This window comes from Williamsia sp. z34, assembly GCF_059553395.1.
The window spans coordinates 1-57,671 of sequence record NZ_JCANWW010000002.1 but is presented as its reverse complement, the minus strand read 5'-3'; the positions used below and the strand labels follow the sequence as shown (position 1 = coordinate 57,671).

The window sequence follows — 57,671 nt, the reverse complement described above, 5'->3', positions numbered from 1 at the left end:
CCCGGTCATCGAAGAAGTGACGAAAGCGCTCGGCGAGGCCTGACAAACCGCAGGTCAGGAACCGATTGGAGTTTCTGCCCGGCATACCGCTAAAGTTAGTTCCGGTCCCGCTCAGCGGGTACCGATGGTGGGCGTAGTTCAGTTGGTAGAGCACCAGATTGTGATTCTGGCTGTCGCGGGTTCGAGTCCCGTCGTCCACCCAAACCAGGAACGGTCTATCGCGCTTCGGCGCGGTAGACCGTTTCTGCGTTCACGGGGAAAGATCTACATCGACCCTCCGGCCAGAGCGCTGATTTCGCCTCTGCGGCCTTGACCGCCCCACTGCGACAACGACATCGGGTCGAGCCTTTCTGGGCCCGCATACGGCAAACGCCGGGCAGTAATCGTCTTTCGACGATCACCACCCGGCGCTGCGTTCCGTTTCTACGCGAGGCCTGAGTTCGGACTCAGCTCAGGCGTTGCCCTTCTTCCACGTTTCCCAGGGGATGTTCCAGTCACCGAGGCCGTCGGTGCCCGACAGTTCGGGACCCACGGTGTTCTTGACGGTGATGATGTCGCCGCGCAGCGAGTTCTGCACCCACCAAAGGGCGTTGTCAGGACTGACGTTCAGGCACCCATGGCTGGTGTTCTCACTGCCCTGCGCGTACATCGACCACGGCGCGGAGTGGATGTAGATACCGCTCCAGGACATCTGGGTCGCGTAGTCGACGTCGAGTTTGTACCCGGCAGGCGAGTTGACCGGCACGCCGTAGGTCGACGAGTCCATCACGATCTCGTCGAGCCGATCCCCGATGATGTACGTGCCGTTGTCCGTGGGTGTGGAGTCCTTGCCCATCGACGTCGGCATGGTCTTGATGACCTCGCCGTTCTCGGTGATGGTGATCGTCTTGGTGTTGTCGTCGGCGACGGCGATCAGTTCACGGCCGATGGTGAAGTTCGTCTTGAGGTTCTCCTGACCGAACAGGCCGTCCCCGAGGTCGATTCCGTACGTGTTGATGTCGACGTCGACCTTGGTACCGGGCTTCCAGAAGTTCTCCGGACGCCAGCGCAGTTCGGTGTCACTGAGCCAGTAGAACGCGCCCTCGGTCGGCGGGTCGGTCTTGACGGTGATCGCGTCCTGGGCCGCCTTGCGATTGGGGATCGACTCGTCGAAACGAATCGAGACGGGCATGCCGACACCGACGGTCGAGCCCTTCTCGGGCAGCAGGTACGCCTGCGTCAGGTTGTTCGGCGAGCTGGTCGTGAACGTCCGGCTCGACTGGGTCTTGCCGCCGATGCCCTTGGCGTCGGCAACAAGCGTGTAGCGCTTGTTGTAGCCGAACGACCCGGCCGGGACCGTCCAGGTCTTCTGGTCGTCCGACATCACGCCCGGCACCACGACGCCGGCCGCGTTGGTGACCTTGACGTTGGTGAGACGGCCATCATTCGCGGTCACCTGCACCGGCGCGCCCGGCGCGAACCCGACGTCGCCGTCGACGACAGGCTCGTTCGCAAGACCAGTGACCTCGACCGCAGGCTGCAGGAGATCATCGAACGGTGTCGTACTGACCACCTGGTCGCTGTACTTCGGGGGCTTGGGATCAGACGAGCATGCCGACGCGACACCTGCCAGTGTCACCAAGAGAATCAACAGAACCGTGGGCGTACTCGCCCGCCGGGTCACAGAGGCCTGCCTGAACCCCATCACACTCCCAAGATCTGACTAAGGCCCGACGACACGGGCAAGAACCGAACTAGGCAAAAGTGTACGTGTTAAACGCGACGTGCACGAAACAATAAACGGTCGATGATGTGATGCTCGCTACACGAAGCTCGGTGCGGACCAGCGGTTTCCGTGACCGTCACGCCGGTCGACCAGGCGATTTTTATTTCCGTGGGTCGGCCTGATAGCGTTCTATCTCGCAAGACGAACTGAAGAACGAAGCAGGAAACAAGCGCCATTAGCTCAATTGGCAGAGCAGCTGACTCTTAATCAGCGGGTTCGGGGTTCGAGTCCCTGATGGCGCACACAGAGAGAAAACCCCCAGGCAACTGGGGGTTTTTCTTTTGCCCGAACGGATTTCGACAGCCCCCGGACCACAAACGCCCGCCAGATGGCCGCGGGCCATCGGACGGGCGTTCGAGTACGGCGGGGATCCCCCGCCGTTCATTCGTTCAGCTGACGATCTTCTTGATCACGATGGCGACGACCACCACGCCCACCGCGATCAGCGTCCCGGCAACCGCCGGTTTGCGAAAGGTGGCCACGACGGTCGCCTTGGCGTCGTCTGCCAGACGCTGCGGGTTGGCACGGGAGGCCAGCGCGTCGAGCGTTCCCGCCAGTTCATCGCGGGCCCGCTCGATATCGCGTTCGATGCTGTCGGTGTCGCGTGCCACAGGTCCTCCATCGGTACAGTGCCGTCCTCGCACGAATCGTGTGCGTGGATCGGTCCGGTCAGGTCTACTGCTCTACGGTAGTTCACCGACCATGTTGCACGTGTTGCGCCACACTGTTTACTCACTCGGCTAGCCTGAGTTCGATGACTGAGAACACACGCTTGGCAGTGGGCGACGACGCCCCCGATTTTTCCCTGCCCGATGCCGACGAGAACATCGTCTCCCTCGCGGACTACCGCGGCCGGCAGGTGATCATCTACTTCTATCCGGCGGCGAGCACACCCGGCTGCACCAAGCAGGCCTGCGACTTCCGTGACAGCCTTGCCGAGCTCAACGCCGAGGGCATCGACGTCATCGGGATCTCGCCCGACAAGCCCGCCAAGCTTGCGAAGTTCCGCGATGCGGAGAACCTGACGTTCCCGCTGCTGTCCGATGTGGACAAGTCGGTGCTGACGGCCTGGGGCGCGTTCGGCGAGAAGAAGATGTACGGCAAAACGGTGACCGGCGTGATCCGGTCGACCTTCCTCGTCGACGCGGACGGCAAAATCGCTGCTGCTCAATACAACGTGCGGGCCACCGGCCACGTGGCGAAGCTGCGCCGCGACCTCTCGGTCTGAGGCGGAGGCAGGCTCGTTCATGGCGGAGCGGCAGTCCGGACACGGAACCACCGGTGCACTGAAGACCGGTGCTCCGGGTTCCGGTGCTTCCCGGCTGCTCAGCACCGAACCCCTCGTCCCCCGCAAGCGGCCGACACAGCAACGTAGCCAACTACGTTTCGATGCGATGTTGGCCGCTGCGCGGGAGCTGCTCATCGAGGTCGGGTTCGAGTCGCTGACCTGTGAGCACATCGCCGCCCGCGCTGATGTCCCCATCGGCACGCTCTATCAGTACTTCGCGAACAAGTACGTGGTCGTCTGCGAACTCGACCGGCAGGACGCGGCCGGGGTCCAGGGCGAACTCGCGACGTTTGCCGCGGAGATCCCGTCGCTGGACTGGCCGAGGCTGCTCGAGAAGTTCATCGACCACCTCGCGCAGCTCTGGCACGACGACCCGTCCCGGCGGGCCGTGTGGCTGGCCGTTCAGTCGACCCCGGCGACCCGGGCCACCGCGACCGTCCACGAACGCGCCCTGGCCGCCCAGGTGGCGCGCATCATCGCACCGCTGACGCCGCAGCGCGATCGTCGTGCGTTGATGTCGGAGTTGCTCGTACACACCGCCTATTCACTGCTCAGTTTCTCTGTGCAGGAAGGCCACAACCACGCCGACACCGTCGCCGAGCTCAAACTCATGCTCGGGCGATACATGATGCTCGAGAACCCCGAAAGCCGCCAGACCACGTAGTGATCCGGCGGCTGTCCGCGCACGGGGTGGGGTGTTTCAGTCTTCTTTCGGCGCCTCTTCGATGACCGCCACGGCTGCCGCCATGTCGCCGTCATGGGTCAGTGAGATGTGCACAACCGTGCCCGCCAGATGCCCGGCGATCTCCCCGCCCAGCCTGATCGCCGGCCGGCCCCAGGTGTCGGTGACGACCTCGATGTCACCATGGGTGATCGTCGGCAACAAAGGCTTTCGCGCGAACCGGCTCACCGACCAGGCCTTGATGACAGCTTCCTTCGCCGCCCACCGGGCAGCGAGATGCCTGGCATCGTCACCGGTGCCGGACGCGGAGTCCCGGCGCTCCCCCACCGTGAACCGATCGGCGAAGGTGGTGCCAGGCTGCTGCAGCTGCTCGGCGAAGCCGGGGATCGACACGAGGTCGATCCCCACTCCGATAACCGTCATGACTCAGTAGTGTCCGTTGGCCGACAGGCGGGCGTCGTGATCGAGCAGCATCGCCGCTTCCTGATCACCCTCGTACGCGCTGTCGTCGAAGCGTCGGTTCGGCGGCCGCTGGTAGGCGGGCTTGCCACCGAACATCGACTCGAGCAGACGCTGCTGTCCCGACCGTGACCGCTCTGCGGCCGCGGCCCGGTACCGATCGCGCTGGGCCGGATCCAGGGATGCCACAAAGGCTTCCGGATGGACCACGGCGATCAGACCCGAGACGTGACCGAACCCGAGGCTGGTCAACAGACCTGCCTTGAGCGCGAACCGGTCACCGAAGTGCAGCGGCGTGGTCGGCCAGACGAGGTGCTTGTACTCCTCCATGGCCTCGTCGACGCAGTCCAGGCTGCGGTTCGGCGGGATGACGCCGTCGCGCAGGATCTGGCACAGCCCGATCAGCTGGAAGGCCGCGGCTCCACCCTTGGCGTGACCGGTGAGCGACTTCTGCGACACCACGAACAGCGGCGCACCGTCGCTGCGGCCGATCGCCGCGGCGAGGCGCTCGTGCAGGTTCGACTCGTTGGGGTCGTTGGCCTTGGTCGAGGTGTCGTGCTTGGAGACCAGTGCCACGTCGTCCGGGCTCACGCCCAGCTGGCGCAGCGACCGGGCGAAGCCCGAATCCTTCTGCCCGCGAGCCGCACCCAGCGCACCGATGCCCGGAGCCGGGATGGAGGTGTGGACACCGTCGCCGAAGCTCTGTGCCCAGCCCACGACACCCAGGACCGGCAGCCCCATCTCGGCCGCGACATCGCCGCGGGCGAGCAGGATCGTGCCGCCACCCTGTGACTCCACGAATCCCCCACGACGGCGGTCGTTGGCGCGGGAGTAGCGACGCTCGTTGATGCCCTGCGCTGCCATCTTCGACGACTCGGCGGTGGCCGACATGTCACCGAACCCGACGATGCCTTCGATACCGAGGTCGTCGAAACCGCCGGCCACTGCGAACAGCGCCTTGCCGAGCTTGATCTTGTCGACGCCCTCCTCCACCGAGACGGCGGCGGTGGCGCAGGCGGCGACCGGGTGGATCATCGCGCCGTAGCTACCGATGTACGACTGGACCACGTGCGCGGCAACAACGTTCGGCAGAGCTTCCTGCAGGATGTCGTTGGCCTTGGCCTCACCGGTGAAGGTGTCGAGGTACAGCGACCGCATCGACTCCATGCCGCCCATACCGGTGCCCTGCGTGTTGGCGACCAGGCCCGGGTGGACCCACCGCATCAGCTCGGAGGGCTCGAAACCCGATCCGAGGAACGCATCCACGGTGGCGATCAGGTTCCACAGCGCGACACGATCGACCGACTCGGCCATGTCCGCGGACACGCCCCAGCGGGTGGGATCGAATCCGGTCGGGATCTGACCGCCGACGGTCCGGCTGAGCTTGAACTTGCGGGGAACCCGGATCTCGGTGCCCGACATGCGGGTCACCTGCCATTCGCCGCTCTCGGCGTCGACCTTGATCTTGGTCTTGTCGGGAGCCGCGGACAGGAACGACCGCGCCTCGGACTCCGACGCCACCGAGAAGGTGAGGTCGTTGTCGAGGAACACCGAGGTCAGCAGCGGCGAGGTGTTGCCGATCATGTCGCCGTCGTCGGCGTACTGCCGGATCCCGCAGCGCTCGACCACGGCATCGTGATAGCGATCGGCGATCTCGGCCTCCGCCACCGGATCACCGGATTCGGCGTCGTACCAACCCGGCTTCGGCGTTGCCTCCCAGGTGATCAGGCCCGTGCTCCAGGCCAGCTCGAGGACTCCGGCGGCCGACAGCTCTTCGGCGACCTCCATCTCGAAGCGGGTCCGGCTGCTGCCGTACGGTCCGAGCTCTCCGGCGCCGACGATGACCACGAGATCCTCGGGGCGGGCGTCGATGTTGCCCCACTCCGGGGTGGTCGACTTCGGGGCGCGGGCCGGCGACGGCAATGCCGCCACGGTTGGCTCGTCGTCTTCGGTGTCGTCCTCGGCCGCCGCTGCCGCGTCGGCCTGAGCCTGCGCCAGTGCCTTCATGTCGAGCTTGGCATCACCGAGTCCGCCGGTCAGGTCGAGCTGCAACGGTTCGGTGCGGGCCCGGGCACGCGCCTCGGGGGTGACGGCCTTGAGCAGTTCGGTGGCCATCTCGGCCGTCGACCACGTCTTGACACCGGCCGCCTCGACGGCCTCGACGAGCCCGTCGTTGTGACCCATCAGGCCGGTTCCGGACACCCAGCCGATCAGGGCGTGGGCCAGGGTGACCTTTGAGTTCCATGAATCCTCGGCACCCCAGCGCTTCACCAGTGCATCGAGTGCAGCCTTGGACTCACCGTAAGCGCCGTCCCCACCGAACATTCCACGGTTCGGGGAGCCGGGCAGCACCACGTGCAGGCGGGCGGCCAGGTGATGGTCGGCGGCGATGTCGCCGAGTCCGGCGATCAGTCGCTCGACCGACCACAGGAGCACCTTCATCTCGAGTTCGGCGCGACCGCCGGCATCGGTGAGGTCTCCGGCGACCCGCGGCGCGGCGAACGGGAACAGCAGCGTCGGCTTGAGGGCCGGCTTCACCACACCCGTTTTGCCACCGAGGTTTTCGGTCTGCTCGCTACCGATCCACGACACGAGTTCGTCGACGTCGGTGTACGACGACAGGTTGGCCGGGACCACCCAGAGCGCTGCGTTTCCGCGGGCACTGCGGCGGTACAGCGCCTTGAAGAACGCCATCCGGTTCTCGTCCAGACGCGACGTCGTCGCGACAACCGTGGCGCCGTCGGCCAAGAGTTGCTCGACAACCGCTGCGGCGATCGACCCCTTGCTGGCGCCGGTCACCACCGCGATGTCTTCGGCGTACGACGAAGGCTGCGGATCCTGTGCGGCATGCGCGATCTGGGCGTACAGGCGCGAATGCTCCTGGTAGCCGTTTGCCAGGGCCTTGCCCTGCCACCAGGTCGCCTGATGGCAGACCGTCTCACCGGCACCGATGAAGCGTGAGGCGATGTCGTAGAAGTCCTGGTCGAGGACGTGCTCGTCTTCGATCCACAGTCGGGCCAGATCTTCGCGGGAGCTGGCCCAGCGGTCATCGATCAGCACCGCGCGGCGCTCGTCGAAAGCCGGGGTCACCACGCGCAACCAGTCCGAACCGAGTTCGGCGCTGACGCGTTCGAGTGCGGCGGTGTTGTCCTCGGCCGGTTCGGCGGCCGAGACCTCGTCGGCCAGACCGAGCTTCTCCAGAATGGTCTTCGCGGCCGAGGCCAGGGCCCCACTGCGTCCGGTGAACTGTTCTGTCAGCTCGCCCAGGGCAGCCGCGTCGATGGTGCCTCCGCCGCCACCGCCACCGGCGGCCGGCTTGGACACCGCAATGCCCTTGAGGGCGCCGACCTTTGAGACTGCGGCATCGATGAGTGCGTCGACGGCGTCGGTGTTGGCGGGGGCAGTCGAGATCAGGTCGCCCAGATCGCCACCCCGCACGCTCACGCCGTCCCGGCTTCCGAGTGCGACCGCGACCGCGGTGTGCAGGGCCCAGCCGGGGCCGAGCTGCCAGACGGAGGTGACGCGGTCCTCGATGTACGACGAACGCTTGCCCGCCGGACCGAAGACCTTGCGGATCTGATCGCCCACCGCATCGGAGAGGACCGGCCCCAACGGCTTGTAGCCACGGGCCAGAGCGTTCACCGTTGTCGACAACGCCGGCATCTCGGCCTCTGCGGCACCGTCGATCGCGCCCAGTCCGAGCTCGCCACCGATGTCGAGGAGCAGCTGGTTACGACGCGAGGAGACTCCGTCACACAGCGCCTCGATGGTGTCTGCCGAACCGATCTGATCGACGCGGATCTTGGTCCACAGTGCGATCACCGAGTTCACGGCGTCGGTCGGGCCGAACGCGATGTCGTCCGGGCGGGGGCCCGAATCGGCCGGAGCCGCAACCGGGGCCGGAGCCGCGGCGACCGGTGCGGCGGCTGCCGGGGCGCCCTGATCGGCCGCGACCTCGGTCACGACATCGTCGTCCTCGTCGATCTCGGGCGCGCTGTCCTTGGACAGGATGACGTCGGAGTCCCGCTCGATGTTCAGGACCTGGACGACTGCCTGCTGGTAGTCGTCGAGCTTGAGGGTGTTGCCGGCCAGACCGCTCAGTGTCGGTGCGGATTTCACGCCGACCTCGACGAAGCGTTCGACACCGACGCCGCCACGCTCCACCGGGGTGAACAGCAGATCCTGCGTCTCGATCCAGCGGACCGGGCTGGCGAACTGCCAGGCCAGCAGCTCGATCAGGATCACGCGGGTCAGGGCGCTGGGCTTGGCGGTCCACGAATCCCAGTCGGCGAGAACCTCGTTCAGAGGTTCCGACGGGACCAGGTCGGCGATCTCCTGGACGAAGTCGCGGCCCAGGTTGAACATCCGCGGGACCAGGTTGGGGACGTAGCGGCCGACGAGGATGTCGGGGTCGATGTGCTCGGGCAGCAGATCGTCGAGACGGTGCCGGAAGTCCGGTACACCGGCGCGCAGCACCGTCGAGTGGAACGGCACGTCGATACCGGGGATGACGATGAAGGAGCGCTTGCCACCGGTCTTCGCGCGGCGCACCTCGATCTCGGCCTCGAGCGCCTCGAGGCCCTTCACTGTCCCGGCGATCGCGTACTGCGAACCGAGCAGGTTCAGGTTGACGACCTCGACGAACTCGCCGCTGCGCTCACCGATCTCGTTGACGAATCCGATGACGTCGGCGTCGGCCAGACCGAACTGGCTGGGCCGGATGGCCGCCATCTGGTAGTCGCTGCGGCCCTTCGCATCTCGCGGGACGAGATGGTGCATGGCCTCGCCGCGCTGGAAGACGACCTCCAGGACGGCCTCGAGTGGGAGAACGCCGGCGCAGGCGGCCAGTGCGTTGTACTCCCCGACCGAGTGGCCACAGGTGATCGCGCCTTCGATGAAACCGCCGGACTCTTTCAGCTCGGCGATCTGGGCGACACCGAGTGTTGCCATCGCAACCTGGGTGAACTGCGTCAGGAACAGCACGCCGTCGGGATGCTGATAGGTGGTGCCACCGGCCGACAGCGTGGTCGGGTTGTCGCGGACCACGGCCAGGATCGAGAAGCCCAGGGCGTCGCGGGTGTGCTTGTCGGCGCGGTCCCAGATCTTGCGGGCGGCCTTGGAGCGGGCGCGGGCGTCGAGACCCATGCCCTTGCTCTGGATGCCCTGGCCCGGGAATGCGTAGACGGTCTTCGGCGGCGCCAGCAGGCCGGTGGCGTTCATGACCAGCAGGTCACCCACCTTGCAGCTGACCTCGATGATGTCGCGGCCGGCGTCCATGCCCACCCGGTCGACCCGGATCGTCACCTCGTCGCCGGGACGGACCATGCCCAGGAAGCGTGCGGTCCAGCCCTGCAGCGCACGCGGCACCGGGATCGGGTTCTTGGAATCGGTGGCCGTTGCCACGTGCTGCGCGGCCGCCGAGAGCCACATGCCGTGCACGATCGGGCTACCGAGTCCGGCCATCTTCGCGGCGGAGTCGTTGACGTGGATCGGGTTGTGGTCACCCGAGACCAGCGCGAACCCGTGCATCCGCGACGGGGTGGCGACCTTGGCCTCCCGCAGCTTCTTCCGGGTCGCGTCAGCGGCCTCGGCGCTCAGGGCGCCGCCGGCACGGTCCGGATCGGACAGCTCTCCGGCACCGGTACGACCACGAACGGCGAACCGTTCGGTCATCTCCGCGACGACGCGTGCTTCGTCGGCGATGGAGACGGCAACGGTGATCACGCGACCCAGATCGGTGTCGGTGACATCGGAAAGGGTTGCGGTGACGGTGAACTCGGCCTTAGTGCGGGGCAGCTCACCGACCGTGGAGGTCACGTGGTCGAGGTGGACCAGGTCGAGCAGTCCCTCCACGACGGGCACACCGTCCTCGGTGGTGGCCGCGCCGATCACGCTGAACACGGTCGGCCAGCAGAGTCCGACGAGGGTGTCGGGGTTGGCGAAGCCGCGCACACCCTGCGGCAGTGAGGCACTGAGATGTTGGGGCAGGGTGTAGGCGGTCACCGCGGCGTGGTCGGCGACGGCTTCCGGATCCCAGGTGGCGGTGGTGGTCGCGGTGCGGTCGGCAACCGCGGTCAGCGATCCGCCGGCGGCCACGGTGAGCAGCTGGCGCATCGCACCGGCGGCCGCGTCGACGGTCACCTTGGGGGCGCCGCCGTCGAGGATGGAGTTGTCGACGATCATCGGGATCGAGACGACGGCCTTGCCGATCGGCACGTTCAGCACGACGCCGTCGTCGGTGCTCTCGAGGACGGCACCGGTGGGCTCGTGCTCACCGCGCTCGGAGGTCGGGAACTCCCAGGCATCGCGATCACCCAGCAGGGCAATCGGGTTGGCGACCAGGCGTCCCGACCACTGCACATTCAGCGCCTCGATGACGGTGCCCAGGACTCCGTCGACGTCGACCAGTCCGGCGCGCAGCCGGGCACTGATCGGCTCGGGCTGATCACCGACACCGAGCAGGTCGGTCACGACCTGGGCCTCGAAACGGTCGAGCAGGTCGCCCACCGGCTCGTCGACGCGGGTGATACCGGCAACCGCGACGGGTCCCGGGATGATGCAGACCTCGTCGGCGCCGTAGCGCGGGTCGTGGGCCTGCCACAGCGAGTCACTGCGCCACCAGCGGCGCACGTCCTTGTCGATCACGGGCACGAAGTTGACCGGCTTGCCCGGGGTGCGGCACAGCTCGAGGAAGAACACCAGATCGGCCGGATGCAGCACATCGGTGCCTGCCGCCGGGTAGACCGCGACCAGCGCATCGATTGCGGCACCGGCGTTGTCGGTGGCCGAGGTGTGTCCGAAGAGTGTGGTGATCTGGCCGCGATCGGCGTCGTTGAGCCGAGCCTCGGCGCGCTGGAGCATCTCCACGAATCGCTGACGCCAGGTGATGTCGACCCAGCTCGCCTCGCCCGTGGCCTCGCCGACGGCCAGCTCGACGTAACGCTCGAGCCACTGCTGATAGGTCATCTGGGCGACGTCACCGAAGTACGGCTTCGCGGTGCCCGAGAGCGCCTCGATGATCTCGTCGCGCCGATCGGCGACGGCCTCGTCATCTCCGGCGACATCGTCGAGCAGGCGGCCACAGCGGGAGGCGGCATTGTCGATCTCGTGGATGTCGGCGCCCAATTGGCTGCGGCCCGATGCCATTCCGGCAGCGGCGTATCCGGCGCCGATCCATTCGTCACACCCGGGGGTGTTGACCAGCAGTTCCTTGACGGCCGGCGACGTGGTCGCCTCTTTCGCCGCCATGGCGGCGGTGCCCACGAGGATGCCGTCGAGCGGCATCAGCGGGTAGTCGTGTGCGGCCGACCAGACACCGGTCAGGTATTCGCTGGCACGCTCGGCGGTACCGATGCCACCACCGACACAGATCACGACGTTCTGGCGGGCGCGGAGCTCACCGTAGGTGGCCAGCAACAGCGCGTCGAGGTCTTCCCACGAGTGGTGCCCACCGGCGCGACCACCCTCGATCTGAACGATCACCGGGTAGTGCGGCACCTCTGCGGCGATCCGGATCACCGAGCGGATCTGGCCGATCGTTCCGGGCTTGAATGCGATGTACGGGATCTGCGCATCGGCCAGCTCGGACACCAGTGCGACGGCTTCGTCGAGCTCGGGGATGCCCGCGGACACGATGACGCCGTCGATCGGGGCGCCGTTGGCGCGTGCCTTCTGCACCAGGCGCTTGCCGCCGATCTGCAGCTTCCAGAGGTACGGATCGAGGAACAGGGTGTTGAACTGGGCCTGACGGCCGGGCTCGAGCAGTTCGGTCAGCTTTGCGATGTTCTCGGCGAAGATCGGCTCGGTGACCTGTCCGCCACCGGCCAGCTCGGCCCAGTGGCCGGCATTGGCGGCCGCCGCGACGATCGCGGGGTCGACGGTTGTCGGGGTCATGCCGGCCAGCAGCATCGGCGAGCGACCGGTCAGACGGGTGAACGCGGTCTCGACCACCTGACGGCCGTCGGGCAGCGACACGATGCGGGGACGGTAGCTGCTCCACGGGATCTGGACGTCCGGGATGCCGCCGGGTGCGAACAGGTTGCGCTGTCCCCCACGCTGACTGACGGAGATCAGGCCGATGCCCTGTCCACGGACGACGGGGACGCTCAGCCGGGTCGCGACATCGCCGGGACCGAGGTCGAGGATCCACTTCGCGCCGGCGTCGATCACATCGTCGAGGGCATCGACCCAGTTGACCTGATCGACCAGGACCGCGGCGGCCAGGCGACGTGCTGCGACCTCGTCGATGTCGCAGGCGGCGGCCCATTCGGCGACCAGATCGCAGGCGGACTCGAGCGAAGAATGATGGAACGCGATCGACACGGACAGCGGATCGAAGACCGGCGCGAAGGGGGAACCACCGGTGAGCTTCTTCTTGCGATCCTGTGCTTCTGCGGCGGCGACGGCCTCACACCGGGCGATGAACGCGGCCAGGTGACGCGGTGCGCCGGAGAGCACGACCGAACGCCGGCCGTTGATGATCGAGACAGCCGGCGCCGACACCCGGTCGGGCTCCTGCAGTCCCTGGGCGTATTCGTCGACCAAGAGCTGGATGCGGGCGGGATCGACCTGGGTGACCGAGAGCATCGGGCTGCCCGCGGCGTCCACGGACAGGCCACGGCGGCGGGCGATCAACGCGCCGGCGGCACCGATGAAGTGCGCCACCGCGAGCAGTGCGCCGTCGCCGAGTCCACCGTTGCCCGATGCCGACGTCACGGCCTCCGCGGCGAGTACGCCCTGGGAGTGACCGACCGCGGCGACCGGGGGCATCGCGTCGATGTCGAGTCCCTGCTTGCGGTTCGCGCTGATCGCGGCGAGCTGCGCCAGCAGGATGCCGGGTACGGACACGGGCGCGGCGGCGAGGGCCGAGCCGACCGGCAGGACTTCTTCGCTGTTGTACGCATGCACCCAGCGCAGCGGGTGGAATCCATCGGGACGCACGGCCGCGAGCTGATCGGACACCGGCTCGATGAGTCGCTCCGCGGCATCCACGATCTTCGCGACGCTGCGATCGAGATCAGCGTCGATCACCAGCTCGGCGAGCACGGGCAACCACGGGCCGCCCTGTCCGCCGAAGCTGACCGCATAGGGCTCACCTTCGCGCAGTCGGTCGATCAATGATCCATCCGGGCGCGAGGCCCGGGCCGAGTTCTCTTCTGCTCCGGCGCGAAACTGGTGAATGGTCACGGGGCTCCCTCATGTTGCATCTTGATTGTTTGCGGGCGTGACACCGCACATCGTCCTTGGTTGCGCACCTGCGAGCCGTTCCCGCCCGAGAGCGTTCACTACGCTGTCGATCACGTTGTCTTTCAACATGATTCATCTACAGAGCCAGGCCTCGACGCCCGGCGTCGTCAGATGCGCATGGAGACCATGTTGGCACACAAAAATGAGGTTTTCCTCATGTTTGCAAGTGACCCGCGGGTATACCCATCGGTAACCTCACCGGTAACCACGCGGGAGATGCACGGTGCACATCCAGCGGCCGAATAAAGCCAGCTCACACCGCCCGAACGACCACCCGGCCGGCCCGGTTCGAGCCCTGAAAGTTGTTACCGAACCGTGACAATTAATTTGGTCGCCGGCCGCGTCATCGCGCACTGCCACTAGGGTGAGCGCATGACGGAGTGCATATTCTGTGCCATCGCCGACGGTTCCTCGCCCGCCCACATCGTCTATGAGGATGCCGATGTGCTGGGATTCCTCGATATCCACCCGGTCCGGCCCGGCCACACCCTGCTGATCCCGAAGAAACACGCCGCCGACCTCGCCGAACTGAGCCCGGAATCGGGTGGCAAGCTCTTTGTCGCGGGCCAGGCGGTCGCCGCCGCACTGCGCGCTTCCTCGATCGCCGCCGACGGGGTCAACCTACTGGTCAACGACGGCCGGGCGGCATTTCAATCCGTGTTCCATTCGCATCTACACGTGGTCCCACGCCATCACGGCGACAAACTGACCCTGGCAAAGGGACTCTTGACCCGGCGTGACCCCGACCTGCCCGCAACCGCCGCGATCCTGCGCGCACAACTGGAGAACTCGGCCACCGATGACTGAACCCACCATCGACCCCGCGATCGCCGAACTCGTCTACAGCGCGGACCGGGTGACCGTCTGCTCGGGTGCCGGAATGTCCGCGGAGAGCAACGTGCCGACCTTCCGCGACAGCCAGAGCGGTCTGTGGGAACGCTTCGACCCTACCGAACTGGCCACACCCGATGCCTGGTCACGCGACTCCGCGATGGTCTGGGCCTGGTACCAGTGGCGCGCCAAACTGGTGCGCTCCACCACTCCCAATCCGGGACATGTGGCGCTGGCCGAGTGGGCCCGCCGCCGCGCCGTCTCGGTGATCACCCAGAACGTCGACGATCTCCACGAGCGCGCCGGCAGCGATGTCATCGCACATCTTCACGGCAGTCTGTTCGAACCCCGGTGCTCGAATTGCGATCTGCCCTACTCCGGTGTCGACGCCGATCCGGATATGGCAACCGACACACCACGTATCGAGCCTCCCTCGTGCCCGCAATGCCTCTCGGAGGTACGCCCCGGGGTGGTGTGGTTCGGCGAGGCACTGCCCACCGACGCCTGGGATCGCGCGGCCGCTGCCGCCGTCGGATGCGACCTGATGATCGTCGTGGGCACATCGGGACTGGTCTACCCGGCTGCCTCGCTGCCCGAGCGAGCACTCGCGGTCGGCATACCGGTCATCGAGATCAACCCGGAGCCAACACCTTTGAGTTCGTCGGTGACCCACTTCATGCAGACCACCGCAGGCCTGGGCCTCCCGGCACTGCTCCGGGAGGTCTCCCCCTAGTCGCCGCCGGTCAGTGCCACCGGCTGCCATGGGTCGTCGACCGGGCCGCCGGCCAGGTCCGCCCCCACCGAGTTGGGTTGCACACCACGTTTTTCGAGTTCATCCCACAGACCGTCCAGGGCGTGCTCCGGATTGAGCAGATACTCCGATTCCCGCACCCGCCAGAACCTCCAGCCGCACCGCCGGAGTTCGCGCTCGCGCTCCATGTCGGCGCGGGCCTGTTCGGGTGTACTGGTGAACTCGTCTCCGTCGCATTCCACTGCCAGCCTGGCGTCGCTGCCGGTGACGACCAGATCGACAACCCGATTGTTCACCACCACTTTCGGATTCACATAGAACCCGCGGTCGACCAGGTCGACGAAGATCTGCTGCTCGAACAGTGAATCGAACGGTTCGGTACGTGAGGTCGGGGTGACGCCGGTCGGCATCGGTTCCACCACTGCGCCCTCGGTCTTCTGCATGTATGTCAGCAGTGAATAGCGCAGGTCGTTGTCTTTGAGATCGTCGGGCTGCACGGAATGGACCAGCCACAGCTGCTCCATCGCGCGAGATGCCGCAACGTTGATACGTCGCTGGGACTCGCTGCGCCGCAAGACGTTCACATTGGTGTCCGGGCAGACCACCATCGACAAGAACACCACATGGCGTTCGTCGCCCTGGAAGTCCGGCGGCGTGCCGACCCGGAGGTTGCGGTCACGCCACACCTGCGGATCCACGGCCTCCCGTAACAGCTGGGTCAGCAGATCGACCTGCCGCTGCCCCTGCAGCACCACCACCCCGAAGGACATCCCGTCGTAGCGCGGATCCTGCAGGCACTCGGTCAGCACGCGGACCAGCGCGGCGGCCTCGTCGGCATTGACCAGCGACGAGTTCGAGCCGGTGCTCCGGGCGTTCTCGACGTAACGGGTGCGCAACGGCGGCAACCGGTCGGCACCGAACTGGCGCACCGGGATCAGCGGTGCGTCCGGGTAGAACTGCCGGCTGGAGAACTCGATGATCTCCGGCATCGACCGGAAATGTTCACGCAACCGCACCACATGACCGAACCTCGTCCGCAGCATCGAGAACAGGCTCGACCGTGGGGTGAGGCTGTCGCGCATGTATTGCGGGATGTCGGGCAGGTAGGTGTCGAGCTTGGCGAACACCTCTTCCATCCCCGAGCCACCGAAACCACCTGGCGCGCACTGCCGATCGTCGCCGACGACGATCACCCGCGGCGCCAGCCACAGCAGGAACAGGCTAGAGATGTCCGCCTGGCTGGCCTCGTCGACGATGACCACGTCGAAGGAGTTCTGGACGGGTGCAACCGAACTGAGAACCTGCGCGATCGGCATGATCCACGCCGGCACCGCGGTCTGCGCCTGTGCCATCGCCGAACGTGCTGCCAGCCGGAAGCGCTCGGCATGTTTGCCCGAGCCCTTACCGATGTTGGTGATGTGGTCACGATAGGACTGCAGAGCCTGCACCTGACTGACGGTCATGTGCTCCAGGCATTCCCGCCAGGCACATGCGGCGGCCAGCCGGGAGGTGAAGTGCGTGATGTCGGCCTCGACCTCGTCGAGGTCGGCCTCCAGACGCCTCTCGCGGTCGGGATCGCTGCGTTCCTGGGCCCACTGATAGGCACGTCGCCACGACCAGGCCGCGTCGAGGTCCTCGAGTCGGTCTTCCCACACCGGATCCTCGGCGGTTTCGACCAGGAGCTTGACCAGCGCCGGAGCCTTCGCTTTCAGCCTCAACTCCAGCAGATCGAGCGCGCCCTGGTTTTCGAGTTCGATGCGGGCGCTGTGCCAGGCCCGGCGGGCCTCCAGAACCGCATCGGCGTCCGCTGCCCGCACTGCGGCCAGAAGCGCGTCGCCTTCGGGTGACGGACCCTTCTCGACCTCGGCCGACAACGCACGGGCGATGTCGTCGAGTTCGCGGCGGGCCAGGACACCGTCGTTGGCCGCGGCGATTGCACCGGCCTGCCGAGCCACCTCTTCGACCTCGTCGATGCTCTTCGGCCGCGGGCCACCGGGGCTGATCGCATTGAGTTCACGGACCAACTGATCACGGCCGGTGAGCAATTCGGAGACCCAGGCCAGTTGTCCGTCGAGGCGGACCAACCGACCGAGCTGGACCGACCGCGTCCCGGAGGTGTCCATCGGCACACCCACCTCGGCAAGGATCGCCTGGACGCGGGAGACCGCGTCGATCACGCCGAGATGATCGGCGACCATGCGTAGCGACGCGGCATCTGTGGGTTCGCGACCGTCGACGGTGTAGGTGGCACCGAGTTCTTCGACTGCCTTCTGCTCCGGGGCCTTGCGGAAACGCCCCCGCCACTGGCCACCGGACTCGAGGTACTGCGCCGCCTTCTCGTAGACGACCGCGTCGCCGGGTGCGGCACCATGCCCCTCGACCGTATGGGTCCCGATCCGGGTGTCCCGTTCTGTGGCGTCGTCGATCACCGAAGACAACGCGGTGACCCGGGTCCACAGGTACGAGGCCTCACCCGAGAGCAACCGGTCGGCCATCTGCTGCAGATGTGGTGGGAACGTGCGGACTTCGCGCACGGCGGCGCCGAGCCGATCACACCTTGCCTTGACCCGCAGCAACCGCGCACTGTCGACATCGGCCAAGATCGCCAGCAGCGAACCGCTGCCGACCATCTGCTCGGTGGGTCTATTGCGAACCCGGTTACAGATCGACTCGAGTTCGACCGTCCCGGGCAGCACGAGGTCGAGGTCGGGCAGATGCTGGCCGATCCGACTCGCCCAGCGGTCGGTGCGACGGCCCAGCAGTTCGAGCAACCGGTCCAACTCTTCGCGCTCCAGCGGCGGCAACGGACTGTGAAGCGGTCCTGGTAGCCAGTCATGCTGCGCGGCAACCTCATTGCACTGCCGGACGATGCCCGCAGCGGTGCCGCTGTAGTCGGCTGCGACCCACTCGTGCTTCTCGGTCTCGGACTCGCGCAGCTGCCAGATGTCGCGCAGGATCTGCTCCCGCTTCGACCGGGCCTGGTCACGCTTGGACCGCAGATTCTTGATCTCGCTCGTCGCCACGCGGGACTGAAAACTCCCCTTGCGGTTGGCAATTGCCTCCACGCTGTCGATCAGCGACTGCGACCCGTCCTTGGTGACATCGGTGATCGACACCGCCAGTTGCTGTACTTCGACGGGCAGCTTCTCCCGCAGCACGTGCAGGGCCTGCGCCTTTTCGGAGACGACCAGCACCCGCTGCCCCTTGGCCAGCAGCGCAGTCATCAGGTTGGCGATCGTGTGGGTCTTACCGGTTCCGGGCGGACCCTCCACCACCACACCGCTGTCGAGACCGAGCTGGGCCAGGATGTCGCGCTGCTCGACGTTGGACGGCAACGGATACAGCGCGTCCTCGACGAGTTCTTCGGCCGACATCGCCCCACTGTCACGCAGACGCCGAATACGTTCGTCCGCCTCGACCGCCTCCACGAGCTGGGCCAGACCGATCGGGATCTCGTGCGACTCGTCGCGCAGAGCCACGATCATTTCTTCGTAATAGTCGAGCAACGGCGCCGAACCACGTCGACGGAGCACCAGAGCGGGCTCGAGATCGACCGTGACCGAGGCCGGGTCGTCGGCGACGGCCCGGCGCCACTTGGTGAAGAACTTCTCGATGGAGTCCGCCACCGGCGAGCGCGTGGTGGCGAGCTGGCCGGACAGTTCGGCCGACACGGTCAGATCGAACCCGTCGAAGCCGGTCAGCAGATGTCCGGCATGCAGTACCGGCTGGGTACCACCGGCGAGCTTGACGGTGATCGTGCCCGCGGCGTGGTCGTGGTCGGCAATGACCGGCTGGGTCACGAGGTGCTCGCGGACCGCAACCGGGTCGCCGTAGGTGAGCAGTCCCGAGGCGAGTACGAGTTCGAGTGACTCAGGGCGCTCGGCCAACTCGTCGATCGCCTGCGCGAGAAGGTCATACGCGGTGTTCTGTGCGGGATTCTCACGCGACAGCTCGGCGATGACCTGGCCGACGGCGGCATCCCGGTTGATCGGGATGTCATAGCCGTCACCGATCCAGACCACGCCGGCGTGGTCGCTCACGTCACGAATGACCGACGATTTTGCGCGGATCAGTTCATGCAGGAACTGCAACAACCGCAGAACCCTGCCACGCCGGTCGTCGCCGGACACCGAATCGGTCATCACGTCCTCGAGTTAAGCCTCAGGTTGACACTATTTATCACCCTGAACGCTACCCGCTGGAGCGTCTCGGTTCACAGCGCGTGTCTTTAACGGCCTGTCGTCATTTGGGCGCGATGGCCGCGCGCAACGCGCGGTACCCGCCGACCACGTAATGAACGTTCGTATACCCCAGGGACGCGATCTTCTCGGCGATCCGAGCTGATTGTGATTTCACCGATACGACATCGATCTCGGTGTCGAGACTGTCGATCACCGGGATCCGACGGCTCGAGCCCGGGTCGAAGGCATCCTCCAACTCACCGGGCTCTACCACCACGGCCCCGGGCAGACTGCCCTGATGCCGCACGACCTGTGGTCGCATGTCGACCACGATCGCCGTTCCGCGATCACGGTGCTCGACAGCCTCAGCTGCCGAAATCGGATCCGCCGTCACCACTGAAGTCATCACCGTTCCCTATTGCTCGAGATACATGCGCCACTGGTTAGATCGTGAGGCCAACCAGCATTGTTACGGGAAGATCTCATTTTGTCGAACACTTCCCCAACACGGACATGCTATCGAGCAATAGGAACCAGTTCTGCTAACTCCGCTAGGGACGACCCCGGCCGGCAACCTTCTGCGTACCCCGCCGATCGCGGCTGAACGACTTGTTGCCATAGCTCTTCGAACCGCCCTGCGAGCGGCCGCGGGGCGAACCCTCGTCCTTCTTGATTCCGATGGGCACACCGGCGATACGCGTACTCCGCAAACGCGACAACGTCTCGCGGTCGAGATTGCGGGGCAGCTCGACCAGCGAGTGGTCGGCGCGGATGCTGATGTGACCGAAATCGCCACGGGACAGACCGCCCTCGTTGGCGATCGCGCCCACGATGGCACCCGGGGTGACGTTGTTCTGCCGTCCGACAGCCAGCCGGTACGTCGCAAAGTCACCGTCGCCACCGGAACGCTCAGAGCGTTCCTTGCGGTCACGGTCCTTGCGCTCGCTCGCCGGCGGATCGGGTGAGAGCAGGAATCCACCGTCCCGCGTCTCCAGTGCCAGCGCGGCCGCGATGTCGGCCATCGTGACGTCGTTCTCGCTGGCGTAATTCTCGATCAGTTTGCGGAAGAGATCGAGGTTCTCCGATCCCAGATTCGCGGTGATCGACTCGCCGAATTTCGTCACCCGCTGTGCGTTGACGTCGTCGACGCTGGGCAGACCGATTTCTTCGAGCGGCTGACGCGTGGCCTTCTCGATCGCGCGGAGCAGGTGACGCTCCCGCGGCGACACGAAGAGCAGCGCGTTGCCCGAACGACCGGCGCGGCCGGTACGGCCGATCCGGTGCACGTAGGCCTCGGTGTCGTGCGGGATGTCGTAGTTGAGGACGTGCGAGATCCGCTCGACGTCGAGCCCGCGGGCGGCGACGTCGGTGGCGACCAGGATGTCGACCTGACCGTTCTTGAGCTGCGCGATCGTCCGCTCGCGCTGCGCCTGGGCGATGTCACCGTTGATCGCGGCCGCCGAGAAGCCACGCGAACGCAGCCGTTCGGCGAGATCCTCGGTGGCCTGCTTGGTACGGACGAACACGATCATCGCGTCGAACGTCTCGACCTCGAGTACACGGGTCAGTGCGTCGAGTTTGCGCTGATGAGAGACCTGCAGATAGCGCTGCGTGATGTTCGACGCAGTCGCGGTCTTGGCCTTCATCGTGATCTCGACCGGGTTCTTCAGGTACTTCTGCGACAAGCGCCCGATGGTCTTCGGCATGGTGGCGGAGAACAGTGCCACCTGCTTGGAGTCAGGGGTGTCACGCAGGATGCGCTCGACGTCCTCGGCGAAACCCATGTTGAGCATCTCGTCCGCCTCGTCGAGGACGAGGTAGTCGAGCTCGGAGATGTCGAGGGTGCCCTTGTCGAGGTGATCGATCACGCGACCGGGGGTGCCCACCACGATCTGGGCGCCGCGGCGCAGACCGGACAACTGCACGGTGTAGCTCTGGCCGCCGTAGATCGGCAGCACCTTCACTCCGGGCAGATGCACCGAGTAACGGCCGAAGGCCTCGGCGACCTGCAACGCGAGTTCACGCGTCGGTGCGAGGATCAGCGCCTTGGGCTTGCGTGCGCTCGGATCGATACCCGAGAGAATCGGCACCGCGAAGGCGGCCGTCTTACCCGTACCGGTCTGTGCAAGACCAACCACATCCCGGCCCTCGAGGAGCGGCGGAATTGTCGCTGCCTGGATCGGCGAGGGGGTTTCGTAACCCACGTCCGTGAGCGCCTGCAACACGCGGGGATCCATCCCGAGATCTGCGAAGGTCACGGTTTCTTCATTTTCGGCGGCAATATCACTCGTGGGGGCCGCACCAATACTGTCTGTCATCGCTATCCACTGTAGCCGTGATCAGCTTGAATCCGTTATTCGTGAGCCGCATGGTGAGGACGCGACGCGCTTACACGACCAGCCCCCTACTCGCGAGTAATAAGAAAAGGTAACCTGGCCCACAGTTAGAGTGTCCGAATTGGTCGGTCACCCATCGTCCGCCACTCGTTTCCACTGGAGGCCCACGTGCAAGAGATCACCGTCCCCTCGGACTTCGTTGTTCCCGAGAAGGCGTCCATCGTCGATTCGATGCTGAAGCACCGCGCCGAGTCGCCCACAAAAACTCTCTTCAAGCGCCGCGCAGCGGACGGTTCCTGGTACGACGTGACCACCAAGGAATTCGCCGATCTGGTCGACAAGGTCGCCAAGGGTTTCATCGCCTCGGGCGTCGGTCCGGGTGACCGGGTCTCCATCCTCTCGGCCACCCGCTACGAGTGGACCGTCATCGACTACGCCGTCTGGCGGGCCGGTGGCACCACCGTCGCGATCTACGAGACCTCGTCGCCCTCGCAGGTTCAATACATCGTCGAGAACTCCGGGACATCGGTGCTGATCCTCGAGACGGCGGAACAGAAATCGCAACACTCGCCGGTGCTCACCGACCTGGCCGAGCTGAAGGAAACCCTCGTCATCGAGGAAGGCGCGATCGATGAACTGGTCAAGCGCGGAGCTGCGATCGGCGACGACGAACTCGAACAACGCCACGCCAACACCCTGGCGGCCGACGTCGCGACCCTCGTCTACACCTCCGGAACCACCGGCAAGCCAAAAGGTGTGGCGCTCACACACGCCAACTTCATCCACGAATGCCACGCCGTCCGGGTCACCCTCGGGGATCTGATGTCCGAGGGCAGCTCCACGCTGCTGTTCCTTCCACTGGCGCACATCTTCGCGCGGGTCATCTCGGTGGCCTCGGTCGTGCACCTGGTGCAACTCGGCCACACGACGGTGTCCCCCACCCTCATGGACGAACTGGCCGCCTTCAAGCCCAGCTACCTGCTCTCGGTCCCCCGGGTCTTCGAAAAGGTCTACAACGGGGCCAAGCAAAAGGCCGAGGACGGCGGCAAGGGCAAGATCTTCGCCGCGGCAACCGATACCGCCATCGAGTACTCGAAGGCACTGGAGGCCGGCGGTCCCGGCCTGGTCCTCAAGGTCAAGCACAAGCTGTTCGACGTGTTGGTCTACTCGAAGCTGCGCGCGGCGCTGGGCGGCAGGTGCGACAGCGCAGTCTCGGGTGGCGCGGCCCTGGGCGCACGTCTGGGTCACTTCTTCCGCGGCATCGGCGTCCCGATCTACGAGGGCTACGGCCTCAGTGAGACCACCGCCGCCGTCACCGTCAACGCCGAAGGCGCCCAACGCATCGGAACCGTCGGACGTCCGGTCCATGGCCAGTCCGTCGCGATCGCCGACGACGGCGAGGTCCTGCTCAAGGGACCGGTGGTCTTCGGTGGTTACTGGAAGAACGAGCAGGCCACCAAAGAGGCCATCAAGGATGGCTGGTTCCACACCGGGGACATCGGATCACTCGATGACGGCTTCCTGTCGATCACGGGCCGCAAGAAGGAACTGATCGTCACCGCCGGCGGCAAGAACGTCTCGCCGGCCCAGATGGAAGATGCGGTCCGAGCCCATCCCCTGGTGAGCCAGGCACTCGTGGTCGGTGACAACAAGCCGTTCATCGCCGCCCTGATCACCCTTGATCCCGAGGCACTCCCGGGTTGGCTCGAACGCCACGACCTGCCGGCCGACACAGCGATCTCGGACCTGCTGGAGCACAAGGACATTCTGGCCGATGTCGATGAGGCCATCGCCGCGGCAAACGCGCTGGTGTCCAAGGCCGAGGCGATCAAGAAGTACCGGATCATCGAGACCGACTTCACCATCGAAACGGGCGAACTCACGCCGACCCTCAAGCTCAAGCGCAACGTGATCCACGATTCACACACCGCCGTGATCGAGGGTCTCTACACGAAGTAGGCGGGCAGAGTCGAACGGCACCCACCCAGAAAGGGAGACCATCCTCGGATGGTCTCCCTTTCCTGTGCTCAGGGGGTGCCGAGCGCATCGTTGACAGCAGCCGCCACGGACGTCAGCCGGTCGCGCGCCGGTTGCCAATCCTGTTCGTACAGTTGCCGACTGAGCAGGGCAACAACGAATCGTCCGTCCCCGTCCCCCTCGACGAGGCCCGCGCTGTGCAGGTATCCGGTTTGACCCCAGCAACACATCCAGCCCTGTTTCGCGACGGCCCGGCCCGGGGGCCACGCAGCGAGCAGACCGAAGTACTGGACAAAACCATCGGCTGCGACGGCCGGTGCCGCAGCGAGTGAATCGAGGATCAGGTCCCGGTCGGGCTCCGGCATGCCCAGTACGTGCCGGTAGAGGCGCGCGATGTCTGCCGCGGTGATCGTCATCTCGCCCCAGTCCGTCGAATCTGCCGGTGCGACCGTCCCGCTGAATCCGACCCGCGGGCCCACCCGGTCGACGGCACCCGGCCCGTCGAAGCGGGCCCACAGGTCGGTCATCGCAGAGTCGTCGCTGGGTCCGAGGACTCGGCGGATCAGATCGAGGTCGGCGCCACCGACCATCACACTCCCATCGCGCCGCCGGTCGATGATGTCCACCACCACAACCAGTTTCGAGAGCGAGGCCGAAAGCATGGGCGGGGCGCTGCGGCCACCGAGGGCCAATGCACCGGTGCTCGGGTCGAGGATCGCCGCCTCCAACTCGATCCCGCCTGCGGCGGCAGCGGCGTTCTCGGCAGCGGCGGCGGCCGCGTTCACCGAGTCCTCGCTCGACGACTGCGACGGCAGTCGGGTGTCAGCGGGTTCCACCGTCGCGCCGCCGACCCCACAGAACAACGCGCCGGCCGAGGCCGTCAGCACGACTTGAACAGTGATCAACCAGACCGCAACGGCAGCTCGTGCCGACCGCCGGCCGGAGGCCGTGAGGTTCGCAGACATGGTCTTTCCAGGATCCACCCGGATGCCTCGTGGTGCCACCGCGGCGACCGATGACCGTCGGCGATCACTTGCGTTCGGGCTCACCGACCGGGCGCAGTGCCCAACCCGGCACCCAATGGGTCACCTTCTCCTCGCGTCCCCGCGCCGGGATCGTGTAGGTCACCTTGCCGAACCATTCACCCCACTCCGTCATCCCCCATTCGGTGAGCACTCCCACCGTCTTGCGGCGGAATTGCAGCCCCTCGGGGTGATAGATGCCGGAGTGGTGCGGCTGATAGGCATAGAGCGTCACCAGATCGATCGACACAGCGACATGCCCGACCGGGATGAACGCCGCGCCCCGCGGTTGTCCACCGTCACCGCCTATATCTGCCACCTTCACGGTTCGATCATACGTTCGAATCCCTGGTACTCTCAACCACGGCAGGGCGGCGATGCCTGCAGACGTTGATGCGGATGCGGAGACGCCGCCCGCCATTTGCTGGGCGTGGCCGAACGGCACCTTCCCCTGACAGGGGCGGGAAGACAACATCATCGATCGGGTGGTGCGCGAGGGGGGACTTGAACCCCCACGTCCGTAGACACTGGAACCTAAATCCAGCGCGTCTGCCAATTCCGCCACTCGCGCGTGCACGAGACAGAGTACCGGCTGACCTGCGACTTGAATCACTTAGGTACCGTCAAGACATGGCATCGAACAAACGAAGGCACCGACCAGCACTCATAGCGCTGGTTGTGGTGGCGGCCGCCACCTGCCTGGGCCTGGCGTGGTGGCAGTGGCAGCAGTTCGAATCGACCGGTGGGACGGGCCAGAACCTGGGGTACGCCCTCCAATGGCCGGCGTTCGCGGCGTTCTGTGTCTACGCCTACCGCAAGTTCGTCGTCCTCGAGTCCGATCCCGAAGAGGTCGACAAGCTCAACAACACCCACGGCGTGACGGAGATCCCGGAAGGGATCCTCCCGCCCCGACCGAATGCAGCACCGACGCCGCTGGTCGCGGACGGCACCGACGACGGCGCCCAGATCGCCGAGTACAACCGTCTGCTGGCCGAACTCAACGACGCCGCCGCCCGTCGCGCCACCGCTTCCCCCGGCACCGACGATCACCCCGCTGACGAATACCCCGCAGACAAATACCAAGCCGACAACCCGCAACGGAGCAATCAGTGAGCCAGACCCCCGCCGAATCGACCACCACGGTGACCACGACGACGCCGCCGAACAAGGTCAAGGGCGCACTGCTGCGGTACCGGGTGATGGCATGGATCACCGGTCTGTGGCTGCTTCTGCTGGTCGCCGAGATGATCATGCTCTACGGCTTCGACGACCACACCCTCGACTTCGTGCCCTTCGTGCACGGCTGGGTCTACTTCATCTACCTGATCATGGCGATCGACCTGGGCATCAAGGTCCGCTGGCCGATCGGCAAGGCGATCTATACGCTGCTCGCCGGAACCATCCCGTTCCTGTCGTTCTGGGTGGAACACAAGCGCACCCAGGAGATCCGGGCCCAGTTCGGTATCTGATCCGAACCCGGGCCCGGTCCCGGGGGAACTAGTTCGAAGCCAGGGCCTGCAGTGCAGGCACCAGCTGGGCGAGGGCTCGGCCGCGATGACTCAGGGCGTCCTTCTCGGCCGGTGAGAGCTGCGCCGCACTGCGCCCGGTCTCCGCTTCCTCGTCCGGCACGAACACGGGGTCGTATCCGAAACCGTTGTCGCCGACCGGTTCTGCGATGATCCGCCCCCGCCACTGACCCCGGACCACCACTTCGGAGTCCGCGGTGACCAGCGCGCACGCCGATACGAATCCCGCGCCGCGACGATCCTCGGGGACGTCTCCGAGCTGATTGAGCAGCAACTCCAGGTTGGCGATGTCGTCGCCGTGACGGCCAGCCCAGCGCGCCGAGAGCACGCCGGGCATCCCGTTCAGGGCGTCGACCTCGAGACCGGAATCGTCTGCAACACTCGGCAACCCGGTGGCCGCGAACGCGTCGCGGGCCTTGGCCAGTGCGTTCTCCTCGAACGTGGCCCCGGTCTCGGGGGCCTCGTCGAACGGTGGCACCTCGTCGAGCCCGACGACCTGCAAGCCCTCGATGCCTGCCTGCTCGACGACACGACGCAGTTCGGCGAGCTTCTTCTTGTTGCGGCTGGCGACCAGGATTTGGTTCATCAGCTGCCGAAAGCCTTACGTTTTCCGGTGATCTCGGGCTCGGGAAGCCGGCCCGGATACGGCAGTGCCAACGCCTCGCGCTGCACCACGAACAGCTGCTCGATGCCGGCCATCGCCGAATCCAGCAACCGGTCGAGTGTGGACCGCGGGAACGTCGCGCCCTCGCCGGTGCCCTGGATCTCGACCAGCGTCCCGGTGTCCGTGGCGACCACGTTCATGTCGACCTCGGCACGCGAATCCTCTTCGTACGGCAGGTCGAGCCGCACGCGGCCGTCGACGACACCGACGCTGACCGCTGCGATGCCGCATGAGATCGGTTGCGGATCAGCCAGTTTCCCGGCCGCGTTCAGGTAGGTCACCGCATCGGACAGAGCCACGTAGGCGCCGGTGATCGCGGCGGTTCGGGTACCGCCATCGGCCTGCAGCACGTCGCAGTCGAGTGCGATGGTGTTCTCCCCCAGCGCGGCGAGGTCGATGCAGGCCCGCAGCGACCGGCCGATGAGACGGCTGATCTCCTGCGTCCGTCCGCCGACCTTGCCCTTGACCGATTCACGGTCGGAACGATCGTGGGTGGCCGCAGGCAACATCGCGTACTCGGCGGTCAGCCAGCCGAGTCCGGATCCGCGGCGCCAGCGCGGCACACCTTCGGTGACGCTGGCGGTGCACATCACCCGCGTATCCCCGAATTCCACAAGTACTGATCCGGCGGGGTGATTGGTGAAACCACGGGTGATGGTCACCTTCCGCAGTTCGTCATCGGTTCGGCCATCTGCACGTCTACTCACAGGGCCCACCCTATCGAGTCGCCCCGGCAGCAGTATGCGGGTGGGCGTCAGGCGATGTTGATCACGTCACCGCGGCGGACCACCCGAATCGGACCGTCGTAGGCGACTCTGGCCTCCGCGAGCACTTCTTCGGGCCATGTCCACGGCGGCAGATGGGTCAACAGCAGGCTCTTGACGCCGGCCTTGGCCGCCGCCTCCCCCGCCTCCCGACCGGACAGATGCAGATTCGGTGGCCGGTTCACCGGGTCGTGGGTCCACGACGCCTCACACAGGAACACGTCGGCTCCCTCGGCGAGTTCGATGAGTTCGTCGCACACCCCGGTGTCGCCGCTGTAGGTGAGCACCTGACCTTCCGGACCGGTCACCCGGAATCCGAACGTTGCCGGCGGGTGATTGACCAGACGGGAGAAGAACTTCATCCCACCGAGTTCGATCTCACCGCCATCGATCCAGGAGCTGACACCGAACGTGTCCGTGATGTCGTCGAGCTCGCCCGCATACTCCGACGACGCCGCCCCGATCCGGTCTGCGGTTCCGGGCGGTCCGATCAGCGTGCCGCGCCCCACCGCCGGCACCGGGCTGTAACGGCGCCAGACCAACAGGCCCGGGAGATCCAGACAGTGATCGGCGTGCAGGTGACTGAGCGCGATGGCGACATCATTCGGATCGGCGTGCTGCAGCAGTGATCCGAGGACGCCGGGACCGAAGTCCATCACCACCGGCTGGCAACCGGGCACCGTCAACAGGTACCCCGACGCGGGCGAGTCGGGACCCGACAAACTCCCCGAACAACCCAGCACGGTCAGACGCATGACGCCATGCTGCCACGCCCGCACGATCCGCGGTTGGCAGAATCGCGATCAGACGTGCTGGACCGCTCCGATCGCAGGTCCGAGGAACCTACTGGCGAGCTTCGCGAACAATTCCGGATCGCCGGTGGCCTGGAAAATGCGCTCTGCGGGGATGTCCGTCGGACCGCGAAGCAGGTCGCCCGCGGTCAGCACGCGGAGCACGTCCTTGGCCGTTTCCTCGGCACTGGACACCAGTGTCACGTCGTCGCCGACCGCGAGCTGGATGACCCCCGACAACATCGGGTAATGCGTGCAGCCCAGGACCACGGTGTCGACGCGGGCCGCGGCGAGGGGTTCGAGGTATCCCTCGGCCAAGCCCAGTACCTGTCGCCCGCTGGTGATCCCCCGCTCCACGAAGTCGACGAATCGCGGACAGGCCACCGACGTGATGACCGCGTTCCGGGCCGCGGCGAACGAGTCCTCATAGGCGCGGGAGGCGATGGTCGCCTCGGTGCCGATCACTCCGATGCGTCCGGAGCGGGTGGCCGCGACCGCTCGCCGGACTGCCGGCAGCACCACTTCGATCACCGGTATCGGGTATCGCTCCCGGGCATCGCGAAGGCAGGCCGCCGACGCGGTGTTGCAGGCGATCACCAATGCCTTCACGCCGCGTTCGACGAGCTCGTCGCCGATGGCGAGGGCATGGGACCGGATCTGCGGGATGGTCAGCGGACCGTACGGACCGTTGGCTGTGTCCCCGATGTAGATGATGTTCTCCGACGGCAACTGATCGATCACCGCGCGGGCAACTGTGAGCCCTCCTACGCCGGAATCGAAGATGCCGATCGGCGCGTTGACATCTGGACTCGCTGACGCGTCTGAATTCACAGTCTGGTGCTCCCGGGGTTGCCGAAGTTGGTGGTGCCGTACGGCGCCGGTGGCGTCGCCTCGTCAGCCTGTCTGCGATCTCGCCCGGACAGGTACCAGGCCGCCAGTACGCCACCGACGGCGCCAAAGAAATGACCTTGCCACGACACATTCGTATCGGCAGGCAGCACACCCCAGAGGATGCCGCCGTAGAACATGAAAACCACCACACCGATCAGGATCTGTGTGAGGTTCCGGTTGAACAGGCCGCGCACCAGGATGTAGGTGAGCCAGCCGAAGATGATGCCCGAGGCACCGACGGTCACCGAGTACTCGGGTGCGAACAACCACACCCCCACACCGGAAACCACCCACACGATCGCGGTGGTGATCAGGAACCGCCGGGCCATCAGCACCAGGAAACCGAGCACCATGCCCGGAATGGTGTTGGCCGCCAGGTGTTCCCAGTCGGCGTGCAGAAACGGTGAGGCGGCGACGCCGGTCAGTCCGTCGACGTCGCGCGGCTCGATGCCGGCGCTGTCGAGATCGCGGTCGCTGAGCACATCGATGAACTCGATGACATACAGCAATGCGGTCAGCACGACCATGATGACGACCGACCGCGCCCACAGCGGCCAGGACGCCGGTCCTTTCGAACGTGAACCCGAAGGCGTCTGTCTGTCGGCAGCGCCGGATGAACCGAGTGATCCGGTCATTGGTTCTCCGATCGAATGTGGCAAAAGGGTGTCGCGGTCAGGCCCAGAGCTGGCCTTCGAGCCCCTCACCTGCTTCATCGAGGCTACCTTCGTACGCGCCGGTCGACAGATACTTCCATCCGGCGTCGGCCACCACGAAGCCGATGTCGGCGCGGACACCGGCTTTGATCGCCTTGCGTCCGACGCCGAGCGCCGCGTGCAGGATGGCGCCGGTGGAGATCCCGGCGAAGATGCCCTCGGTCTCGATCAGCTCCCGGATACGACGGACCGCGTTGCGTCCTTCGACCGAGAACCGGCTGGTGAGAATCGAGTCGTCGTAGAGTTCGGGGACGAAGCCCTCGTCGATGTTGCGCAGGCCGTAGACCTCGTCGCCGTACCGCGGTTCGGCCGCGATGACCTCGACGCCGGGCTTGTTCTCCCGCAGGAACCGGCCCACGCCCATCAGGGTCCCGGTGGTTCCGAGGCCGGCGACGAAGTGGGTGATCTCCGGCAGGTCCGCGAGGAGTTCAGGACCGGTGCCCTCGTAGTGCGCCAGCGCGTTGGCGGGGTTGCCGTACTGGTAGAGCATCACCCAGTCGGGATGTTCGGCGGCCAGCTCCTTGGCCATCGCGACGGCCTTGTTCGATCCACCGGCGGCCGGTGACGAGATGATCTGCGCGCCGAACATCGTCAGCAGCTGACGGCGCTCGATCGAGGTGTTCTCGGGCATCACGCAGATCAGGTTGTAGCCCTTGAGCTTTGCGGCCATCGCCAGCGAGATGCCGGTGTTGCCACTGGTCGGTTCGAGGATCGTCGCGCCGGGTGAGAGCAGGCCATCGGCCTCGGCCTGCTCGATCATCCGCAGTGCGGGACGGTCTTTGACCGAACCGGTCGGATTGCGGTCCTCGAGTTTGGCCCACAGCCGCACGGCCGGACCGTCATCGCGCTCGTGCCAGCGCGGCGACAGTCGCGGCAGCCCGATCAGCGGGGTGTGGCCCACCGAGTCGATGAGCGATTCATAGCGTGTCATACCAACAGGTTTCGGGTCGGGAGGAGATCAGCCACCGGCGACGGCCGGCAGGATCGTCACCTCGTCGCCGTCGGCCACCGAGGTGTCGAGGCCGCCGGAGAAACGTACGTCTTCGTCGTTGACATAGACATTGACGAAACGATGCAGCTTGCCCGACGCGATGAGCCGGTCCTTGAGGCCGCTGTGGCTCGCATCGAGATTGTCGATCAACTCGCCGACGGTGGCGCCGGTGGACTCCACCCGCTTGTTGCCGTCGGTGTACGTGCGCAGGATCGTCGGAATGGAAACGTTGACTGCCATGGTGAACTCCTCTAGGTGATGTCGATCGGCTCTTCGGTGATCTCGCCGTCGGCGATCCGGTAGCTACGGATTTCTTCGGTCTCGGGGTCACGGGTCGAGATCAGTACGTAATGGGCATTCGGCTCGGAGGCGAACGAGACGTCGGTGCGGCTCGGATAGGCCTCGGTCGCCGTATGCGAGTGGTAGATCACCACGGGCTCTTCGTCGCTGCGGTCCATCTCCCGCCATACCTTGAGCTGCTCGACGGAATCGAAGCGATAAAAGGTGGGCGACCGCTCGGCGTTGACCATCGCGATGAATCGCTCGGGGCGGTCCGAGCCCTCGGGTCCGGCGATCACGCCGCAGGCCTCGTCGGGGTGATCCGCGCGGGCGTGGGCGACCATCTGATCAACCAGCGACCGGCTGATGGTGAGCACTTCGATAACCCCTGACGCCCTATGGGCAGTTGTCGTATCTGTGGTCCGGTGGTGACCGAAGATCATTCGGGCACGAACGCTGTTGGCAACGTCCCCCGATAGGTCGGTATTCCGGCGACGGGTGTGGCGGAAACCACTGCATCGACGATGGCGCGCTGCACCACGGTCGCAGCGGCCTCACCGATCGCAGCGACGAGAGCGACGAGTGGGTTCATCCCCGGCGGGACCTCGGGCGACTCATCGGGCCCCGGCGTCGGCGTCACCGATCCGGTGGCGACGGCGAAGAGCGTGTCCCCGTCGAGCGGCGAATGGGCCGGCCGGATCGCGCGGGCCAGTCCGTCGTGTGCGGTCATCGCCACCCGCCGAACCGACGCCGGATCCAATGCCGCGTCGGTGGCCACGACACCGATGGTGGTGTTGAGCGGACCCGACTTGGCGGTGAGCTCCGACAGGTTCGAGATCTCGTCCGGCTCCGGTTGCTTGAGCCCGTAGTGGTCGAGTTCGAACGGAAGTGCGCCCCATGGCAATCCGGTGGTCGGGTCGATGACGGCGCCCACCGGGTTGGCGACGATCAGCGCCGCGACGGTGATGCCCGTGGCCGGGCCGGTGGTGAAGGTGATGCTCGCGGTGCCCACACCGCCTTTGAGCGCACCGGCCCGGGCGCCGGTCCCGGCGCCCACCGATCCGGTCGCCACCGAGCTGCCCGCGTTCGCTGCCGCGAGGGCACCGAAGTCGCGATCGGGCCGGGCCGACCAATCGCCGACCGCGAGATCGAAGATCACCGCGCCGGGCACGATCGGCACCACCGAACCACGCTTGTCCATCGCCAGTCCGATGCCCTGCTTCTCGAGGTGGGTCATCACACCGTCGGCCGCCGCCAGTCCGTAGGCACTGCCACCGCTCAGCACGATGGCGTGCGCCTGCTGCACGGTGTTCGACGGGTCGAGCAGGTCGGTTTCCCTGGTACCGGGACCACCGCCCCGGACATCGACCGCCGCGACCGCACCCTCGGGCAGCAACACCACGGTGGTGCCGGTCGCCCAGCCTTCACCGGCCGCGTCCTCGGTTGCGACCGTGACGTGGTCATCGAGGCGTTGATGTCCGCCCACCCGGATGCCTGCGATATCGGCGATGGAATCCGTGGGTCCGGGGATCATGCAAACCTCACTTGGGAAGTCGGGCCGGGGCTCACTTGCCGATGAGGGCGACCACGAGCAGTTCCTGCACCACGGTCAGCCAGTGGTAGACGTCCAGGTGCGCCGCCATCGGATCGCCTTCGGGCAGTTGGTCGGGGGTGGATTCGCTGATGCCGATCATCGCGCCCAGTGCCAGGCGCACGTCGTTGATCGCGGAAAGCCACTGATCTGCTTCTCCGGCCGTCAACGAGACCTGGCCGCCGCCGTCCGGTAATGAGTCGAGGACCACCCGCGCGGCTTCCTGTTTGGCGGAGATGATGTGCGGTTCGTGCAGGCTGCGCAGTGCGCCGTTGATGTCCCCGGTCGCCGCGTCCATCGATGTGGTCTCGTCCTGGTCGGGACGATGAAAGTCCGGGAAGAGCCGGCCCAGCGTGGCATCGGTCGGTGGGGTGGAGTGCCCCGCCGCGATCCCCGTCATCGCGGAGAGCTCATCGGTCGGAGCGGTCGACTCCCGTTCGTCGAGCAGCTCGGTCATCGAGGTGACCAGCGAGGCGATCAGATCGGATTCGTGTTGATCGAGTTCGGTGGTGATCCGCAGACGATCGCCGGAACCACGCCGTTTCCAGTTGCGCACGCCGGGTCAGCTGTCTCGCTGCATGGTGGCCCACAGACCCGCCGAATGCAGCTTCTGCACGTCGAGCTCCACCTTGTCGCGATCGCCCGAGGACACCACGGCCCGCCCTTCGGTGTGTACCTGCATCATCAGCTCGGAAGCCTTGGTTTCGCTGTACCCGAAGACCTTCTGGAACACATAGGTCACATACCGCATCAAGTTCACCGGGTCGTCCCACACGATGGTCATCCATGGGCGATCCAGTGCCTCGTCGCGCTCGGCAACGGCGGTACTGGACGGGGTAGCCTCGTGCTGACCGTCGCCCGCCGCCAACGTGGTGTGAACACGCTGCGGTGCGGTCATCATCTGTCCGCGCATAAGCCCTAGGGTACCGATAGTGACCGCATCGAACACAGCGCTGCTGACCGACCACTACGAGCTGACCATGATCGCGGCCGCGCTCGCCAGTGGCAGCGCGCATCGCAACTGCACATTCGAGCTGTTCGCCCGGCGGCTACCCGATGGTCGCCGGTACGGCGTTGTCGCTGGTACCGGACGTCTGATCGAACAACTTGCCGAGTTCACCTTCGGCCCTGAAGAACTGGCACTGGTCGAACCGTTCCTCGACCCCGAGACGGTCGAGTGGCTCGGCGAATATCGGTTCTCCGGCGACATCGACGGATATCCGGAGGGTGAGCTGTACTTCCCGGGCTCCCCCGTCCTGACCGTGCGTGGCACCTTCGCCGAAGCGGTCGTTCTCGAAACCCTCGCGCTCTCGATCATCAATCACGACAGCGCCATCGCCTCGGCGGCGGCCCGGATGGTCACCGCGTCGGGTTCCCGTCCGATCATCGAGATGGGTTCGCGGCGCACACACGAACAGGCGGCGGTGGCCTCGGCCCGGGCCGGCTACTTAGCCGGGATGTCGGCGACGTCCAATCTCGAAGCCGCGCGTCGGCACGGAATCCCGAGCACCGGCACCAGCGCGCACTCCTTCACCCTCCTGCACACGACCGCCGACGGCCCGGACGAGAAGGCGGCGTTCGCCTCGCAGGTCGCCCGCCTCGGCGTCGGGACCACCCTGCTCGTGGACACCTACGACATCACCCAGGGTGTTGCCAACGCCATCGAGGTGGCGGGTACCGATCTCGGCGGCGTCCGGATCGACTCCGGCGATCTGGGCATGCTGGCCCGCCAGGTCCGTCAGCAGCTCGACGACCTCGGTGCCACGAAGACCAGGATCGTCGTGTCCGGCGATCTCGACGAATATGCGATCGCAGCACTGCGCGCCGAACCGGTGGACGCCTACGGCGTGGGCACCTCACTGGTGACCGGATCCGGGTCGCCCACCGCAGGCATGGTCTACAAGCTGGTCGAGGTCGACGGGATCCCGGTGGCAAAACGTGCCAACCGCAAGGAATCTCGCGGTGGGGCCAAAACCGCGCTGCGGACGGCCAAACCGTCGGGGACGATCCTCGAGGAGGTCGTGTACCCCACCGGGTCGGCGGTGCCCGAACTGACGTCGTCGTCGCGGCCGCTGCAGATCCCGTTGGTCAGAGATGGCAAACCGGTCGACGGGCTCCCCACCCTGGAGCAGTCGCGGCAGCACCTGGCCGAAGCCCTTGTCAGTCTGCCGTGGGAAGGTTTGGGTCTGTCCCACGGCGAGCCCGCGATCCCCACACGTTTCGTCGGCCCATAGGCAGATGTTGTCATCGTAAGGGATGGTTTTGTCTCATCGAGTAGGGAATCTGTTGTGAGCGAACATATTCGAACCGCACTGCTGATCGTCGACGTGCAGAACGACTTCTGCGAGGGCGGCTCACTGGCAGTGCGTGGCGGGGCCGACGTGGCGGCAGCGATCACCCGGTACACACGTCGCGACCACGGCTACCAGGCGATCGCCACCACCCGCGACCACCACATCGATCCGGGCGCTCACTTCTCCGACACCCCCGACTTCGTCGACAGCTGGCCCAGGCATTGCGTCGTGGGCACGCCGGGCATGGACTTCCATCCGCACTTCGACGCCTCCGTCGCGGATGCCACCTTTTCCAAGGGACATTTCAATGCCGCATACTCGGGCTTCGAAAGTGTCGACAGCACCGACACGCCGCTCGTCGACTGGTTGCGCGATCGTCAGATCAACGCCGTCGACGTAGTCGGTCTGACCACCGACCACTGCGTCCGGGCCACCGCGCTCGACGCCGCTGCCGCGGGATTCGAGACCCGGGTCCTGCTCGGCTACTGCGCCGGGGTCGCCGCCGAGACCACCTCGGCCGCGATTGCCCAGATGAGCAGCGCCGGCGTCACACTCGTGCCGCCGTCGGCAGGAGACCACATCTGATGACAGACCCGCAGTGAGTTCGATACCCGAGGTACCCGACCTCCTCGCCGAGGCCGTCTCGGCACTGGGCGGCGCCCGGCGCGACGGCCAGCTGAAGATGGCCTCGGCCGTGGCCCATTCCATCGACACCGGCGAACACCTCGCCGTACAGGCCGGTACCGGTACCGGTAAGTCGCTGGCCTATCTGGTCCCGTCGTTGCGTCATGCCGTCGACACCGGCAAGACGGTGGTCGTCTCGACGGCGACCATCGCCCTGCAGCGCCAGCTCGTCGACCGAGATCTGCCCCGGACCGCGACCGCGCTCACCAAGCCGCTCGGCAGGCCGCCGGAGTTCGCGATCCTCAAGGGTCGCGGTAATTACCTGTGCCTGAACAAGATCCACGCCGGGACGCTCGACGAACCGGCCGACGACGACCTGTTCAGCGGCGGCGGTCAACCCGATCCGTTCGCCGCCTCCCGGCTCGGACGTGAGGTCACCCGTCTGCGCGAGTGGACCTCCGATACCGAGACCGGCGACCGCGACGACCTAGCCACCGGTGTCTCCGACCGCGCCTGGCGGCAGGTCAGCGTGACCGCCCGCGAGTGCCTCGGGGCCACCAACTGCTCGTATGGTGCCGACTGCTTTGCCGAGAAGGCGAAAGTGAAGGCTGGTCAGGCCGATCTGGTGGTCACCAACCATGCCCTGCTCGCGATCGATGCGATGAGCCCGGCCGCGATCCTTCCCGAGCACGATGTCGTGGTGGTCGACGAGGCGCACGAGCTCGCCGACCGGATCACGTCGGTGGCCACCGCGGAGATGTCGGGCGGCACCATCGCCGGTGTGGCCAGACGCTGCGGAAAACTCATCGACGACGAACTCTCCGACGACATCGCGGGCAGCAGCGAACAGATCGAGGTGATGCTCGACGAACTCGCCCCCGGTCAGTGGACGGGGCTGCCCGACGGCGCTCCCCTGGCACTGTCGTCCCTGCGCGATCGGTTGTGGCGGGCGCACACCGCCATCGGTCCGCGCCGCAGCGGTGAACTGGACGCCGATGCCAGCGCGGCCCGATCGGCCGCGCTGACCGCCTTGGAGGAGATGCACGACACCGCGGTCCGGATCCTGGGGGCGTTCGACGACCCCGACCCGGCCCGGCGTCCGGACGTCGTGTGGGTCGCCGAGGAACTCGTCCGCGGCGATCGGAAGAAAGTACTGAGGGTGGCGCCCCTGTCGGTGGGCGGGCTGCTGCGTGCCTCACTGTTCGCCAACGCCACCGTGATCCTGACGTCGGCGACGCTGACCGTCGGTGGTTCGTTCGACAGCCTGGCCGCGGAATGGGGTCTGCCGCCGCATCGCCCGCGGTCGGACGACGACTCGGAACCGCAGACCCAGGCGACCAAGTCGGCGCAGAGCATCACCGCCATCGGTAAGCCGCCGCCATCCGACAAGAAGAAGATCACCTGGAACGGTGTCGATGTGGGTTCGCCGTTCGACCATCAGAAGGCCGCCATCCTCTATGTGGCCCGCCACCTGCCCGCCCCGGGCCGGGACGGGCTCTCGCCCCGCATCATCGATGAGATGGTCGAACTCATCACCGCGGCCGGCGGCCGTACGCTCGGTCTCTTCTCGTCGATGCGCGCAGCCAAGGCGGCTGCCGAGGCCGTGCGGGCCCGCATCGATCTACCCGTGCTGTGCCAGGGTGAAGGTGCCACCGGTGCGCTGGTCAAAGAGTTCGCGGCCGATGAGAGCACATGCCTGTTCGGCACCCTGTCGTTGTGGCAGGGCGTCGACGTCCCGGGCCCGTCGCTGAATCTGGTTCTCATCGATCGCATCCCGTTCCCGCGCCCCGACGATCCCCTGCTGTTGGCGCGCCAACAGGCGGTCGAGGCCCGCGGCGGCAACGGTTTCATGGCCATCGCCGCCGGCCATGCCGCACTGCTGTTGGCCCAGGGCACCGGCCGTTTGTTGCGGTCCACCTCGGACCGCGGCGTGGTGGCCGTCCTCGACTCACGTTTGGCAACGGCCCGATATGGCAACTACTTACTGGCGTCGTTGCCACCCTTCTGGCGAACCTCGGATGCGCAGTTGGTCCGCGGAGCGCTGAGCAGATTGCGCGGCGACACCAAGGCCTGAGCCGCTCGAGCGCGCGCCGAACCGGCCGCGGTCGCATACGGTGGAACCGACAGCGATGACAGAGCAGAACCCCTCGAGAACCTGGAAAGGTGGCGCAGAAGGTGATAGGGCGCATCGGGATCGATGACATAGCCCCCGTGGTCTCCTCAGGTCAGTTCTCCGCGAAAGCGGTTGTCGGAGAGACCGTCCCCGTAAGCGCAACGGTCTGGAGGGAAGGCCACGACGCCGTCGCCGCCACATTGCATGTCGATGGTCCGGCACGGAGCGCGAACCTCGACATCCGGATGTCGCCGGGCGCGGAGCCCGACACGTTCAACGCGCTGTTCACGCCGGATGCCGTCGGCTATTGGTCCTTCCGGATCGATGCCTGGAGCGACCCGTTCGCGACCTGGCGCGACGCCATGGACAAGAAACTCGCCGCCGGTCAGGGCGCTTCCGAACTCGCCAACGACATCGAGCGCGGTGCGCAGCTGCTCGAAAAGGCGATCCCACTCGTTCCGTCCGATGACCGCGAGTTGCTGACCGGCGCCATCGCCGTCCTGCGCGACCAGCGGGCGGTTCTCGCGGTGCGCGTCGCGCCGGCGCTCTCGGAGCAGGTCAGTACCCTGCTGATCGACTACCCGGTCCGCGAACTGGTCACCAAGAGCCGGACCCACCGCATCTGGGTCGACCGGGTCCGTGCGCTGTTCGGATCCTGGTACGAGATGTTCCCCCGGTCCACCGGAGGCTGGGACAACGAGGGCCATCCGGTTCACGGCACGTTCCTGACCGCCGCCGAAGATCTGCCCCGCATCGCAGACATGGGCTTCGACGTGGTCTATCTGCCACCGATCCATCCGATCGGCGAGGTGAACCGCAAGGGGCCCAACAACTCCGTCACCGCCGGACCCGACGATGTCGGCTCCCCGTGGGCAATCGGTTCGGCCGACGGTGGTCACGACGCCATCCACCCACGTCTGGGCACGCTCGACGACTTCCACTATTTCCGCCAGCGCACCGAGGAACTCGGCATGGAGGTCGCGATCGACCTCGCACTGCAATGCGCGCCCGACCATCCCTGGACCACCGAACATCCCGACTGGTTCACCATCGAACCCGACGGGACGATCCGGTACGCGGAGAATCCGCCGAAGAAGTACCAGGACATCTACCCGCTCAACTTCGATGACGACCGCAACGGGATCTTCCGCGGCGTACTGAAGGTCGTGCTGCACTGGGTCAAGCAGGGCGTCAAGATCTTTCGGGTCGACAACCCGCACACGAAGCCGCCGGATTTCTGGGAGTGGCTCATCATCGAGGTCAAGAAACGCGACCCCGACGTGCTGTTCCTCGCCGAGGCCTTCACCCGGCCCGCCCGGCTGTACGGTCTGGCCAAGCTGGGGTTCACGCAGTCCTACACGTATTTCACCTGGCGGACCGCCAAGTGGGAGCTCACCGAGTTCGGGAACGAGATCGCTGCCAAGGCAGACGTCTGCAGGCCCAACCTGTTCGTCAACACCCCGGACATCCTGCACGAGAGCCTGCAACACGGCGGCCCGGCGATGTTCGCGCTGCGCGCGGCCCTGGCAGCCACCCTGTCCCCCACGTGGGGTGTCTACAGCGGGTACGAGTTGTTCGAGCACCAGGCCGTCCGCGAGGGCAGCGAAGAGTATCTGGACTCGGAGAAATATCAGCTGCGGCCCCGTGACTACAAGGGGGCGGCCAGCCGTGGCGAATCGCTCGAGGGCTGGATTCGCTCACTCAACGAGATCCGCAGGCGCCACCCGGCGCTGCAGCAATTGCGGTACCTGAAGTTCCATCACATCGACAACGACGCACTCATCGCGTTCTCGAAATTCGACCCGCACACCGGCGACACCGTGGTCGTGGTCATCAACCTCGACCCGTTCGCCGCCCAGGAATCAACCGTGTGGCTGGACATGCCCTCACTCGGCTACAACTGGCACGACCGCTTCAGCGGTATCGATGAAGTGACCGGCGAAAGCTTCCACTGGGGCCAGGCCAACTATGTCCGGCTCGAACCATGGCGTTCCGTTGCCCACATCGTTGCACTCCCGCCCATGCCAGAGGCGGCGCGCAGCGCACTCGCGTTCAGGACTCCCTCATGACCACATCGTCCAACACCGCACCCGACGCCACCCTCGAGAAGTCAGAACTCGACAGGCTCCTGTCCGGTACACACCACAACCCGCACGGCGTTCTCGGCGCCCATCCATCGGGCGAGTACACGATCCTGCGCACCCTCAAGCCTGATGCGGTCTCGGTGAGCGCTGTGATCGGCGGCGTCGACTACCCACTCGCGTACCAGGATTCAGGCCTGTTCGTCGCCACCATCCCGATCGCCGAGCTGACCGACTACCGGTACCGCGTCACGTATCAGGACACGACCGGCACCCCCCGCGAGTTCGTCGTCGCCGACGGCTACCGATTCCTTCCCAGCCTCGGCGAGCTCGACATCCATCTGTTCACCGAGGGCAGGCACGAACGACTGTGGGAAATCCTCGGCCCGCAGTCGCGGCTGTACTCGACGCCGGACGGAGATGTCGACGGCACCAGCTTCGCGGTGTGGGCGCCCAATGCCCAGGGCGTGACCGTCATCGGCAGTTTCGACGGCTGGCGGGGGCATACGGCACCGATGCGCAGCCTCGGTTCGTCCGGGGTCTGGGAAGTGTTCGTGCCCCATATCGGTCCGGGCACCACGTACAAATACCGGATCACCGGCAACGACGGTGTCGTCCGGGAGAAGGCCGATCCGATGGCGCGGGCCGCCGAGGTCCCGCCGGCCACCGCCTCGATCATCCCCGAGACGTCGTTCGAGTGGACCGATGCCGAGTGGGTGGACCGCCGCGAGAAGCTGGACGCGCTGACCGAGCCGATGAGCGTGTACGAGGTACATCTCGGGTCGTGGCGCCAGGGTCTGGGGTATCGCGAACTCGCGGACGAGCTCGGTGCGTACGTCAGCGAACTCGGCTTCACCCATGTCGAGCTGCTGCCGGTGTCCGAGCACCCCTTTGGTGGATCGTGGGGTTACCAGGTCACCTCGTACTACGCTCCGACCTCGCGTTTCGGCACGCCCGACGACTTCCGCTTCTTCGTCGACCGGCTGCACGAGCTCGGGATCGGCGTCCTCGTCGATTGGGTACCGGCGCACTTCCCCAAAGACGCCTGGGCCCTTGCCCGTTTCGACGGCACGCCCCTCTACGAACACGGTGATCCGCAGCGCGGTGAGCAATTGGACTGGGGCACTTACGTTTTCGACTTCGGTCGACCCGAGGTCCGCAACTTCCTGGTTGCCAACGCGCTCTACTGGTTCGACGAGTTCCACATCGACGGACTGCGGGTCGACGCCGTCGCCTCGATGCTCTACCTCGATTACTCCCGTCCGGACGGCGGCTGGTCCCCCAACATCCACGGGGGTCGCGAGAACCTCGAGGCCGTGCAGTTCCTGCAGGAGATGAACGCGACCGTCCACAAACACCACCCCGGTGTCGTGACGATCGCCGAGGAATCGACATCATGGCCGGGCGTGACCCGAGACACCAACCTGGGCGGACTCGGCTTCACCATGAAGTGGAACATGGGCTGGATGCACGACACCCTCGGTTATCTCGGGCGTGATCAGATCCACCGCAGCTTCCATCACCACGAGATCACGTTCTCCCTGATGTACGCCTGGAGCGAGAACTTCGTCCTGCCCATCAGCCACGACGAGGTCGTGCACGGCAAGGGCACACTGTGGACGCGGATGCCGGGTGATTCACAGACCAAGGCCGCCGGAGTCCGCGCACTACTCGCCTACATGTGGGCCCATCCCGGCAAGCAGTTGCTCTTCATGGGCCAGGAGTTCGCCCAGACCCCGGAATGGTCCGAGAGCCGCAGTCTGTCGTGGGAGCAGCTCGAAGGCTGGGAGGGCGAGCTGCACGCGGGTGTCCAGTCGCTCGTCGCCGACCTGAACAGCACATACCGTCGGCGCCCGGCCCTTTACAGCCAGGACATCACACCCAGCGGCTATTCCTGGATCGACGCCAACGACACCGCGGGCAACATCATCAGTTTCCTGCGATGGGGGTCGGACGGTTCCGTGGTGGCCTGCATCTTCAATTTCTCCGGCACCACCCGCACCGACTACCGCGTGGGCCTTCCGGTCGCCGGGGCGTGGAACGAAATCCTCAACACAGATGCACCGGCGTACGGCGGAACCGGCGCCGGTAATCTCGGGCAGGTGACCGCACACAGTGAAGCCTGGCACGGCCGTCCCGCGTGTGCCCGGCTGACGTTGCCCGCCAACGGAGCCATCTGGATCGCGCCGGCCTAGCGGCGGCGAGGGCACTTCGGTGAACACACGACGAATATCGTGGATCAGCGGGCTGGTCGGTGTCTGCCTGGTGGTGTCGTCCGGTTGCGCCGGCCGCGAAGAGCAGGTCGTGGTCGACGGCGATCCGGTGTCGGTGTACTCCGACCCGTTCACCGTTGCCGGCCTCACGGTCAGCGACGGACCCACCGGTTTGCGCGAAGGCGCCGGCGATCCGGTTCTCGACATCGACAACGCGGATTCCGGTGAGATCGACACCCTGATGGCCGCGGCCCTGCTCGATCTCGAGAAGTACTGGAAAGAGGCGTTCGAGCCCGCGTTCGGCGATGAGTTCAAAACCGGTCTGGGCTTCGTGTCCTGGGATGCCGAGGCTCCCCGAAGCGCATCGGTGACCTTCTGCGGCGACTCGACCTATGGTCACGTCAATGCCGCCTTCTGCCCACCTCGGGACCAGATCGGCTGGGACCGTGGCGTTCTGATGCCGGCCCTGCTCGACGAGTTCGGGCCGATGGCCCCGGTGACGGTCATCGCCCACGAGTACGGCCATTACGTGCAGATGATCGCCGGCATCGACAAAGACGCCTCCCCGATCGTCAGTGAGCAGCAAGCAGACTGCCTCTCGGGCAACTTCATCCGATGGATCGCCGAGGACAAGGGCGAGTACCTGCAGATCAACACCGCCGACGGGCTCAATACCGCTGTCGCCGCGCTGATCTCGGCCCGGGACAGCGAACGTGGGCAATCCGATCACGGCACCGCGTTCGAGCGGGCCCGTGCATTCGAAACCGGATTCGGCAACGGGCCGGACAGGTGCGGGGCCATCGATGAGATCAGCATCGACGACATGCGCGATGCGATGCCGCCGCGCTTCGACAATGCCGGCAGCATCGACAACACCCGGTTCAGCGCCGGCGGGCTGGACTCGGTGATCTCATCGCTCGAAGAGTTCTTCGCCCTGCCGCCCGACGTCCGGCCTGCCGTCGACACCGAAACCCTGGACACCCGGTGTCCCGGCGTCGACACCGTGGCCACCACGCCACCGGTGGCGTTTTGCCCGGCGACCAATTCGCTGTCGATGGATTCGTCGGAGCTGGCGTCGATCGCCGACAACGGCACCAGCGGACCCCCTGGCCTGCCGAGCTACATCGCCGGCGATTTCAGCGCCTACTCGTTGGTGGCATCCCGCTACTCGATCGCGGCCCAGCAGGCCCGCGGTCAGGTGATCGACCAGCCGGTCTCCGCGGCCCGGGCGGCCTGCGCCACCGGGCAGTGGGCCCGGTCGACCGCAGACTCCGGCACCTTCACCCTGCGCGGCGGTGACCTCGACGAGCTGGTGTCCGGTCTTCTGGTCAGCGGCGCCGTGGCCAGTGACGTGGCCGGCCGATCACTTCCGAGCGGGTTCTCCCGGATCGCAGCGTTCTCGGCCGGCTACTTCGACACCGACAGTGGTTGCTCCCGCTACGACCCGTGAGACCCGATCAGTACAGCGCGGTCATCAGTACAGGGCGGTCATCAGTACAGGGCGGTCGCGAGCTTGCGCCGCGCCGCGACCACAAAGGGTTCGGCCGGGTCGAACAGTTCGAAGAGTTCGAGGAGCCGGGCCCGAGCGGCGGCGCGGTCGTCGCCGGCAGTCCTGGCAACGACTTTGACGATCCGGTCGAATGCGGCCTCGGGCTGCTGATTGAGCAGTTCCACGTCGGCGGCGGCCAGTTGCTTCTCGAGATCGTCGGGCGATGCGTCGGCGAGCTCTGCCGGATCGTGGGACTGGGCCCGCGCGACAAACGTCAGGTTGCGGACCAGGGAGGCGGCCTCGATGTTGTTCGGCTCGGCGGCAGCGATCTCTTTGTAGTCGGCCAGGGCCCCCTCGATGTCGCCATCGTTGAGTTTGTCCTCGGCCGCCGCCATCCGCGGGTCGACGGGTTCCTCGGCATCCGCACCGCCCGCAGCGGGCGCACCGGTGAGGCCGGCGCCGTGCTGACTCATGACGTCGTCGATCCAGCCCTGGATCTGTGCGGCGGGCTGTGCACCGGCGAACGCCGACACCGGCTGACCGCCGATGATCGCGACCACGGTCGGAACGGACTGCACGCCGAACAACTGCGCGATGCGCGGATTGGCGTCGACGTCGACCTTCGCGAGCACCCAGGCGCCACCGGACTCGGCGGCCATCCGCTCCAACGTCGGTGACAGTTGCTTACAAGGACCACACCAGGTTGCCCACAGGTCGACGACGACCAGCACCTGCGAGGACCGGGCGACGACCTCGGACTCGAAGGTTTCCTCGGTGACGTCGTAGACGGCGGGGAACCCGGCTCCCCCGGCCGGAGCCGACGGGGGTGCGGCTCCCGGCGGCGGTGCCGGCCGATTTGCTTGTGCGCGTTGCGCCTCGGCGCGCTCTTTGAGACCTGAAAGGTCCACGGCGCCTGACATCGCCGCTGCCGCACGGGCAGCCGCCTGCTGACTTTGTTGCGGTCTGGTCATTACTCCAGTTTGGCACGGTCATCGGAGCAGTGGTGCCGGGGTCCGGTTGTGCGGGGCCGGACCACCGGCGCGAAAACGATGGCGATCACCAACCCGGCGACCGCAAACCACAACGCACTCCCGAGAGAGAACCACTGACCGATCGGTCCGATGACGGCCGGGCCCGCCAGCATCCCGACATACCCGAAGCCGACAACCACCGAGATGATCTGGCCGCTCGACGCCGTCGTGACGTTTCCGGCCGCGGTGAACAGCTGCGGAACCCCGCCCGCGATGCCGAGCCCGAACACCGCCCACCCGACGATGCTCCACGGTGCACTGGGAGCGCAGATCGCCAACGCCATCCCGCCGACGGCGACGGCTGCCCCACCGCGCACGACGGCGACCGGGCCGAACCGGGCGCTCACCGCGTCGGCGGAGAATCGGAAGATCACCATCGTGGCACTGAATGCGCCGAACGCAACGGCGCCCAGAGCGTCGGAGGCGTCATACCTCTCGACGATGTAGAGCGCACTCCAGTCGTAGGCGACGCCCTCGGCCAGCATGAGCATGAACGCCACCAGGGCGAGCAGCGCGATCCGGCCCCAGGGCCGAGGTTCGTTCTCCCCGACGTCCTCGACGGCCACCCCGGTTGCGGCCCGCTCAGGGGTTGCCACCTCGTCGCCCGCCCGGCCGGTGAACAGATCACCGGACAGGACGGCAACGCTGATCAATCCCACTGCGCAGAACGTCCCCAGCACCGCCATGAGGGGCACGTCGAGCGCAAGACCGGCGGCCACGATTCCCGCGCCGACCAGCCCACCCACCGAGAAGTATCCGTGGAACGACGACATGATCGGCCGCTTGTACGTGCGTTCACACAGCACGGCCTGGGTGTTCATCGAGACGTCGAGCGCGCCGTTGAAGAAGCCGAACGTGACGAGAGCCGCGGCCAGCGACATCGTGCCGGTTGCCAGGCCAGGCAACAGGATCGCCAGCGACAGGCCGGTCGCGCTGATGACCGTGGGCCACTTGGATCCGATGCGGTCGGTCAACGGGCCCACCAGTTGCATCGCGACCAGGGCCGCCCCGCCGATCGCCAGCAGCAGGCCGCCGAGGGTGGCATGGCTGACGCCGGTTCGGTCCCCGATCACCGGGATGTGGGCCACCCACATGGCGGCCAACAGCCCGTTGAGTCCGAAGATGCACGAAACCGCCACCCGCACCCGAAGATTCGGGTGCGCGATGGCGGTTTCGGTTGGTGATGTCAGGCTGTTGCAACCTTCGACGGTGCTTCGGTTCCGTCGAGCAGGCCCTTGCGCTTCGCCCACACCTCGAAGACCACGGTGCCGAACGGCGGAATGCTCGCCAGCAGCGCGAGACCGGCGGTGAACAGGTTCCACTTCAGGCGCCACGCGGTGAACAGCGAGACCACGAGGTACACCATGAACACGATGCCGTGGGTCATGCCCGGGATCGCGATGGCTTCTTCATGGCCGAGCACCCACTTGAAGAACATCGCGATCAGCAGCGCCAGCCAGGTCACGGCCTCGGCAATCGCCACTACTCGGAAGATCTGGGCGGTGAGTTTTGCAGAAATCAATTTTCGGTCACTTTCACTTCTTGGGTACTGAGATTATGAGCGCATCACCCTGTCCACCGGCGCCGCAGAGGGCGGCCACACCGGTGCCACCTCCGCGACGGGCGAGCTCCAGGGCCAGATGCAGCGTGATACGCGCACCGGAGGCACCGATCGGGTGACCGATCGCGATGGCACCACCGTTGACGTTGACCTTGTCCTGCGAGACACCGAGTTCCTTGGTCGAGGCCAGGCCGACCGCCGAGAATGCTTCGTTGATCTCGTAGAGGTCGAATCCGGCGGGGTCGATCCCGGCCTTCGAGGCAGCCTTGCGGATGGCGTTGGCCGGCTGGTGCTGCAGGGTCGAGTCGGGTCCGGCGACAACACCGTGCGCGCCGATCTCGGCGATCCAGTCGAGTCCGAGCGCCTGCGCCTTCTCCTTGCTCATCACGATGACGGCGGCGGCGCCGTCGGAGATCTGCGAGGAGTTGCCGGCGGTGATGGTTCCGTCCTTGCGGAAGGCCGGGCGCAGACGACCGAGGGAATCAACGGTGGTGTCGGCGCGGATGCCCTCATCCTCGGCGAACAGGACCGGATCGCCCTTGCGCTGCGGGATCGGCACCGGCACGACCTCGTCGTCGTACACGCCGTTCTTCCACGCGATGGCGGCCCGCTGGTTCGACTGCGCCGCGTACTCGTCCTGCTGCTCGCGGGTGAACTTCTCGACGTCGTTCTGCTGCTCGGTGAGCGCACCCATCGGCTGATCGGTGAACGGATCGTGCAGGCCGTCATAGGCCATGTGATCGACCAGTTCGGTGTTGCCGTATTTGAAGCCGCTGCGGCTGCCCTGCAGGATGTGCGGCGCCTGGGTCATCGATTCCTGACCACCGGCGACCACACACTCGAACTCACCTGCGCGGATGAGCTGATCGGCCAGCGCGATCGCGTCGATGCCCGACAGGCACATCTTGTTGATCGAAAGAGCGGGGACATCCCAGCCGATACCGGCCTTGACCGCGGTCTGCTTGGCGGGCATCTGGCCTGCACCGGCACCGAGAACCTGTCCCATGATGACGTATTCGACCTCAGAGGCAGGGACGTTGCCCTTCTCCAGGGCCCCGCGGATGGCGATCGCGCCGAGATCCACCGCGCTGAAATCCTTGAGCGAACCCATCAATCGGCCGATCGGGGTACGTGCTCCGGACACTATTACCGACGTTGTCATCTGTTCTGACCTCTCTGAAAGCTGGCTGAATCGTCGCTCAACTAACCCCGAGGTTACCTTTATGCCATGAGCACATCTGAACAGAACCCCCAGTCAGTGGCCATGGCCACCATCGGAGAGCTAGTCACCGCGGTCGATCACGTCGGGATCGCAGTGCCCGATCTCGAGGCCGCCAAGGCCTGGTACCTCGACAACCTGGGCCTGGTGACCCTGCACCAGGAGACCAACGCCGCCCAGGGCGTGGTCGAGGCGATGGTGGGTCCGGCAGGTGCCGACAAGACGCACGCCCTGATCCAGCTGCTCTCGCCGATCGACGAGACGTCGACCATCGCCAAGTTCATCGACCGCAACGGTCCCGGACTGCAGCAGATGGCGGTCCGGGTCACCGACATCGAGGAGGTCACCCGCCGTCTGGTCGCCAACGGTCTGCGGGTGCTGTACACCGAGCCGCGCCGCGGCACCGCGAACTCGAGGATCAACTTCATCCATCCCAAGGACGCCGGTGGTGTCCTCCTCGAACTGGTGGAACCGGCCGCCACGCACTGACGATCGCGCTCGTGAGAGCCGACCGGATGGTGGGCACGGGTTGCAGCCTGGTAACTCCTGTGGCGCACACCGTGTTCACCGCCGGTACCGGTGACAACACAGCGTAAAATCTCACCCATGCCAATCAACGAGGCCACATCTGCCAGCGGCCTGCCGTTTGCCACGGTCATGCGTGGTTACGACCGGGATCAGGTCACCGAGTTCTTCCGTCGCTTCGACGCGGAGATGCGGGTCATCGCCGCCGACCGCGACGCCGCCACAGCCAATGCCCGGGAACTCGCCGAGAACCTCGAGATCGCCCGCGACAACATCGACGAGCTCCGCCGCGAGGTCAATCGGTTGTCCGTTCCGCCGACCACCGTCCAGGGGATGAGCGAGCGCGTCTCCAGCATGCTGCGCCTGGCCTCCGACGAAGCCTCGGAGATCCGGGCACAGTCCGAAGCCGAAGCTGCGGAAGTACTTTCGATCGCCCGCCAGGAGGTCGCGCAGCACCGCGAGGAGATCGCGCGCAAGGTCGAGGAAATCGAGAACCGCCGCGAGGCGATGGCCGCCGAACACGAGGCCACGATGATCGCGGCCCGCAACGAGGCGCAGCGCATCATCGCCGAGGCGAAGGCGCAGGCAGAAGAGCTCGACGCCCGGGCACAGGCCAACCGGGAACGGATTCAGCAGGACTTCGACATCACGATGGCCGCCCGCCGGACCGAAGCCGTCGAGGCAGCGGCCAAACTCGAGACCGACAGCAAGAACGAAGCTCGCGAACTGCTCGAGAACGCACACGCCGAAGCCGAGAGTCTGCGGCAGCGTGCAGCGTCCGCGGCAACCGAAAGAGTCACGCGCTCACAAGAAGTCACCGAGCAGGTGCGCGCGCTGCGGAGCCGGATGCTGTCCCAGCTCGCCGAGATCCGCAACCAGCTCGACGACGTCCCCCAGCTGCTCGCCGAGGTGGAGAACGAGCCCGAATTACTCGATCCGAACACCACCGGACTGCTGAACAAAGAGCTCTCCGACAACGCACGTCTCGATGAACCGTCGTCGTCCCCCGCCGGCGATGCCGTTGATCCCGAAACCGCCGACCACTCAACACTCGACGAGTCGACCGATCTCGAATCAGCGGACGAGACGGACACCCCGGACCGGGTCAGTACGTCGTACCGGTAAACCGGCGACGTTCAGCGTCGTGCACGGCGGGTGCCGCGCGTGCCGCGACGCCAGCACCCGGTGTGCCAATGGCGGCGATCATCAAGATAGGACGCGCCGCCAGTGAACCCGTCCATGCCGTAATCGTCCACCGGCCAGGCCACCACATGCGGAACACCTACCGCGATGGACTGATTGCAGCCCGGGCACCGGTAGATCTTCGTGGCGCGCTGGCCGGCAATCGGCCGGACGTAGTAGTCGTCGCCGCCGGGGCCGGACTCGATCCGTTCCATCACACCCGTCGATATCTCAGAACAGCCGGAACTCGGTGCTCTCGGTCCCCCGAAGCTTGTCGTAGTCGAGAATCACGCAGCGGATACCGCGATCGTTGGCGAGCGTCTTGGCCTGCGGCTTGATCTGCTGGGCCGCGAAGACACCCTGCACCGGCGCCAGCAGCGGATCCCGGTTCATCAGCTCCAGGTAGCGCGTCAGCTGCTCGACGCCATCGATCTCGCCGCGTCGTTTGATCTCCACCGCAACCGACGAGCCGTCTGCATCCCGGCACAGCAGGTCGACGGGACCGATCGCGGTCATGTACTCCCGGCGCACCAGCGAATAGCCGGGACCGAGTGTCTCGACGTGTTCGGCCAGCAACTCCTGCAGATGTGCCTCGACACCGTCCTTGACCAGGCCCGGATCGACGCCGAGTTCGTGGCTCGAATCATGCTCGATGTTCGTGATCGTGATCTGGAGTTCTTCGCCGGCCTTGTTCGTCACCACCCAGAGTTGCGGCCCATCAGGCGTTTCCGGAGTCGTCTCCACCAGCCAGCACGGCGGGCTCATCCAGTTCAGCGGCTTGTAGGCACGATCGTCGGCATGCACACTGACCGAACCATCGGATTTGATCAACAGCAGTCGGCGAGCTTTGGGCAGATGGGCGGTGAGCCGTCCGACGTAGTCGACCTGGCATTCGGCAATAACAAGACGCACGAGACCACCTTAGGCCCGTGGCCGCGATGCGCGTCGCCCCCGTGCCGTGCGCCGGCCATATTCTGATGTGGTGTCGATCAAGCGAGTGTCTTCAGCCGAGATATATGCCAATCCGTGGTTGTCCCTGCGAGAGGACAAGATCGTGCGCTCCGACGGCAGCGGTGGGATCTACAGCGTGGTCGACAAGCCGGAGGGAGTCATCGTCATCCCCCGCGAGGAGGGTCGGGTCTTCCTGGTCGAACAGTTCCGCTACGCGGTCGATGCGCGACGATGGGAGTTCCCGGCGGGCACGGCGCCGGACCGCCAGGTGATTCCGGCGCAGACACTTGCGGTCCGCGAGCTCGCCGAAGAAACCGGTCTGAGTGCCGGGTCGCTCACCCACATCGGCACGGTCGACGTGGCACCCGGTTTCAGCAGTCAGCGACAAGCGGTGTTCCTCGCAGAGGACCTCGAGGTCGGCGTGACGCAACGCGAGCACGAAGAACAAGACATGGATGCCCGGTGGTGGTCGGTTGCCGAACTCTGGGCCGCGGTGGCATCCGGCCAGATCTGCGACGCCCAGACCCTGGCGGCTCTGACGCTGCTCACCGCGCACGACGCCGCCCAGAACTGACCGGGCGTGCGCACTTGCCTGACTAAGGCTTCTCGATCGCGATCTTCAGCAAGAAGTCTTCGGCCTCGGCCAGCGCCTCGGCCATCGACTTGACGACGTAGTCGAGCTGCGGGGCTCGCTGGGCCTCATGAGCGTGCCGTCGCAGCACGACGCCGTCCGGATCGACCACCACCGCAGTGCGTTCCACGTTCTCGAGGTTCTTGCTGGCACCGAGGAACATCGTTCTCGATACGGCGTCGACCTGATCGACTCGACTCATGTCCAGGATCACCACGTCGAACTCCTGGGCCGCCGACCGAATACGTCGGAGCACGCTCTCGGTGCCGGAGAACGTGAGGTCGCCTTGCAGTTCGTAGATCCTGATGCGATCGCGCTTGCCCCTGAGGAAGTGCCTTTCGAACTCATTGCGGTCGGTGGCGACCTCGAACTCCTCGGCGTTCCGGAACGAGCGAACCGCGGACCTGCTCTCCCTCGCGACGTTGAACATGTGGAGCCCCAGGTCGGAAGAGAGCCGCTTGCAGGCGCTGACACCACGGATGCTGTTGCCGTGCACGTCGAGGAGCGGAGAGTAGACACCGATACCGAGTTGTCCGGGCAGCACGGCCATGATCCCGCCGCCGACCCCGCTCTTGGCCGGGAGACCCACCCTGGTCACCCAGTCGCCGGCCCCGTCGTACATTCCACACGTCGTCATCACGCTCAGTACCCGTTGGACAACACTCTGCGTCATCACCCGCCGGCCGGTCCGTGGGTTCACTCCCCCGTTCGCCAGGGTGCCCCCGATGGCCGCGAGATCGTTGGTCGTGACGATCAACGAGCACTGACGGAAGTAGAGGTCGATCGAGTCCTCCGGGGAGGCCTGCAGGGCACCGAAGCTCTGCAGCATGTACGCGATGGCACGGTTCCGCGCACCACTGCGCATCTCGGAGGCGTACACCTCGGTGTCAAGTGACAGCTGACGGCCGGCACAGGACGAGTAGAAATCGAGCAGTTCCGCGAACGCGGTGTCCACATCGGGCTCGATCTCGAGAAGCAGCGAGGCCGACAGAATCGCACCCGCGTTGATCATCGGGTTGCGCGGCCGACGCTGTGAATCGACACTTATCTCGTTGAACGCCTCACCCGACGGTTCGACGCCGATACGCGCATCGACCACGTCAAAACCCTTGTGCGTCAAAGCGAGTGCGTAGGTGAGCGGCTTCGACACGGATTGGAGGGTGAACCCGACACCCGAGTCGCCGATCGAATACACATATCCGTCGTGCAGCGCCAACGACAACCCGAAGCGGAACGGATCGACCTGGGCGAGTTCCGGTATGTAATCCGCGAGCGCGCCTTCATCGCCGACCGAGCAACTTTCATGGATGTGTTGCAGGTACGACTCGACCAGAGACGGACCGCCGATCAGTGATGCCATGACTCATCTAAGCAAACATCCCCACCGTGTGGGGATAGCAAAATACCCTGTATTCGAGTCCATTGCTGGAATCGGATACAGGGTATTCGCAAATTGTGTTCGGCGGTGTCCTACTCTCCCACACTGATTAGGGTGCAGTACCATCGGCGCTGGTAGGCTTAGCTTCCGGGTTCGGAATGGGACCGGGCGTTTCCCTACCGCTATAGCCGCCGTAACAATGTGAAACAACCATCGTCACAAATCAAATCAATGATTAGTGCTGATCATTTGTTTGTTTGTGTGTTGTTTCAGATATTGCACAGTGGATGCGWGACAWAMTTGTSTTCTTGTTTTGGTTGTAAGTCCTCGGCCGATTAGTACCAGTCACCTGCACCCGTTACCGGGCTTCCAGTTCTGGCCTATCTACCCCATGGTCTGTAGGGGGCCTTAACCCTGCTAAGAGGGTGAGAAACCTCATCTTGGAACAGGCTTCCCGCTTAGATGCTTTCAGCGGTTATCCCTTCCGAACGTAGCTAACCAGCGGTGCCCTTGGTAGGACAACTGGCACACCAGAGGTTCGTCCGTCCCGGTCCTCTCGTACTAGGGACAGGTTTCCTCAAGTTTCTTACGCGCGCGGCGGATAGAGACCGAACTGTCTCACGACGTTCTAAACCCAGCTCGCGTGCCGCTTTAATGGGCGAACAGCCCAACCCTTGGGACCTACTCCAGCCCCAGGATGCGACGAGCCGACATCGAGGTGCCAAACCATCCCGTCGATATGGACTCTTGGGGAAGATCAGCCTGTTATCCCCGGGGTACCTTTTATCCGTTGAGCGACACCGCTTCCACTTGCCGGTGCCGGATCACTAGTCCCGACTTTCGTCCCTGCTCGACATGTACGTCTCACAGTCAAGCTCCCTTGTGCACTTACACTCAACACCTGATTGCCAACCAGGCTGAGGGAACCTTTGGGCGCCTCCGTTACATTTTAGGAGGCAACCGCCCCAGTTAAACTACCCACCAGGCACTGTCCCTGAACCAGATCATGGTCCGAAGTTAGATGTCCAATACGATCAGAGTGGTATTTCAACAACGACTCCACACACACTGGCGTGCATGTATCACAGTCTCCCACCTATCCTACACAAACCGAACCGAACAACAATACCAAGCTATAGTGAAGGTCCCGGGGTCTTTTCGTCCTGCCGCGCGTAACGAGCATCTTTACTCGTAATGCAATTTCGCCGAGTCTGTGGTTGAGACAGCAGAGAAGTCGTTACGCCATTCGTGCAGGTCGGAACTTACCCGACAAGGAATTTCGCTACCTTAGGATGGTTATAGTTACCACCGCCGTTTACTGGGGCTTAAATTCTCAGCTTCACCACCGAAGTGATTAACCGGTCCTCTTAACCTTCCAGCACCGGGCAGGCGTCAGTCCGTATACATCGTCTTACGACTTCGCACGGACCTGTGTTTTTAGTAAACAGTCGCTTCTCTCTGGTCTCTGCGACCACACCCAGCTCAGGAGGAAAACTCCATCACCAGACATGGTCCCCCTTCTCCCGAAGTTACGGGGGCATTTTGCCGAGTTCCTTAACCACAGTTCTCTCGATCGCCTTAGTATTCTCTACCTGACCACCTGTGTTGGTTTGGGGTACGGGCCGTGTCGCCACTCGCTAGAGGCTTTTCTCGGCAGCATAGGATCATGGAATTCGCCTCATTCGGCTACGCATCACCTCTCAGGCTATATGTGTTCCGGATTTGCCTAGAACACGCCCTACAGGCTTACACCAGTACAACCACTGACTGGCCCCACTACCTTCCTGCGTCACCCCATCGCTTGACTACTACCAGCTAAGGTCCTGTGCAGCCGGTCCCAGACCACCCGAAGGTGGAAAAGAACTTTTTGGACAGTTAGTACAACTGATTCATCACGGGCGCGACTACACGGGTACGGGAATATCAACCCGTTGTCCATCGACTACGCCTGTCGGCCTCGCCTTAGGTCCCGACTCACCCTGGGCGGATTAGCCTGGCCCAGGAACCCTTGGTCATTCGGCGGCGAAGTTTCTCACTTCGCTTTCGCTACTCATGCCTGCATTCTCACTCCCACACCCTCCACACCTGGATCACTCCGATGCTTCCATGGATGCAGGACGCTCCCCTACCCACCCACACACCTAGCCAACTGTTCGCAAACAGAAGGCGGGCTATTGTGTGAGTGCCGCGGCTTCGGCGGTGTACTTGAGCCCCGCTACATTGTCGGCGCAGGATCACTTGACCAGTGAGCTATTACGCACTCTTTCAAGGGTGGCTGCTTCTAAGCCAACCTCCTGGTTGTCTTCGCGACCCCACATCCTTTTCCACTTAGTACACGCTTAGGGGCCTTAGCCGGCGATCTGGGCTGTTTCCCTCTCGACTACGAACCTTATCGCCCGCAGTCTCACTGCCGCACTCTGACTCACTGGCATTCGGAGTTTGGCTGACGTCAGTAACCTTGTAGGGCCCATCGGCCATCCAGTAGCTCTACCTCCAGTGAGGAACATGCGACGCTGCACCTAAATGCATTTCGGGGAGAACCAGCTATCACGGAGTTTGATTGGCCTTTCACCCCTACCCACAGCTCATCCCCTCCATTTTCAACTGAAGTGGGTTCGGTCCTCCACGACGTCTTACCGTCGCTTCAACCTGGCCATGGGTAGATCACTCCGCTTCGGGTCTAGACCCGGCGACTCATACGCCCTATTCGGACTCGCTTTCGCTACGGCTGCCCCTCACGGGTTAACCTCGCCACCGAGCACTAACTCGCAGGCTCATTCTTCAAAAGGCACGCCATCACCCACCATCGACTAAACGATGCATCGGCTTTGACGGATTGTAAGCGCACGGTTTCAGGTACTATTTCACTCCCCTCCCGGGGTACTTTTCACCTTTCCCTCACGGTACTAGTCCGCTATCGGTCACCAGGGAGTATTCAGGCTTATCGGGTGGTCCCGACAGATTCACAGCAGATTTCACGGGCCCGCTGCTACTTGGGTGTCTACTACAACAGTTGTCGCGTTTTCGTCTACGGGACTCTCACCCTCAACGGCAGGCCGTTCCAGACCACTTCGACTAACACAACAATTTTTTACTGTCGGCCGATCCGGCAGAATCGACAAAATAGATCCCACAACCCCACACAGACAACCCCTGCCGGGTATCACATCTGCATGGTTTAGCCTCATCCGCTTTCGCTCGCCACTACTCACGGAATCACATGTTGTTTTCTCTTCCTGTGGGTACTGAGATGTTTCACTTCCCCACGTTCCCTCCACACACCCTATATATTCAGATGCGGGTAACACGACATCACTCGTGCTGGGTTTCCCCATTCGGACACCCTCGGATCACAGCTCGGTTGACAGCTCCCCGAGGCTTATCGCAGCCTCCTACGTCCTTCATCGGCTCCTGGTGCCAAGGCATCCACCGTACGCTCTTAAACACTTACAAACATTTATCAAAACAAAAATAAAGATGCTCGCATCCACTGTGCAATTCTCAAACAACACACACCAACCAACCCCAACACCCCAACAACCACTCTTCAGCAATCGTTGATAACAGGCGGAACCTGGCCGATATCTTGTCTAACCCTAGAAAGAACACGTGTGTTCTCTCAGGACCCAATAGTGTATCGATGCTTTATGTGGTCACCCACACAAACGCCGGCGCCACTTCCTCACGAAAGCTGACCGGCATTGTTAGTGTTTCACCCATTTGAGCTCCCACCACTGAACATTCGCCAGTGAAGCGGGGCCACCACACTCACACCCCATGCAAAAGCACGGTGAGGTGCTGGTACAAAGCAGCACACGAGAGCGTGGTTTATGTTGCTCCTTAGAAAGGAGGTGATCCAGCCGCACCTTCCGGTACGGCTACCTTGTTACGACTTCGTCCCAATCGCCAATCCCACCTTCGACGGCTCCCTCCCACAAGGGGTTGGGCCACCGGCTTCGGGTGTTACCAACTTTCATGACGTGACGGGCGGTGTGTACAAGGCCCGGGAACGTATTCACCGCAGCGTTGCTGATCTGCGATTACTAGCGACTCCGACTTCACGGGGTCGAGTTGCAGACCCCGATCCGAACTGAGACCGGCTTTAAGGGATTCGCTCCACCTCACGGTATCGCAGCCCTCTGTACCGGCCATTGTAGCATGTGTGAAGCCCTGGACATAAGGGGCATGATGACTTGACGTCATCCCCACCTTCCTCCGAGTTGACCCCGGCAGTCTCTCACGAGTCCCCGCCATTACGCGCTGGCAACATAAGATAAGGGTTGCGCTCGTTGCGGGACTTAACCCAACATCTCACGACACGAGCTGACGACAGCCATGCACCACCTGTACACCAACCACAAGGGGGGCCATATCTCTATGGCTTTCTGGTGTATGTCAAACCCAGGTAAGGTTCTTCGCGTTGCATCGAATTAATCCACATGCTCCGCCGCTTGTGCGGGCCCCCGTCAATTCCTTTGAGTTTTAGCCTTGCGGCCGTACTCCCCAGGCGGGGTACTTAATGCGTTAGCTACGGCACGGATCCCGTGAAAAGGAACCCACACCTAGTACCCACCGTTTACGGCGTGGACTACCAGGGTATCTAATCCTGTTCGCTACCCACGCTTTCGTTCCTCAGCGTCAGTTACTACCCAGAGACCCGCCTTCGCCACCGGTGTTCCTCCTGATATCTGCGCATTTCACCGCTACACCAGGAATTCCAGTCTCCCCTGTAGTACTCAAGTCTGCCCGTATCGCCCGCACGCTTGGAGTTAAGCCCCAAGTTTTCACGAACGACGCGACAAACCGCCTACGAACTCTTTACGCCCAGTAATTCCGGACAACGCTCGCACCCTACGTATTACCGCGGCTGCTGGCACGTAGTTGGCCGGTGCTTCTTCTCCAGGTACCGTCACTTTCGCTTCGTCCCTGGTGAAAGAGGTTTACAACCCGAAGGCCGTCATCCCTCACGCGGCGTCGCTGCATCAGGCTTGCGCCCATTGTGCAATATTCCCCACTGCTGCCTCCCGTAGGAGTCTGGGCCGTGTCTCAGTCCCAGTGTGGCCGGTCGCCCTCTCAGGCCGGCTACCCGTCGTCGCCTTGGTAGGCCATTACCCCACCAACAAGCTGATAGGCCGCGGGCCCATCCCAAACCGCCGGAGCTTTCCACCACCAGACATGCATCTGGTGGTCATATTCGGTATTAGACCCAGTTTCCCAGGCTTATCCCAAAGTTTGGGGCAGATCACCCACGTGTTACTCACCCGTTCGCCACTAATCCACCAGCAAGCTGGCTTCATCGTTCGACTTGCATGTGTTAAGCACGCCGCCAGCGTTCGTCCTGAGCCAGGATCAAACTCTCCATGAAAACCTTCCAAAACCGCTCCGAAGAGCGAGTTTCAAAAAAATATGTCCTGAAGAGATTTCATAATCCCAACCAAACAAAAACTGACACCACCACAGGACTCAAAACCTGCGATGGGATCAAAAAATTATCTAACTAATGCCGGCACCACACATCCGCCAACCCGACCAAACCCCAGACTGGGATTTCGTCACCGTGACAGACATACAGCACCTAAATTGGCACTAACAATCCATCGACACACTATCGAGTTCTCAAAGAACACACCC

The 57,671-nt window shown here is 64.9% G+C and carries 44 protein-coding genes, 3 tRNA genes and 3 rRNA genes (1 of these 50 running past the window's edge); 19 read left to right on the top strand and 31 right to left on the bottom strand.

Annotated elements, in window-relative coordinates; genetic code table 11:
* A protein-coding gene (gene orn, locus AC51GT_RS04590) for an oligoribonuclease (protein WP_496325415.1) crosses the window boundary here: on the top strand, positions 1-43 show its end. It extends 557 nt beyond the left edge of the window; the window shows 43 of its 600 coding nt (coding positions 558-600); its start codon lies off the left edge, out of view; the stop codon is at positions 41-43.
* An 84-nt stretch (positions 44-127) separates the two neighbouring features.
* Positions 128-200 (top strand) — tRNA-His (locus tag AC51GT_RS04585).
* Between the two features lie 251 nt (positions 201-451).
* Here AC51GT_RS04585 and AC51GT_RS04580 read toward each other — a convergent pair.
* A complete protein-coding gene (locus tag AC51GT_RS04580; RefSeq protein ID WP_496328038.1) occupies positions 452-1,684 on the bottom strand; it encodes a L,D-transpeptidase in 1,233 nt (410 codons plus the stop codon).
* Positions 1,685-1,934: 250 nt separating this feature from the next.
* Here AC51GT_RS04580 and AC51GT_RS04575 point away from each other — a divergent pair.
* Positions 1,935-2,007 (top strand) — tRNA-Lys (locus AC51GT_RS04575).
* Positions 2,008-2,154: 147 nt separating this feature from the next.
* Here the strand turns inward: AC51GT_RS04575 and AC51GT_RS04570 are convergent.
* Positions 2,155-2,376: a DUF3618 domain-containing protein gene (locus tag AC51GT_RS04570; protein ID WP_496328037.1), complete on the bottom strand. Its 222-nt coding sequence runs from the start codon at positions 2,374-2,376 to the stop codon at positions 2,155-2,157.
* Between the two features lie 143 nt (positions 2,377-2,519).
* Between AC51GT_RS04570 and bcp the strand changes: the two genes are divergently transcribed.
* Both bcp and AC51GT_RS04560 read left to right on the top strand, forming a co-directional pair.
* On the top strand, positions 2,520-2,993 hold the full coding sequence (gene bcp / locus AC51GT_RS04565; RefSeq protein ID WP_496325417.1) for a thioredoxin-dependent thiol peroxidase: 474 nt from the start codon (positions 2,520-2,522) through the stop codon (positions 2,991-2,993).
* 19 nt (positions 2,994-3,012) lie between these two features.
* Positions 3,013-3,717, top strand: a complete 705-nt coding sequence (locus AC51GT_RS04560) for a TetR/AcrR family transcriptional regulator (RefSeq protein ID WP_496325418.1) — start codon at positions 3,013-3,015, stop codon at positions 3,715-3,717.
* A 36-nt stretch (positions 3,718-3,753) separates the two neighbouring features.
* Here the strand turns inward: AC51GT_RS04560 and acpS are convergent, their stop codons facing one another.
* Together acpS and AC51GT_RS04550 are read right to left on the bottom strand one after the other, a co-directional pair.
* Positions 3,754-4,158 carry a holo-ACP synthase AcpS gene (acpS, locus tag AC51GT_RS04555; RefSeq protein ID WP_496325419.1) on the bottom strand — a complete coding sequence of 135 codons (405 nt, stop codon included), beginning with the start codon at positions 4,156-4,158 and terminating at the stop codon, positions 3,754-3,756.
* 3 nt (positions 4,159-4,161) lie between these two features.
* Positions 4,162-13,380, bottom strand: coding sequence for a fatty acid synthase subunit beta domain-containing protein (locus tag AC51GT_RS04550; protein ID WP_496328036.1), 9,219 nt, complete (start codon positions 13,378-13,380; stop codon positions 4,162-4,164).
* Between the two features lie 432 nt (positions 13,381-13,812).
* Between AC51GT_RS04550 and AC51GT_RS04545 the strand changes: the two genes are divergently transcribed.
* Both AC51GT_RS04545 and AC51GT_RS04540 read left to right on the top strand, forming a co-directional pair.
* Positions 13,813-14,247 (top strand): HIT family protein, encoded by a 435-nt coding sequence (locus AC51GT_RS04545; RefSeq protein ID WP_496328035.1) that lies wholly within the window; start codon positions 13,813-13,815, stop codon positions 14,245-14,247.
* The gene (locus AC51GT_RS04540; protein WP_496328034.1) at positions 14,240-15,004 is read left to right on the top strand and encodes an SIR2 family NAD-dependent protein deacylase; all 765 of its coding nucleotides are present in this window, start codon (positions 14,240-14,242) and stop codon (positions 15,002-15,004) included. Before AC51GT_RS04545 ends, AC51GT_RS04540 begins: the two co-directional genes overlap by 8 nt.
* Here AC51GT_RS04540 and AC51GT_RS04535 read toward each other — a convergent pair.
* The 3 genes from AC51GT_RS04535 to AC51GT_RS04525 all read right to left on the bottom strand — a co-directional run bounded on the left by AC51GT_RS04535 (position 15,001) and on the right by AC51GT_RS04525 (position 21,440).
* On the bottom strand, positions 15,001-19,164 hold the full coding sequence (locus AC51GT_RS04535; RefSeq protein WP_496328033.1) for a PDDEXK-like endonuclease domain-containing protein: 4,164 nt from the start codon (positions 19,162-19,164) through the stop codon (positions 15,001-15,003). The two genes, AC51GT_RS04540 and AC51GT_RS04535, sit on opposite strands and share 4 nt — an antisense overlap.
* 100 nt (positions 19,165-19,264) lie before the next feature.
* Positions 19,265-19,609, bottom strand: coding sequence for a rhodanese-like domain-containing protein (locus tag AC51GT_RS04530; protein WP_496328032.1), 345 nt, complete (start codon positions 19,607-19,609; stop codon positions 19,265-19,267).
* A 145-nt stretch (positions 19,610-19,754) separates the two neighbouring features.
* Positions 19,755-21,440 (bottom strand): DEAD/DEAH box helicase, encoded by a 1,686-nt coding sequence (locus AC51GT_RS04525; RefSeq protein WP_496325473.1) that lies wholly within the window; start codon positions 21,438-21,440, stop codon positions 19,755-19,757.
* A gap of 267 nt (positions 21,441-21,707) precedes the next feature.
* Here AC51GT_RS04525 and AC51GT_RS04520 point away from each other — a divergent pair, with 267 nt between their 5' ends.
* A complete protein-coding gene (locus tag AC51GT_RS04520; RefSeq protein WP_496328031.1) occupies positions 21,708-23,498 on the top strand; it encodes an AMP-dependent synthetase/ligase in 1,791 nt (596 codons plus the stop codon).
* A 68-nt stretch (positions 23,499-23,566) separates the two neighbouring features.
* Here AC51GT_RS04520 and AC51GT_RS04515 read toward each other — a convergent pair whose 3' ends face one another.
* The 3 genes from AC51GT_RS04515 to AC51GT_RS04505 all read right to left on the bottom strand — a co-directional run bounded on the left by AC51GT_RS04515 (position 23,567) and on the right by AC51GT_RS04505 (position 25,109).
* Positions 23,567-24,481: a hypothetical protein gene (locus AC51GT_RS04515; protein ID WP_496328030.1), complete on the bottom strand. Its 915-nt coding sequence runs from the start codon at positions 24,479-24,481 to the stop codon at positions 23,567-23,569.
* 64 nt (positions 24,482-24,545) lie between these two features.
* The gene (locus tag AC51GT_RS04510; RefSeq protein ID WP_496328470.1) at positions 24,546-24,857 is read right to left on the bottom strand and encodes a hypothetical protein; all 312 of its coding nucleotides are present in this window, start codon (positions 24,855-24,857) and stop codon (positions 24,546-24,548) included.
* 167 nt (positions 24,858-25,024) lie between these two features.
* A tRNA-Leu gene (locus AC51GT_RS04505) sits at positions 25,025-25,109 on the bottom strand.
* Positions 25,110-25,168: 59 nt separating this feature from the next.
* Here AC51GT_RS04505 and AC51GT_RS04500 point away from each other — a divergent pair.
* Positions 25,169-25,651 (top strand): transcriptional regulator, encoded by a 483-nt coding sequence (locus AC51GT_RS04500; RefSeq protein ID WP_496328029.1) that lies wholly within the window; start codon positions 25,169-25,171, stop codon positions 25,649-25,651.
* Positions 25,648-26,007: a DUF3817 domain-containing protein gene (locus AC51GT_RS04495; protein WP_496325428.1), complete on the top strand. Its 360-nt coding sequence runs from the start codon at positions 25,648-25,650 to the stop codon at positions 26,005-26,007. The genes AC51GT_RS04500 and AC51GT_RS04495 overlap by 4 nt, the downstream gene beginning before the upstream one ends.
* Positions 26,008-26,035: 28 nt before the next feature.
* Here the strand turns inward: AC51GT_RS04495 and rdgB are convergent, their stop codons facing one another.
* The 11 genes from rdgB to clpS form a co-directional block, all read right to left on the bottom strand.
* Positions 26,036-26,650: an RdgB/HAM1 family non-canonical purine NTP pyrophosphatase gene (rdgB, locus tag AC51GT_RS04490; RefSeq protein WP_496328028.1), complete on the bottom strand. Its 615-nt coding sequence runs from the start codon at positions 26,648-26,650 to the stop codon at positions 26,036-26,038.
* Positions 26,650-27,435: a ribonuclease PH gene (gene rph / locus AC51GT_RS04485; protein WP_496325430.1), complete on the bottom strand. Its 786-nt coding sequence runs from the start codon at positions 27,433-27,435 to the stop codon at positions 26,650-26,652. The genes rdgB and rph overlap by 1 nt, the downstream gene beginning before the upstream one ends.
* Positions 27,436-27,482: 47 nt before the next feature.
* Positions 27,483-28,247, bottom strand: a complete 765-nt coding sequence (locus tag AC51GT_RS04480) for a cyclic nucleotide-degrading phosphodiesterase (protein WP_496325431.1) — start codon at positions 28,245-28,247, stop codon at positions 27,483-27,485.
* 48 nt (positions 28,248-28,295) lie between these two features.
* Positions 28,296-29,114, bottom strand: a complete 819-nt coding sequence (gene murI, locus AC51GT_RS04475) for a glutamate racemase (RefSeq protein ID WP_496325432.1) — start codon at positions 29,112-29,114, stop codon at positions 28,296-28,298.
* Positions 29,111-29,809 (bottom strand): rhomboid family intramembrane serine protease, encoded by a 699-nt coding sequence (locus tag AC51GT_RS04470; RefSeq protein WP_496328027.1) that lies wholly within the window; start codon positions 29,807-29,809, stop codon positions 29,111-29,113. Before AC51GT_RS04470 ends, murI begins: the two co-directional genes overlap by 4 nt.
* A gap of 37 nt (positions 29,810-29,846) precedes the next feature.
* Positions 29,847-30,818, bottom strand: a complete 972-nt coding sequence (locus AC51GT_RS04465; protein WP_496328026.1) for a PLP-dependent cysteine synthase family protein — start codon at positions 30,816-30,818, stop codon at positions 29,847-29,849.
* 27 nt (positions 30,819-30,845) lie between these two features.
* Positions 30,846-31,118 (bottom strand): MoaD/ThiS family protein, encoded by a 273-nt coding sequence (locus AC51GT_RS04460; RefSeq protein ID WP_496328025.1) that lies wholly within the window; start codon positions 31,116-31,118, stop codon positions 30,846-30,848.
* Positions 31,119-31,129: 11 nt separating this feature from the next.
* Complete coding sequence (locus AC51GT_RS04455; protein ID WP_496328024.1) at positions 31,130-31,534, bottom strand: M67 family metallopeptidase; 405 nt, start codon at positions 31,532-31,534, stop codon at positions 31,130-31,132.
* Positions 31,535-31,596: 62 nt separating this feature from the next.
* On the bottom strand, positions 31,597-32,691 hold the full coding sequence (locus AC51GT_RS04450) for a P1 family peptidase (protein WP_496328023.1): 1,095 nt from the start codon (positions 32,689-32,691) through the stop codon (positions 31,597-31,599).
* Positions 32,692-32,722: 31 nt separating this feature from the next.
* The gene (gene aosR, locus AC51GT_RS04445) at positions 32,723-33,304 is read right to left on the bottom strand and encodes an oxidative stress transcriptional regulator AosR (protein ID WP_496325436.1); all 582 of its coding nucleotides are present in this window, start codon (positions 33,302-33,304) and stop codon (positions 32,723-32,725) included.
* A gap of 6 nt (positions 33,305-33,310) precedes the next feature.
* A complete protein-coding gene (gene clpS, locus AC51GT_RS04440; RefSeq protein ID WP_496325475.1) occupies positions 33,311-33,646 on the bottom strand; it encodes an ATP-dependent Clp protease adapter ClpS in 336 nt (111 codons plus the stop codon).
* 34 nt (positions 33,647-33,680) lie between these two features.
* Here clpS and AC51GT_RS04435 point away from each other — a divergent pair, with 34 nt between their 5' ends.
* From AC51GT_RS04435 to AC51GT_RS04410, 6 genes are all read left to right on the top strand, one after another.
* A complete protein-coding gene (locus tag AC51GT_RS04435) occupies positions 33,681-34,982 on the top strand; it encodes a nicotinate phosphoribosyltransferase (RefSeq protein WP_496325437.1) in 1,302 nt (433 codons plus the stop codon).
* 54 nt (positions 34,983-35,036) lie between these two features.
* Positions 35,037-35,627, top strand: coding sequence for an isochorismatase family protein (locus AC51GT_RS04430; protein ID WP_496328022.1), 591 nt, complete (start codon positions 35,037-35,039; stop codon positions 35,625-35,627).
* A 13-nt stretch (positions 35,628-35,640) separates the two neighbouring features.
* Positions 35,641-37,740 (top strand): ATP-dependent DNA helicase, encoded by a 2,100-nt coding sequence (locus AC51GT_RS04425; RefSeq protein WP_496325439.1) that lies wholly within the window; start codon positions 35,641-35,643, stop codon positions 37,738-37,740.
* Positions 37,741-37,841: 101 nt separating this feature from the next.
* Entirely contained in the window at positions 37,842-39,848 is a 2,007-nt protein-coding gene (locus AC51GT_RS04420) for a maltotransferase domain-containing protein (RefSeq protein WP_496328469.1), read from the top strand.
* Positions 39,845-42,055, top strand: coding sequence for a 1,4-alpha-glucan branching protein GlgB (gene glgB, locus AC51GT_RS04415; RefSeq protein ID WP_496328021.1), 2,211 nt, complete (start codon positions 39,845-39,847; stop codon positions 42,053-42,055). The genes AC51GT_RS04420 and glgB overlap by 4 nt, the downstream gene beginning before the upstream one ends.
* Positions 42,056-42,074: 19 nt before the next feature.
* The gene (locus AC51GT_RS04410) at positions 42,075-43,523 is read left to right on the top strand and encodes a neutral zinc metallopeptidase (RefSeq protein ID WP_496325441.1); all 1,449 of its coding nucleotides are present in this window, start codon (positions 42,075-42,077) and stop codon (positions 43,521-43,523) included.
* A 41-nt stretch (positions 43,524-43,564) separates the two neighbouring features.
* Here AC51GT_RS04410 and AC51GT_RS04405 read toward each other — a convergent pair whose 3' ends face one another.
* From AC51GT_RS04405 to AC51GT_RS04390, 4 genes are read right to left on the bottom strand one after another with little or no spacing between them, the layout of a single operon-like run.
* The gene (locus AC51GT_RS04405; protein ID WP_496328020.1) at positions 43,565-44,533 is read right to left on the bottom strand and encodes a tetratricopeptide repeat protein; all 969 of its coding nucleotides are present in this window, start codon (positions 44,531-44,533) and stop codon (positions 43,565-43,567) included.
* The gene (locus AC51GT_RS04400; RefSeq protein WP_496328019.1) at positions 44,533-45,732 is read right to left on the bottom strand and encodes an MFS transporter; all 1,200 of its coding nucleotides are present in this window, start codon (positions 45,730-45,732) and stop codon (positions 44,533-44,535) included. Before AC51GT_RS04400 ends, AC51GT_RS04405 begins: the two co-directional genes overlap by 1 nt.
* A gap of 47 nt (positions 45,733-45,779) precedes the next feature.
* A complete protein-coding gene (locus AC51GT_RS04395; protein WP_496328018.1) occupies positions 45,780-46,115 on the bottom strand; it encodes a DUF3817 domain-containing protein in 336 nt (111 codons plus the stop codon).
* A gap of 13 nt (positions 46,116-46,128) precedes the next feature.
* Positions 46,129-47,316 (bottom strand): acetyl-CoA C-acetyltransferase, encoded by a 1,188-nt coding sequence (locus AC51GT_RS04390; protein WP_496325445.1) that lies wholly within the window; start codon positions 47,314-47,316, stop codon positions 46,129-46,131.
* Between the two features lie 66 nt (positions 47,317-47,382).
* Between AC51GT_RS04390 and mce the strand changes: the two genes are divergently transcribed.
* Positions 47,383-47,862 carry a methylmalonyl-CoA epimerase gene (mce, locus tag AC51GT_RS04385; protein ID WP_496325446.1) on the top strand — a complete coding sequence of 160 codons (480 nt, stop codon included), beginning with the start codon at positions 47,383-47,385 and terminating at the stop codon, positions 47,860-47,862.
* A gap of 117 nt (positions 47,863-47,979) precedes the next feature.
* On the top strand, positions 47,980-49,023 hold the full coding sequence (locus AC51GT_RS04380; protein WP_496328017.1) for a hypothetical protein: 1,044 nt from the start codon (positions 47,980-47,982) through the stop codon (positions 49,021-49,023).
* Positions 49,024-49,034: 11 nt separating this feature from the next.
* Here the strand turns inward: AC51GT_RS04380 and AC51GT_RS04375 are convergent, their stop codons facing one another.
* Together AC51GT_RS04375 and nucS are read right to left on the bottom strand one after the other, a co-directional pair.
* The gene (locus tag AC51GT_RS04375; RefSeq protein ID WP_496328016.1) at positions 49,035-49,295 is read right to left on the bottom strand and encodes an Rv1322 family protein; all 261 of its coding nucleotides are present in this window, start codon (positions 49,293-49,295) and stop codon (positions 49,035-49,037) included.
* Positions 49,296-49,311: 16 nt separating this feature from the next.
* Positions 49,312-49,992, bottom strand: a complete 681-nt coding sequence (nucS, locus tag AC51GT_RS04370; protein ID WP_496328015.1) for an endonuclease NucS — start codon at positions 49,990-49,992, stop codon at positions 49,312-49,314.
* A 67-nt stretch (positions 49,993-50,059) separates the two neighbouring features.
* On the opposite strand from nucS, the gene AC51GT_RS04365 reads away from it, so the two are divergent.
* A complete protein-coding gene (locus AC51GT_RS04365; RefSeq protein ID WP_496325450.1) occupies positions 50,060-50,605 on the top strand; it encodes an NUDIX domain-containing protein in 546 nt (181 codons plus the stop codon).
* A 22-nt stretch (positions 50,606-50,627) separates the two neighbouring features.
* Here AC51GT_RS04365 and glsA read toward each other — a convergent pair whose 3' ends face one another.
* The 4 genes from glsA to AC51GT_RS04345 form a co-directional block, all read right to left on the bottom strand.
* On the bottom strand, positions 50,628-52,022 hold the full coding sequence (gene glsA, locus AC51GT_RS04360) for a glutaminase A (RefSeq protein WP_496328014.1): 1,395 nt from the start codon (positions 52,020-52,022) through the stop codon (positions 50,628-50,630).
* A gap of 97 nt (positions 52,023-52,119) precedes the next feature.
* Positions 52,120-52,236: ribosomal RNA gene (gene rrf, locus AC51GT_RS04355) — 5S ribosomal RNA — on the bottom strand.
* 119 nt (positions 52,237-52,355) lie between these two features.
* A 23S ribosomal RNA gene (locus AC51GT_RS04350) occupies positions 52,356-55,493 on the bottom strand.
* Between the two features lie 391 nt (positions 55,494-55,884).
* A 16S ribosomal RNA gene (locus AC51GT_RS04345) occupies positions 55,885-57,405 on the bottom strand.
* The 16S, 23S and 5S rRNA genes sit together here, the layout of an rRNA operon.
* Positions 57,406-57,671 lie beyond the last annotated feature (266 nt).

Coding starts and splice junctions, on each gene's coding strand:
- AC51GT_RS04500 (WP_496328029.1), top strand. CDS start 25,169: ATGGCATCGAACAAACGAAGGCACCGACCAGCACTCATAGCGCTGGTT.
- AC51GT_RS04450 (WP_496328023.1), bottom strand. CDS start 32,691: ATGATCCCCGGACCCACGGATTCCATCGCCGATATCGCAGGCATCCGG.
- AC51GT_RS04380 (WP_496328017.1), top strand. CDS start 47,980: ATGCCAATCAACGAGGCCACATCTGCCAGCGGCCTGCCGTTTGCCACG.
- AC51GT_RS04470 (WP_496328027.1), bottom strand. CDS start 29,809: ATGACCGGATCACTCGGTTCATCCGGCGCTGCCGACAGACAGACGCCT.
- AC51GT_RS04545 (WP_496328035.1), top strand. CDS start 13,813: ATGACGGAGTGCATATTCTGTGCCATCGCCGACGGTTCCTCGCCCGCC.
- glgB (WP_496328021.1), top strand. CDS start 39,845: ATGACCACATCGTCCAACACCGCACCCGACGCCACCCTCGAGAAGTCA.
- clpS (WP_496325475.1), bottom strand. CDS start 33,646: ATGACCGCACCGCAGCGTGTTCACACCACGTTGGCGGCGGGCGACGGT.
- AC51GT_RS04460 (WP_496328025.1), bottom strand. CDS start 31,118: ATGGCAGTCAACGTTTCCATTCCGACGATCCTGCGCACGTACACCGAC.
- AC51GT_RS04540 (WP_496328034.1), top strand. CDS start 14,240: ATGACTGAACCCACCATCGACCCCGCGATCGCCGAACTCGTCTACAGC.
- AC51GT_RS04375 (WP_496328016.1), bottom strand. CDS start 49,295: ATGGAACGGATCGAGTCCGGCCCCGGCGGCGACGACTACTACGTCCGG.
- AC51GT_RS04390 (WP_496325445.1), bottom strand. CDS start 47,316: ATGACAACGTCGGTAATAGTGTCCGGAGCACGTACCCCGATCGGCCGA.
- mce (WP_496325446.1), top strand. CDS start 47,383: ATGAGCACATCTGAACAGAACCCCCAGTCAGTGGCCATGGCCACCATC.
- acpS (WP_496325419.1), bottom strand. CDS start 4,158: ATGACGGTTATCGGAGTGGGGATCGACCTCGTGTCGATCCCCGGCTTC.
- AC51GT_RS04525 (WP_496325473.1), bottom strand. CDS start 21,440: ATGGATCCCCGCGTGTTGCAGGCGCTCACGGACGTGGGTTACGAAACC.
- AC51GT_RS04580 (WP_496328038.1), bottom strand. CDS start 1,684: ATGGGGTTCAGGCAGGCCTCTGTGACCCGGCGGGCGAGTACGCCCACG.
- AC51GT_RS04405 (WP_496328020.1), bottom strand. CDS start 44,533: ATGACCAGACCGCAACAAAGTCAGCAGGCGGCTGCCCGTGCGGCAGCG.
- AC51GT_RS04515 (WP_496328030.1), bottom strand. CDS start 24,481: ATGTCTGCGAACCTCACGGCCTCCGGCCGGCGGTCGGCACGAGCTGCC.
- AC51GT_RS04535 (WP_496328033.1), bottom strand. CDS start 19,164: ATGACCGATTCGGTGTCCGGCGACGACCGGCGTGGCAGGGTTCTGCGG.
- rdgB (WP_496328028.1), bottom strand. CDS start 26,650: ATGAACCAAATCCTGGTCGCCAGCCGCAACAAGAAGAAGCTCGCCGAA.
- AC51GT_RS04560 (WP_496325418.1), top strand. CDS start 3,013: ATGGCGGAGCGGCAGTCCGGACACGGAACCACCGGTGCACTGAAGACC.
- glsA (WP_496328014.1), bottom strand. CDS start 52,022: ATGGCATCACTGATCGGCGGTCCGTCTCTGGTCGAGTCGTACCTGCAA.
- AC51GT_RS04480 (WP_496325431.1), bottom strand. CDS start 28,247: ATGCGTCTGACCGTGCTGGGTTGTTCGGGGAGTTTGTCGGGTCCCGAC.
- AC51GT_RS04530 (WP_496328032.1), bottom strand. CDS start 19,609: ATGACTTCAGTGGTGACGGCGGATCCGATTTCGGCAGCTGAGGCTGTC.
- bcp (WP_496325417.1), top strand. CDS start 2,520: ATGACTGAGAACACACGCTTGGCAGTGGGCGACGACGCCCCCGATTTT.
- AC51GT_RS04465 (WP_496328026.1), bottom strand. CDS start 30,818: ATGACACGCTATGAATCGCTCATCGACTCGGTGGGCCACACCCCGCTG.